This window comes from Tenacibaculum ascidiaceicola (assembly GCF_047470925.1).
GTDB classification, from domain to species: domain Bacteria; phylum Bacteroidota; class Bacteroidia; order Flavobacteriales; family Flavobacteriaceae; genus Polaribacter; species Polaribacter discolor.
This window is the reverse complement of sequence record NZ_JAZKJP010000012.1, coordinates 1-57,671: the sequence shown is the minus strand read 5'-3', so window position 1 is coordinate 57,671 and position 57,671 is coordinate 1. Positions and strand designations below refer to the sequence as shown.

General features: G+C 32.6%; 54 protein-coding genes (1 of these 54 running past the window's edge). 30 read left to right on the top strand and 24 right to left on the bottom strand.

Features of this window, described 5'->3' with window-relative positions; translation table 11 throughout:
• Together VBY68_RS12295 and VBY68_RS12290 are read right to left on the bottom strand one after the other, a co-directional pair.
• Nucleotides 1–78, bottom strand: the beginning of a protein-coding gene (locus VBY68_RS12295; protein ID WP_415269898.1) for a methylated-DNA--[protein]-cysteine S-methyltransferase. Its footprint begins 417 nt before the window's first position; only the first 78 of its 495 coding nucleotides appear in the window; the start codon lies at nt 76–78; its stop codon lies beyond the left edge, outside the window.
• Nucleotides 71–835: a TatD family hydrolase gene (locus VBY68_RS12290; protein WP_415269897.1), complete on the bottom strand. Its 765-nt coding sequence runs from the start codon at nt 833–835 to the stop codon at nt 71–73. The genes VBY68_RS12295 and VBY68_RS12290 overlap by 8 nt, the downstream gene beginning before the upstream one ends.
• Before the next feature lie 36 nt (nt 836–871).
• Here VBY68_RS12290 and VBY68_RS12285 point away from each other — a divergent pair, with 36 nt between their 5' ends.
• Entirely contained in the window at nt 872–1,351 is a 480-nt protein-coding gene (locus VBY68_RS12285; protein WP_415269896.1) for a retropepsin-like aspartic protease, read from the top strand.
• Nucleotides 1,352–1,412: 61 nt separating this feature from the next.
• Here the strand turns inward: VBY68_RS12285 and VBY68_RS12280 are convergent, their stop codons facing one another.
• Both VBY68_RS12280 and VBY68_RS12275 read right to left on the bottom strand, forming a co-directional pair.
• A complete protein-coding gene (locus VBY68_RS12280) occupies nt 1,413–2,600 on the bottom strand; it encodes a pyridoxal phosphate-dependent aminotransferase (protein ID WP_415269895.1) in 1,188 nt (395 codons plus the stop codon).
• A 24-nt stretch (nt 2,601–2,624) separates the two neighbouring features.
• Nucleotides 2,625–3,716: a fatty acid desaturase family protein gene (locus tag VBY68_RS12275; RefSeq protein ID WP_099215170.1), complete on the bottom strand. Its 1,092-nt coding sequence runs from the start codon at nt 3,714–3,716 to the stop codon at nt 2,625–2,627.
• A 145-nt stretch (nt 3,717–3,861) separates the two neighbouring features.
• Between VBY68_RS12275 and rsmG the strand changes: the two genes are divergently transcribed.
• Nucleotides 3,862–4,491, top strand: coding sequence for a 16S rRNA (guanine(527)-N(7))-methyltransferase RsmG (gene rsmG / locus VBY68_RS12270; RefSeq protein ID WP_415269894.1), 630 nt, complete (start codon nt 3,862–3,864; stop codon nt 4,489–4,491).
• Here rsmG and VBY68_RS12265 read toward each other — a convergent pair.
• The 5 genes from VBY68_RS12265 to chrA form a co-directional block, all read right to left on the bottom strand.
• On the bottom strand, nt 4,488–5,114 hold the full coding sequence (locus VBY68_RS12265; RefSeq protein WP_124588320.1) for a low molecular weight phosphatase family protein: 627 nt from the start codon (nt 5,112–5,114) through the stop codon (nt 4,488–4,490). The genes rsmG and VBY68_RS12265 overlap by 4 nt on opposite strands.
• 1 nt (nt 5,115) lies before the next feature.
• A complete protein-coding gene (locus VBY68_RS12260) occupies nt 5,116–5,583 on the bottom strand; it encodes a DUF6428 family protein (RefSeq protein WP_415269893.1) in 468 nt (155 codons plus the stop codon).
• Nucleotides 5,584–5,631: 48 nt separating this feature from the next.
• The gene (locus tag VBY68_RS12255; protein ID WP_028891389.1) at nt 5,632–5,961 is read right to left on the bottom strand and encodes an ArsR/SmtB family transcription factor; all 330 of its coding nucleotides are present in this window, start codon (nt 5,959–5,961) and stop codon (nt 5,632–5,634) included.
• Nucleotides 5,962–6,039: 78 nt separating this feature from the next.
• Entirely contained in the window at nt 6,040–7,272 is a 1,233-nt protein-coding gene (locus tag VBY68_RS12250) for a DEAD/DEAH box helicase (protein ID WP_099215174.1), read from the bottom strand.
• A gap of 48 nt (nt 7,273–7,320) precedes the next feature.
• Entirely contained in the window at nt 7,321–8,442 is a 1,122-nt protein-coding gene (chrA, locus tag VBY68_RS12245; protein ID WP_415269892.1) for a chromate efflux transporter, read from the bottom strand.
• Between the two features lie 155 nt (nt 8,443–8,597).
• On the opposite strand from chrA, the gene VBY68_RS12240 reads away from it, so the two are divergent.
• Nucleotides 8,598–9,233, top strand: coding sequence for a YceI family protein (locus VBY68_RS12240; protein ID WP_415269891.1), 636 nt, complete (start codon nt 8,598–8,600; stop codon nt 9,231–9,233).
• Between the two features lie 107 nt (nt 9,234–9,340).
• Here the strand turns inward: VBY68_RS12240 and VBY68_RS12235 are convergent, their stop codons facing one another.
• From VBY68_RS12235 to pruA, 4 genes are all read right to left on the bottom strand, one after another.
• Nucleotides 9,341–11,038 carry a hypothetical protein gene (locus VBY68_RS12235; protein ID WP_415269890.1) on the bottom strand — a complete coding sequence of 566 codons (1,698 nt, stop codon included), beginning with the start codon at nt 11,036–11,038 and terminating at the stop codon, nt 9,341–9,343.
• A 101-nt stretch (nt 11,039–11,139) separates the two neighbouring features.
• A complete protein-coding gene (locus VBY68_RS12230) occupies nt 11,140–12,051 on the bottom strand; it encodes a glutaminase (protein WP_415269889.1) in 912 nt (303 codons plus the stop codon).
• A 109-nt stretch (nt 12,052–12,160) separates the two neighbouring features.
• Complete coding sequence (locus tag VBY68_RS12225; RefSeq protein WP_124588232.1) at nt 12,161–12,679, bottom strand: hypothetical protein; 519 nt, start codon at nt 12,677–12,679, stop codon at nt 12,161–12,163.
• 125 nt (nt 12,680–12,804) lie between these two features.
• Nucleotides 12,805–14,430 (bottom strand): L-glutamate gamma-semialdehyde dehydrogenase, encoded by a 1,626-nt coding sequence (gene pruA / locus VBY68_RS12220; protein WP_415269888.1) that lies wholly within the window; start codon nt 14,428–14,430, stop codon nt 12,805–12,807.
• A 141-nt stretch (nt 14,431–14,571) separates the two neighbouring features.
• Between pruA and VBY68_RS12215 the strand changes: the two genes are divergently transcribed.
• The 4 genes from VBY68_RS12215 to VBY68_RS12200 are packed head-to-tail and all read left to right on the top strand — an operon-like array spanning nt 14,572 to nt 19,049.
• Entirely contained in the window at nt 14,572–15,291 is a 720-nt protein-coding gene (locus tag VBY68_RS12215; protein WP_415269887.1) for an NRDE family protein, read from the top strand.
• A 32-nt stretch (nt 15,292–15,323) separates the two neighbouring features.
• Complete coding sequence (locus VBY68_RS12210; RefSeq protein ID WP_415269886.1) at nt 15,324–15,995, top strand: hypothetical protein; 672 nt, start codon at nt 15,324–15,326, stop codon at nt 15,993–15,995.
• 7 nt (nt 15,996–16,002) lie between these two features.
• Entirely contained in the window at nt 16,003–17,712 is a 1,710-nt protein-coding gene (locus tag VBY68_RS12205) for a hypothetical protein (RefSeq protein WP_415269885.1), read from the top strand.
• Nucleotides 17,713–17,717: 5 nt separating this feature from the next.
• A complete protein-coding gene (locus tag VBY68_RS12200) occupies nt 17,718–19,049 on the top strand; it encodes a hypothetical protein (protein WP_415269884.1) in 1,332 nt (443 codons plus the stop codon).
• On the opposite strand, the gene VBY68_RS12195 is transcribed toward VBY68_RS12200, so the two are convergent.
• Genes VBY68_RS12195 through VBY68_RS12185 form a run of 3 tightly spaced genes read right to left on the bottom strand, consistent with a single transcriptional unit; the run spans nt 19,046 to nt 21,828 of the window.
• A complete protein-coding gene (locus VBY68_RS12195) occupies nt 19,046–20,158 on the bottom strand; it encodes a DUF3667 domain-containing protein (protein ID WP_124588245.1) in 1,113 nt (370 codons plus the stop codon). The two genes, VBY68_RS12200 and VBY68_RS12195, sit on opposite strands and share 4 nt — an antisense overlap.
• Entirely contained in the window at nt 20,158–20,544 is a 387-nt protein-coding gene (gene apaG / locus VBY68_RS12190; RefSeq protein WP_121146652.1) for a Co2+/Mg2+ efflux protein ApaG, read from the bottom strand. Before apaG ends, VBY68_RS12195 begins: the two co-directional genes overlap by 1 nt.
• 51 nt (nt 20,545–20,595) lie before the next feature.
• On the bottom strand, nt 20,596–21,828 hold the full coding sequence (locus tag VBY68_RS12185; RefSeq protein WP_415269883.1) for a type IX secretion system plug protein: 1,233 nt from the start codon (nt 21,826–21,828) through the stop codon (nt 20,596–20,598).
• A gap of 162 nt (nt 21,829–21,990) precedes the next feature.
• Between VBY68_RS12185 and VBY68_RS12180 the strand changes: the two genes are divergently transcribed.
• From VBY68_RS12180 to nqrF, 6 genes are read left to right on the top strand one after another with little or no spacing between them, the layout of a single operon-like run.
• On the top strand, nt 21,991–23,343 hold the full coding sequence (locus VBY68_RS12180; protein WP_124588250.1) for a Na(+)-translocating NADH-quinone reductase subunit A: 1,353 nt from the start codon (nt 21,991–21,993) through the stop codon (nt 23,341–23,343).
• A 3-nt stretch (nt 23,344–23,346) separates the two neighbouring features.
• On the top strand, nt 23,347–24,552 hold the full coding sequence (locus tag VBY68_RS12175) for an NADH:ubiquinone reductase (Na(+)-transporting) subunit B (protein WP_121146654.1): 1,206 nt from the start codon (nt 23,347–23,349) through the stop codon (nt 24,550–24,552).
• Nucleotides 24,553–24,554: 2 nt separating this feature from the next.
• A complete protein-coding gene (locus VBY68_RS12170; RefSeq protein ID WP_124588252.1) occupies nt 24,555–25,295 on the top strand; it encodes a Na(+)-translocating NADH-quinone reductase subunit C in 741 nt (246 codons plus the stop codon).
• Nucleotides 25,296–25,297: 2 nt separating this feature from the next.
• Entirely contained in the window at nt 25,298–25,942 is a 645-nt protein-coding gene (locus VBY68_RS12165) for an NADH:ubiquinone reductase (Na(+)-transporting) subunit D (protein WP_099215191.1), read from the top strand.
• Nucleotides 25,943–25,973: 31 nt separating this feature from the next.
• Nucleotides 25,974–26,732 (top strand): NADH:ubiquinone reductase (Na(+)-transporting) subunit E, encoded by a 759-nt coding sequence (gene nqrE, locus VBY68_RS12160; protein ID WP_099215192.1) that lies wholly within the window; start codon nt 25,974–25,976, stop codon nt 26,730–26,732.
• Nucleotides 26,732–28,048, top strand: coding sequence for an NADH:ubiquinone reductase (Na(+)-transporting) subunit F (gene nqrF, locus VBY68_RS12155; protein WP_121146655.1), 1,317 nt, complete (start codon nt 26,732–26,734; stop codon nt 28,046–28,048). The genes nqrE and nqrF overlap by 1 nt, the downstream gene beginning before the upstream one ends.
• A 117-nt stretch (nt 28,049–28,165) precedes the next feature.
• Here the strand turns inward: nqrF and VBY68_RS12150 are convergent, their stop codons facing one another.
• Nucleotides 28,166–28,627, bottom strand: coding sequence for a Na(+)-translocating NADH-quinone reductase subunit F (locus VBY68_RS12150; protein ID WP_415269882.1), 462 nt, complete (start codon nt 28,625–28,627; stop codon nt 28,166–28,168).
• Between the two features lie 68 nt (nt 28,628–28,695).
• Between VBY68_RS12150 and VBY68_RS12145 the strand changes: the two genes are divergently transcribed.
• From VBY68_RS12145 to VBY68_RS12115, 7 genes are all read left to right on the top strand, one after another.
• Complete coding sequence (locus tag VBY68_RS12145; RefSeq protein WP_415269881.1) at nt 28,696–30,054, top strand: DEAD/DEAH box helicase; 1,359 nt, start codon at nt 28,696–28,698, stop codon at nt 30,052–30,054.
• A complete protein-coding gene (locus VBY68_RS12140; RefSeq protein WP_099215196.1) occupies nt 30,054–30,416 on the top strand; it encodes a Na(+)-translocating NADH-quinone reductase subunit F in 363 nt (120 codons plus the stop codon). Before VBY68_RS12145 ends, VBY68_RS12140 begins: the two co-directional genes overlap by 1 nt.
• Nucleotides 30,417–30,762: 346 nt before the next feature.
• Nucleotides 30,763–31,326, top strand: coding sequence for a uracil-DNA glycosylase family protein (locus tag VBY68_RS12135; RefSeq protein ID WP_273694226.1), 564 nt, complete (start codon nt 30,763–30,765; stop codon nt 31,324–31,326).
• A gap of 61 nt (nt 31,327–31,387) precedes the next feature.
• On the top strand, nt 31,388–32,587 hold the full coding sequence (gene hflX / locus VBY68_RS12130) for a GTPase HflX (RefSeq protein ID WP_415269880.1): 1,200 nt from the start codon (nt 31,388–31,390) through the stop codon (nt 32,585–32,587).
• Between the two features lie 365 nt (nt 32,588–32,952).
• The gene (locus VBY68_RS12125) at nt 32,953–33,660 is read left to right on the top strand and encodes an energy transducer TonB (protein ID WP_415269879.1); all 708 of its coding nucleotides are present in this window, start codon (nt 32,953–32,955) and stop codon (nt 33,658–33,660) included.
• A 110-nt stretch (nt 33,661–33,770) separates the two neighbouring features.
• Nucleotides 33,771–34,505, top strand: coding sequence for an energy transducer TonB (locus tag VBY68_RS12120; protein WP_415269878.1), 735 nt, complete (start codon nt 33,771–33,773; stop codon nt 34,503–34,505).
• 44 nt (nt 34,506–34,549) lie between these two features.
• Nucleotides 34,550–37,258, top strand: a complete 2,709-nt coding sequence (locus VBY68_RS12115) for a TonB-dependent receptor (RefSeq protein WP_415269877.1) — start codon at nt 34,550–34,552, stop codon at nt 37,256–37,258.
• Nucleotides 37,259–37,337: 79 nt separating this feature from the next.
• On the opposite strand, the gene VBY68_RS12110 is transcribed toward VBY68_RS12115, so the two are convergent.
• From VBY68_RS12110 to VBY68_RS12085, 6 genes are all read right to left on the bottom strand, one after another.
• Nucleotides 37,338–38,411: a CNNM domain-containing protein gene (locus VBY68_RS12110; RefSeq protein WP_099215202.1), complete on the bottom strand. Its 1,074-nt coding sequence runs from the start codon at nt 38,409–38,411 to the stop codon at nt 37,338–37,340.
• Nucleotides 38,412–38,495: 84 nt separating this feature from the next.
• Nucleotides 38,496–39,335 (bottom strand): DUF3078 domain-containing protein, encoded by an 840-nt coding sequence (locus VBY68_RS12105; protein ID WP_099215203.1) that lies wholly within the window; start codon nt 39,333–39,335, stop codon nt 38,496–38,498.
• A gap of 79 nt (nt 39,336–39,414) precedes the next feature.
• Nucleotides 39,415–40,365 carry a DUF3078 domain-containing protein gene (locus tag VBY68_RS12100; protein ID WP_415269876.1) on the bottom strand — a complete coding sequence of 317 codons (951 nt, stop codon included), beginning with the start codon at nt 40,363–40,365 and terminating at the stop codon, nt 39,415–39,417.
• Nucleotides 40,366–40,398: 33 nt separating this feature from the next.
• Complete coding sequence (locus tag VBY68_RS12095; RefSeq protein ID WP_099215205.1) at nt 40,399–40,908, bottom strand: DUF2480 family protein; 510 nt, start codon at nt 40,906–40,908, stop codon at nt 40,399–40,401.
• Nucleotides 40,909–40,967: 59 nt separating this feature from the next.
• Nucleotides 40,968–41,288 carry a DUF59 domain-containing protein gene (locus VBY68_RS12090; protein ID WP_115899355.1) on the bottom strand — a complete coding sequence of 107 codons (321 nt, stop codon included), beginning with the start codon at nt 41,286–41,288 and terminating at the stop codon, nt 40,968–40,970.
• A gap of 16 nt (nt 41,289–41,304) precedes the next feature.
• Nucleotides 41,305–41,730, bottom strand: coding sequence for a SufE family protein (locus tag VBY68_RS12085; protein ID WP_099215206.1), 426 nt, complete (start codon nt 41,728–41,730; stop codon nt 41,305–41,307).
• Between the two features lie 192 nt (nt 41,731–41,922).
• On the opposite strand from VBY68_RS12085, the gene VBY68_RS12080 reads away from it, so the two are divergent.
• Together VBY68_RS12080 and VBY68_RS12075 are read left to right on the top strand one after the other, a co-directional pair.
• Nucleotides 41,923–42,849, top strand: coding sequence for a PfkB family carbohydrate kinase (locus tag VBY68_RS12080; RefSeq protein ID WP_047788295.1), 927 nt, complete (start codon nt 41,923–41,925; stop codon nt 42,847–42,849).
• A 79-nt stretch (nt 42,850–42,928) separates the two neighbouring features.
• Nucleotides 42,929–44,827 (top strand): amidophosphoribosyltransferase, encoded by a 1,899-nt coding sequence (locus VBY68_RS12075; protein WP_124588280.1) that lies wholly within the window; start codon nt 42,929–42,931, stop codon nt 44,825–44,827.
• 80 nt (nt 44,828–44,907) lie between these two features.
• Here VBY68_RS12075 and VBY68_RS12070 read toward each other — a convergent pair whose 3' ends face one another.
• Nucleotides 44,908–45,270, bottom strand: a complete 363-nt coding sequence (locus tag VBY68_RS12070) for an SPOR domain-containing protein (protein ID WP_415269875.1) — start codon at nt 45,268–45,270, stop codon at nt 44,908–44,910.
• Nucleotides 45,271–45,484: 214 nt separating this feature from the next.
• On the opposite strand from VBY68_RS12070, the gene VBY68_RS12065 reads away from it, so the two are divergent.
• From VBY68_RS12065 to VBY68_RS12030, 8 genes are read left to right on the top strand one after another with little or no spacing between them, the layout of a single operon-like run.
• Nucleotides 45,485–46,777 carry a c-type cytochrome gene (locus tag VBY68_RS12065; protein ID WP_415269874.1) on the top strand — a complete coding sequence of 431 codons (1,293 nt, stop codon included), beginning with the start codon at nt 45,485–45,487 and terminating at the stop codon, nt 46,775–46,777.
• Nucleotides 46,778–46,809: 32 nt separating this feature from the next.
• Nucleotides 46,810–49,956 (top strand): TAT-variant-translocated molybdopterin oxidoreductase, encoded by a 3,147-nt coding sequence (locus tag VBY68_RS12060; protein WP_415269873.1) that lies wholly within the window; start codon nt 46,810–46,812, stop codon nt 49,954–49,956.
• A gap of 27 nt (nt 49,957–49,983) precedes the next feature.
• Nucleotides 49,984–51,384 (top strand): NrfD/PsrC family molybdoenzyme membrane anchor subunit, encoded by a 1,401-nt coding sequence (gene nrfD, locus VBY68_RS12055; RefSeq protein WP_028891351.1) that lies wholly within the window; start codon nt 49,984–49,986, stop codon nt 51,382–51,384.
• Nucleotides 51,374–51,901, top strand: coding sequence for a DUF3341 domain-containing protein (locus VBY68_RS12050; protein WP_099215211.1), 528 nt, complete (start codon nt 51,374–51,376; stop codon nt 51,899–51,901). The genes nrfD and VBY68_RS12050 overlap by 11 nt, the downstream gene beginning before the upstream one ends.
• A gap of 9 nt (nt 51,902–51,910) precedes the next feature.
• Entirely contained in the window at nt 51,911–52,459 is a 549-nt protein-coding gene (locus VBY68_RS12045) for a c-type cytochrome (protein WP_176550564.1), read from the top strand.
• 22 nt (nt 52,460–52,481) lie between these two features.
• Nucleotides 52,482–54,074: a quinol:cytochrome C oxidoreductase gene (locus VBY68_RS12040; RefSeq protein ID WP_415269872.1), complete on the top strand. Its 1,593-nt coding sequence runs from the start codon at nt 52,482–52,484 to the stop codon at nt 54,072–54,074.
• Nucleotides 54,075–54,108: 34 nt separating this feature from the next.
• Entirely contained in the window at nt 54,109–55,116 is a 1,008-nt protein-coding gene (locus VBY68_RS12035) for a cytochrome c oxidase subunit II (protein WP_099215213.1), read from the top strand.
• Between the two features lie 33 nt (nt 55,117–55,149).
• Complete coding sequence (locus VBY68_RS12030) at nt 55,150–56,919, top strand: cytochrome c oxidase subunit I (protein WP_099215214.1); 1,770 nt, start codon at nt 55,150–55,152, stop codon at nt 56,917–56,919.
• Nucleotides 56,920–57,671: the final 752 nt, after the last annotated feature.

Below are 57,671 nucleotides of genomic sequence, written 5' to 3'. Positions count from 1 at the left end.
TTGAATTCCGTTTTCATCACCTTCTATTTTGGCAATTCCTATAGGAGTTTTATAATATGTAGTTTGTAGGTTAAACACCAAAAATGTCTTTAGAATTCTGTGTTGTAATTTCCGAAATTTCATCGAAAGTCAATCCATAAATATCTACCAACTTATCCACAACATTAGTTATGTAGCTACTTTCATTACGTTTACCTCGGTATGGAGTAGGAGCTAGGTAAGGAGAATCGGTTTCTAAGACAATGTGTTTGATATCAATTTGATTTAAAAACTTGTCAATTTTTCCATTTTTAAATGTCGCTACACCACCAATTCCTAATTTCATGTTGTAGGAAATTGCTTTTTCAGCTTGTTCTAAAGTTCCTGTAAAACAGTGGAAAATTCCGTATAAATCGTCTCCTTTTTCTATTTCTAAAACTTCAAAAATTTCATCAAAGGCATCGCGACAATGAATTACAATAGGTAGTTTTTTCTCTTTTGCCCACTGAATTTGCGTACGGAAGGCTTCTTGTTGTTGTGGTAAAAAAGTTTTGTCCCAATACAAATCGATACCAATTTCACCAATAGCATAAAAGTCACGCTTATCCAACCACTCTTTTACATGCGCTAATTCTTCTTGGTAGTTCTCTTTTACCGAAGTAGGGTGTAAGCCCATCATTAAAAAAACATCTTCTGGATAGTTTTTTTCTAAGTCGAACATACGTTCTGTATACGAACTATCAATTGCAGGAATAAAAAAACGAGAAACACCAGCTTTTTTAGCGCGTTGTATCATTTCGTTTCTGTCTTCGTCAAACTGACTTGAATATAAGTGGGTATGTGTATCTGTAATCATTTATTGCTGTATCTTTACGAGACAAAAGTACAAGAAATGGCAAGTTTGAAAAAAGTATTACGAAAAAAGAAATATATTAAAATAAAACTCAAAAAAATGATCACAAATCATTTAGAGTTAGATGCGGAGATAAATGGTGTTAAAGGAAGGTTTATTTTAGATACAGGCGCTTCCAATTCGTGTGTTGGGTTAGATTTAATAGAGCGTTTTAAACTTGTTTCTGAAGAAAGTGAAGTGAAAGCTGCTGGAGCAGGAGCGACGGATATGGAAACACATAGGTCAGGAAACAATTCTCTTAAAATAGGGAAGTGGAAAGCGAATGATTGTGATTTAGTATTGTTTGATTTAACGCATGTAAATACGGCTTTAAAACAACATGATGCTGATGAGGTAGACGGAATTATAGGAGCAGATATTTTAGAGTTGGGGAAAGCCTTTATTGATTATAATAAGAGAGCATTGTATTTAAAGAAGCTTAAAAAGAAAAAAGTTAGAAAATTAAAAGTTCCATTTTAGAACATAAAAAATCCGTAAGACGCGTCTTACGGATTTTTTTATACTTAATAGTTTAAGTTAATTAACTTAAAACTTCTTTAATTCTCTTGATTGCCTCACGTAATTGTAATTCAGAAGCAGCATATGATAAACGAACACAGTTTGGTGCACCAAAAGCTTCACCAGTAACCGTAGCAACATTTGCTTTTTCTAACAATAACATAGAAAAATCATTTGCATCTTTAATTTCTTTTCCTTGGATTGTTTTTCCGAAGAAATCAGAAATATCAGGGAAAACATAAAAAGCCCCTTCTGGTACGTTTAATTTAAACCCATCAATTTCTCCTAACAACTGTAAAACTAAATCTCTACGTTTTTTAAACTCATCTACCATATATTGTACTTTTTCAGGAGATGCTTTTACAGCCGTAATTGCAGCGCGTTGAGCAATACAGTTAGTTCCTGAAGTAATTTGACCCTGCATTTTAGTACAAGCCTTAGCAATCCATTCAGGAGCTCCAATATAACCAATTCTCCATCCTGTCATGGCAAAAGCTTTAGCCAATCCGTTAACAGTTATGGTACGGTCGTACATGCTTTCAATAGTAGCAAAACTAAATGGTTTTGTTCCGTAGTTAATGTGCTCATATATTTCGTCAGATAAAATATAAATATCAGGATGCTTTTCTAATACTTTAGCTAATGCTCTGTATTCTTCCTCGCTATAAATTGTTCCACTTGGGTTATTTGGCGAGTTAAAGAAAATCATTTTTGTTTTTGGCGAAATAGCAGCTTCTAATTGTTCTGGAGTGATTTTGAAATCATTTTCAATAGAAGAAGGAATTTCGGTAAATTTAGCTTCACACAAAGTTGCAATTGCAGAATAGCTTACCCAATAAGGAGCTGGTAATAATACTTCATCACCAGGGTTTAATAATACCTGAGCTACGTTAGCAATAGATTGTTTTGCTCCTGTAGAAACAACTACTTGGTTTGGAGCATATGTTAAGTTATTATCACGCTTAAATTTCTCACAAATAGCTTCTTTTAACTCTACATATCCATCAACCGGAGTATATGAGTTGTAATCTTGATTAATAGCTTCAATAGCGGCATCTTTAATAAAATCAGGAGTATTAAAATCTGGTTCTCCTAAACTCAAGCTAATGATGTCTTTACCTTCAGCTTTTAATTCTCTTGCTTTAGCAGCCATTGCTAAAGTTTGCGATACTGGTAAACTTTGAATTCTGTTTGATAATGCGTTTGACATTGTGTTGTTATGTTGTATGTTGATTTATGCTAATTGCGGTTTTTTCCCTAATTCAGCTAAGTGTCTAAAGTGCTCAATAACTGCTCTACGTGTAGTATTGTATTCGTTGTAAGGAAGGTTAAATTCCATAGCAGTTTCTTTTACAATTTGAGCTAACTTATTATAATGAATATGAGAAATATTAGGGAAAATATGGTGTTCTACCTGATGGTTTAAACCACCTGTGTAAAAGTTGATAAACCAATTTCTTGGAGCAAAATTTGCTGTGGTGTATAATTGGTGAATAGCCCATGTGTTTTTCATATTACCATCTTCATCTGGTAATGGAGTTTCTGTTTTAGGAACAATATGTGCTAATTGGAAAACCACACTTAAAATGATTCCTGCAGTATAATGCATCACAAAAAATCCGATTAATACTTTCCACCAGGCAACATTCATTACTGCGATTGGCAATACTATCCAAAGAGAATAATAAATAACTTTAGAAACTACTAATTTAGTCCACTCTTTAGCTGGATTTGGAAACTCACCGTATGATAACTTACGCTTTAAATAGCTATGCATTTGTTTAAAATCGGTAGTAATTGCCCAGTTAATAGTTAACAATCCGTATAAAAAGATTGAGTAATATTTTTGGAATTTATGAATCCATAACCATTGTGTGTGTTTTGAAAAGCGGATAATTCTACCTGCATCCATATCTTCATCATGGTCTTGAATGTTTGTGTACGTATGGTGTAATACATTGTGTTGTACCTTCCAGTTGTATACATTACCAGCTAAAATATAAATACTGCTTCCAAAAAGCTTATTTACCCATTTTTTGCTTGAAAATGATTCGTGGTTGGCATCGTGCATAACATTCATTCCTACTCCGGCCATTCCAACACCCATTAAAATTGCAAGTGCTAACTTTATCCATTGCGACATGTCAACAGTTAAAATTAATATAAATGGAACGATAAACATAGCTAACATAATAATAGCTTTTGAATATAGTTTCCAGTTACCTGTACGCTTAATGTTGTTTTCTTTAAAGTAAGTGTTAACTCTTTTATTTAGAGTTCTAAAAAACTTAGCTTTGTCTATTCTTGAGAAGTTTACTGTCTTCATTTTTTGTTTGTTTGTACCGCAAAAATAAACGTTTTTGGTTCACGGTTATTGCTAAAGACTAACTTTTTAACTAGATTAATATCTTTTGCATAAAAATTAACAATACCAATTAGTTTTTTATTTTTGCAGTGGAAAAAATCACTTCATGGAACTTATAAAAAAATACTTTGACAATTTATCAGAAAAGCAGTTAGAACAATTCTCTAAGTTGCAAGAATTATACCAAGACTGGAACTTAAAAATTAATGTTGTTTCTCGTAAAGATATTGATGAGTTGTATTTACGCCACGTATTACATTCGTTAGGAATAGCAAAGGTGATGGAGTTTAAAGCAGGAGCCAAAGTAATGGATGTAGGTACTGGTGGAGGTTTTCCAGGAATTCCGTTAGCTATTTTGTTCCCAGAAACACAATTTCATTTGGTAGATTCTATTGGAAAAAAGATAAAAGTAGTGAATGAAGTTGCTGAAGGGTTAGGTTTACAGAATGTGAAAACGACACATGGGCGTGTTGAAGAAGTAGACGACACCTACGATTTTATTGTAAGTAGAGCAGTAGCACAAATGGAAACGTTTCACCGTTGGGTAAAAAATAAAGTGCACAAAAAACAAAATCATGCACTAAAAAATGGAATTTTATATTTAAAAGGTGGTGACCTTACAGAAGAACTTGCGAACTTTCCTAAAGCCACCATTTATGATTTGCCCGACTTTTTTGAAGAAGAATTCTTCGAAACCAAAAAAGTAGTGCATTTACCTATGAAATTCAAAGGTTAATTTTTTACAGTAGAAAACACATAGTGCATTTCAGCAGCAATTTGTAAACTACGCTCCAAGTATTTCTCTTTTTCAGAAGATGTACCGTCGTATAATTTAGGATCTTCATAGGTGACAGGAATTCTTTTGTCAGCACCCACTATAAAAGGACATCCTTCGTCAGCTTGTGAGCAGGTCATGATAGCACAAAATGCAGAAGTAGGATTGAACGTATCATCATATTTTTTAGAAAAACCTATTATAGAAGGGATGTTTTCTGCGTACTTTATTGCATAAATAGGGTTTGTGCCTTCAGATAATTGCTGAATTCTAAACCCGTTATCTACTAAAGTATCTACAACTGTTGCATTCATAGCGGTTGCTTCTGTTCCTCCTGAATAAGAAAGTACATTCGGAATTTGATAATAAAAAGCCATCGTTTGTGCCCATACTTGCGATAAATGACTTCTTCTTGAATTATGAGTGCAAATAAAATTCAGATTTATAACTTCTTTATTGTTCAGTTTTTCCTGAATGTAACTTACAAGAGGTTGTAAAACTTGTTTTCGCTCTTCTGAAACAGTTGGTAAACTTGAAAGAGTTTGCTGTATTTCAGTAAATAATGATGAGGTTTGTGTATTCATATTAGCAGCACCCTGAATTTGGTTCACAAACAGTTTGTTTTTGTAAATCTGATAGTTTTACTCTTGGCTTTTCTGTTGGAATTCCGCAGTTATCTTTCGCCAAACAATCCGTTTGTTTCGTAGTAAGTAAGAAGTTGGTTCCGTCAAAATTCAATCCGTATTTTCCTATGGTGTTTCCTTGGTATTCTACCTCGATTTCTAAATCAGGAATGTTTAATACTTTTTCTGATAACTCAATAATGTGAATTAATTTTTCTGGGTGTAATCTGTGATCATAATCATTTGCGTTCCATAACTGAAAATTCACTACTTCTTCATTTCTAATGGTTCCACCACAGTCGATAAAGTTTTTAGTAACCTTTCCAACTTCCGTTACATGAAAATGATTAGGAACTAGACTACCGTCAGGTAATTGAAAAGCAATAGTTTTTAATACGCTTAAATGTTGTTTGATTTCTGATAGTTTCATGGTTATAGTATTTATTGTAATATTACGATTAATGATTCCAAATTTTTTTTAGCAACAATTTTTATTGTTTGTATCAAGGTCTAAAAAAGAAGAAAGTAAGGTTTTAATTTCTTTCCAGGTTGAAGGATTAATACAATAGCAAACGCTAGTTCCTTCAATAGTTCCTTTAATAATACCAACTTTTTTTAATTCTTTTAAATGTTGCGAAATAGTAGGTTGTGCTAAGCCAATTTCATTTACCAAATCACCACAAACACAAGAATTCAATTTGAATAAGTGTTGTATAATAGCAATACGAGCTGGGTGCCCTAACACTTTCGCAATCGTAGCTAATTGATTTTGCTCTTCAGTAAATATTTCTGATTTGGTTAACCCCATTGATTAATTATTATATTGCAATATTACGATTAATAAATAAAACACCAACTGTTTTTAGTGTTATTTTTTATAAAAAGCTTAATACCAGCGTTTTTTCTTCTTTTTAGAAGCTTCTGATTTTCTTCCTTTTTTGTGTTTACTAACAGTGTTGGGTTGTTTTTTCTTCTTCGGTTTTGCTAGAGGGAATGGATGGTCTTCTACAATTTTTATAGTTCTATCCATAAATTCTTGAATTGCCTTGATGTAAGAAGTTTCATCAGCACTACATAACGAAAAAGCAATTCCAGATTTACCAGCTCTACCTGTTCTACCAATTCGGTGTACATACGTTTCAGGAATGTTTGGTAAATCTACATTAATTACAGCATCTACTTTGCTTACATCAATTCCTCTGGCAGCAACATCAGTGGCAATTAAAATATTGGCTTTGTTATTTTTGAAGTCTTCTATGGCTTGATTACGCAAGTTTTGCGATTTATCACCATGTACACTGGTTGCTTTATAACCGTTTTTTTGTAGTGTTTTTTCTAACTTGTCAACTCCAAATTTGGTACGACGAAATATAATGATGCGTCCTTTTATGGTGTTTCGTAGTAAGTGTAAACACAAGTCGACTTTGTGTTTTTTTGGGGTGTAGTATAGTAACTGACCAATGTTTTTAGAAGTGGTTTCCGCAGGTGAAATATCTACTTTTTCAGGATTACGCAACATCGATTTGGCTAAATCATTTACCTTATCAGGCATTGTAGCAGAAAACAATAAGGTTTGTTTTTTACGCGGACATAACTCTTCTATTTTCTGTACATCGTCAATAAAGCCCATGTCTAGCATTAAATCGGCCTCGTCTAACACCAATGTTTTTAGTTGTCTAACATCAATACTTCCTTGTTTGTGTAAATCGATAAAACGACCAGGAGTAGCAATTAAAATATCAACTCCTTTTGCCAATACATCTTTTTGAGGTTGTGTAGCCACACCACCATACACAACAGTACTTCTTAAATTAGTATACTTACTATATGCTTTAAAGTTTTCTTCAATTTGAATTGCCAGTTCTCGAGTAGGACTTACAATTAGTGCTTTTATCTTCTTAGCTCTTTTTTCAACATCTTCCTCTTTAGAAAGCTCTTGAATAATAGGCAACGCAAAAGCAGCTGTTTTACCTGTACCTGTTTGTGCAGCTACAATGACATCTTTTTTGTTAAGTACTAACGGAATTACTTCTTGTTGTACCAGCGTTGGTTTGTGGTGTCTTTCTTCGGTAAGTGCTTTTAAGATAGACTTGCTAAGTTGTAGGTCTGAAAACTGCATCAAATATTTTTTTGCAAAGGTAGGCTAAAAGGAATGATATTATGGGGTTTACCAATAAGTTAAAATATATCCTAACATAGCACCTCCTAAAACAATAAAAGCGCTGTTTACTTTTTTAAAATAAAAAACAGCAAGTAGACTTATGATGGCAATAACAATAGTGCGCCAATCTGTAATAGTATCTTTAGCCATTGTTATACAAACAGCAATAATTAAGGCAACGGCTGCTACATTTACAGCATCTAAAATGCTACCAATAAGCTTCGAATTCCTCATTTTAGGAATCAACGGATTTAAAACTAAAACAAAAAAGAAGGATGGTAAAAATATTCCAACAGTTGCTACCAGTGCACCCGTTATTCCATTCATTTGCCAACCAATAAAAGTAGCGGTAGATAAAACAGGACCAGGGGTTATTTGTCCTACAGCAACAGCATCTATTAGTACCTGTCTAGAAAGCCATCCGTTAGCAACCAGTTCTGCATCTAAAAAAGCAAATAACACATAACCACTTCCATATAAAATTGCACCAACTTTTAAAAAGGTCAATAAAATTTTCAGGTTGTTGGCTTGAAGCGTTTCACTTGCCTGAAATAGAAAAAAAGGAAGTATGCTGGTTAAATTAGTACGGTTTTGGTTGAAAAAATAGAGTAAAGCACCTAGTAAGCCACAACCAAACAAAGCAGCTATTTCATTAACACCTAAAAGGCAGGCAACTAAAGTGATTACCCCTAAAATAGCTAAAGATGTGTTTTTTACAGCTTTTTTACCTAATCGATAAGCAGCCATAACAATAATGGCAATTACTGCGGGTTTTATTCCGTAAATAAAGGGTTCAACTTTAGGAAGCTGACCATATTCTTGGTATAACCACGCAACTATTGATGTAATTACTACGGCAGGAAAAATAAAACAAAAACCAGCTACAATTAACCCTTTCCAACCAGCTCTTTCATGCCCGCAGTGCATGGTCATTTCAGTAGAGTTGGGTCCAGGTATTAAATTGGTAGCTCCCATTAAATCCAGAAAATGTTGCTGAGTCATCCATTTTCTTTTCTTAACAACTTCATCTTCCATCATTGCAATATGTGCGGCAGGTCCGCCAAAAGCAATACAACCTAGTTTAAAAAATAGTTTGGCGACTTCTTTAAGTTGAGTTTTTTGTGACATTTTAAAATGTTAGAAAAATAGGTTTTAGTGGTTTTTGGAGGTAAATTTAAATAAAAGTACACTGGTTAAAGCTTTTTTACACTTTTTTGACAATTGATTTACACTTTTAACGGAAGGTTGCGATAGTTTTGATGAAAACTTTAAATACGAATAGTATGAAAACCATTAAAAATAGAATTTTGTTAGTTGGGGCATTGTTAGTTATAGTACTTGTAAGCGGATTTGCTAAAAGTACTTCAACAGTTACACCAAAAGAAATAAAAGAGGTAACCGAAGTTGTAAAAAACAAGACAATTAATATGTTTGTAACACATGGTCATTGTAGCACACCGTTTGGTGGTATTGTAAACGATTTAAAAGTGGATATTCCTGTACGAATGGATGCTGGAAATCCGTTGGAAAACATGCGTATTTCGTTTGAGGTTAATCCAAACTCATTTAGAGTATGCAGAGGTGATGAGGCTGAATTAACAGCAAGAATTAAAACCAAAGGAGTGTTTATTAATGATAAGAACGACAACATAACGTTTAGAACTACGAATGTTTTTGTGATGGGGGTAGATTGGTATCAAATTAACGGAATGATGTCTATTAAAGGAGTTGAAAAAGAAGTGAAGTTTTTTGCAACAGGAATTAGAGATTCATACAAAAGCATGTCTAGCGAACTGGTATTACAAGGGCAAGTAAACTTATTAGATTGGGGGATTGATTATGATAAATTAGTAAATGGGCAATCGTCAGACGTTCCAACAAAATGGTTGTATTTGAATATGAAAATTGAGTTGAGTTAATAGAAGTAAAAAAATCCCAAAACATTCTAAAATGTTTTGGGATTTTTCGCTAAAGATTAGTATGAAAATAGCAATTATTTTGCACTGTGTTACCAATAGTTTTTTCTTTATTCTAAGTACTTTGCAATGTATTTGTTTTTCTTTTTTATAAGTGAAATTTTATATGTATTACCGTTATGTCTCAAGTCTAAAAGAAACCCATTATTGACTATTTCTATATGAGTTATTTTGTTATAAATCTTTTCATTACTTCCAGATTGAAAAAAATCAGCTTCTTTAAATTGGCTAGTTATTTTAGAATATAAATCATCTTTTATCACATTTATAAGGCTGTAAGAGTTTTTTTCTATGCTTCTAATTATGATGGGAGAATACTTAATTTGATAACAAAACTCCATATCTTCATCAGGCTTAAGAACTTTTAAAAAGTCGTTAGGTTCAGCTTTAAAAAACTCTAAATTACTACCTTTAGCAGCTTGTTTGTCTAGTTTTTTTATTTTATAAACATTTTTACCTCTAATCAAATACTCCTTGCCTTCATGCTCTATTTTAACATATTTATAAGCATCACAGGTTTCATCGTACTTTTTGCCATTAAAGTATTTGTATGTCTTCCCAATAATTTTAACATTGATTCCTGCTTTAACACTTTTTATCGGTTTAAGATTATCATCTAATAGTTTTAAATTATCACCTAATAAGACTGCTATACCTTCTTCTTTCTCAAAATGTAATTCGAGTTTTTTATCTAATGAAGATTTTTTAGGTTCTTTAGGAATACGCTTTTCAGTATTTTCATCATATGTGATTTCAAATGTTCTGGAAAAATATTTTGGTGTGTATAAGTAAGTATTAATTAACTTTCCTGATGTAAGAAAAACCTTATATTCTTTTCCGAAGATATCTTCTCGAACTTTTTTATTCTCATCAACGTTTTTAATTAGCTCTACATATTTAGGGTGAAATGCTTTTTTGTAATCTTCAAATGATAAGTTTGGATTTTCTTTAAACTTTAGGTACATGTCCTCAAAAAGAGTTTGATAAGTAAACATACCTCCTGATGAAGTAATACGTTGGTTTTTTTTATTTACATTTATTAGAGTGAATTTTAAATCTTCAACATTGGTTTTAAAATCTAATATCACTGAATTATTTAAAATATCTATAACGGTAAACTCATGATTACCAATTTTCATTAATTTACCAATATCTGATTTTTTAATTTTCAAATAATCATAACCTTTTACGAATCCACTTTCAAATTCTATTGCTCCTTTTAATTCTTCTTTTTTTATTTTAGATTTAATGTTAAAGGAGGAATTAATAGTTCTCCAATTGTAGGTGTAATTATTTCCGTTTTCAAAGCTTGAAGAAGAATGAAATCCAAACCCATGGCTGCCATTCTCTTGAATTTTTAAGATTGTGTTACCATCTACAATTTTATTTTTCTTAATTGATAATTTAAAAATATCTATCAGGTTATCACTCATAAATTCAGGAAAGTATGAGTTAAATTCTAAAATGTGATTTGAAAAGCTACCCTTCTTTATTTTAATGGTAGCATTTTTTATTAAAGTATCTAAGGCAGTTTTATATTGAGTATCAGTGTACAATTGAGTTTTCCATGGAAATTTATAATTCTCATCTATTTTTGAATTGTATTCCTGTTTTTTAAATATTTGAGAAGCAAAAGCATAAGTTAATTTTTCTACAAATTCAACTTTTTTTATTTCAACAGAATCCTTTTTTTGACCAAAAGATAGTATTGATATTAATAATAGGAGTACAGTAATTTTACTTTTCATATTCAGTTTTGATTATCGGTAACTTTTTATAAATAAGAACCTGTTTTAATTGTTTATGTTCAACGCTAGCGAAACTAGTTTAATTTTGTTTAAGAATCAACCTAAAAAATTGACTGTTCAGAAAGCGTAGTAAACTCTTCTAAAAAGCGCATTCCTCTATACGAGTTTCCTTTTTTATTCAATTTAGGGCTCCATACTGCAATCGCATACTGGTTAGGGTGTATGGCAATAATACCACCACCAACACCACTTTTTCCCGCTAATCCAACTTTAAAAGCAAACTCCCCAGATTCGTCATAAAACCCACAGGTTTGCATTAGCGCATTAATTCTTTTCGATTGACTTTTAGTCAATATTTGTTCGCCCTGTCTGGTTTGTCCGTTATTGGCTAAGAAGAAAAATAATTCAGAAAGTTGTTCGCAAGTCAATTCCAACGAGCATAAATCGAAATAGAAATCTAGCACCACTTCAGGGTCGTTGTAGATGTTTCCGTAAGACTTGATAAAATTACACAAGGCAACATTTCTGTATCCTACCGATTTTTCTGAAGCTGCAATTTTTGAAGAGTAGTCAATGTCTTTATTGATAGAAAGACTTTTAATGAAATTCAATAAATCTTCCTTCGGGTTTACCAAACTGCTAATTAAAATATCGGCAATTACGATAGCACCTGCGTTGATAAACGGATTTCTAGGAATACCGTTATCCGTTTCCAGTTGTATCAATGAGTTAAAACTATTACCAGAAGGTTCTACACCTAATCTGTCCCATATAGATTCACCAAGATGTTTATACGCCAAACAAAGTGATAATACTTTGGCGATACTTTGAATGGAGAACTTTTCTTGAAAGTTTCCTAATCCAAAATTAGTATTAGCAACTGTTGAAATATGTACGCCAAATTTTTCAGCATCAATGGTAGCCAATTCAGGAATATAGGTAGCTAACTCTCCAATATTTTCAATAGGAGTTATTTTTTGATACACGTTTTCAAGTATTTCTTTATAATTCATTGCTTGTTAAAATAAAACGAATTGATGCTAAACGAAATTAGTTGAATTCTATTTGAAAACAAATAAAAATCTTATAGAAGAAAGTAATGGGTTTAAGATTAGGCTGATTTTATATGGCTTTAATTGATTTTACTAATTCTTTAAAGTGTTTTTGTGTTTTAAGAGACGTGTCAAAAGTGTATTTCATTTCAATTAAATAGTTATAATCATTTAAATTAATTAACCGATAATGATATAGGTATCTGTCTTTTTTTTCAGCAACAAACCCAAATAAATACCCATAATCATCTTTGTCGGTTCTCATGTAATTTAGTATTTTAAAGTGTTTATTTAAATACATGTGAAGTAACTCAGCTAGTTGTTCATGATCTGGCTTTTTATCTTTAAGAAATTTATTATAAATCTTAAATTCGGGTTGAAAACTAATATTTTGAACTCTAGAATAAGTTTTTGGCAATTTGAATACTATATAATCAGAGTTTAGAACTTTGTTATATCTAACTTTTGAATCAAATACAAACTTAGAGTTAGATAAATCGATTTTTGTATTCCATTCTTTATTGATATATACTCTTTTACTACAGCTTAAAAGGAATAAAGTAAGGATGATAAAAGAAAGTGATTTCATTTTAAAAGCAATTTTATTGGCGAAAGATATTTAAAAGGGGAATAAAATTCAAACAAAAAAGCAACCTCAAAATGAGATTGCTTTTTTAATTTATATCTAAGATTCCTTGTTAGGGAATACTTTTCTTATCCTAAGAATGGGTAACGATAATCTACAGGAGAAACAAAAGTTTCTTTGATTAAACGAGGAGATACCCAACGTAATAAGTTTTGAGCAGATCCTGCTTTATCGTTTGTTCCTGAAGCTCTAGCTCCACCAAATGGTTGTTGTCCTACAACAGCACCTGTTGGCTTATCGTTTACGTAGAAGTTACCAGCACAGTTTTCTAAAGCTTTAGTAGCTTCAGCAACTGCATAACGGTCTGTAGAGAATACAGCACCAGTTAAAGCGTATTCAGAAGTTCCGTCAACTAATTTTAACGTATCAGCCCAATCTGCATCTTCGTATACATAAATAGTTACTACAGGACCGAATAATTCAGTTTCCATAGTAGTGTATTTAGGGTTGGTAGTTAAGATAACAGTTGGCTCAATAAAGTATCCTTTTGATTTATCGTAGTTACCACCAGCAAAAATCTCTGCATCAGCATCAGCTTTAGCTTGATCAATATATTTTGCTAACTTATCAAAAGAACCTTCGTGAATTACTGCAGTAATAAAGTTGCTCATGTCTTCTGGAGAACCCATTTTAAAAGAAGCGATATCTTCTTTTACGTAGTTCAATGTTTCTTCAGCTAACGATTTTGGTAAGTATACTCTTGAAGCTGCAGAACATTTTTGACCTTGGAATTCAAAAGCACCACGAGAAATACCTGTAGCTACTTGTTTTGGATTAGCAGAAGGGTGTGCAATGATAAAGTCTTTACCACCAGTTTCTCCTACAATTCTTGGGTATGTTTTGTATGTATGAATGTTTTCTCCAATCTTTTTCCACAATTCCTTAAATACATAAGTAGAACCTGTAAAGTGGATACCAGCAAAATCAGGAGAAGATAAAACTACATCAGTAATTTCAACAGGATCACCATAAATTACGTTGATAACACCGTCTGGTACACCAGCTTCTTTAAATACATCTACAATTACTTTTGCAGAGAAAATTTGGCTATCAGATGGTTTCCAAACTACAACGTTCCCCATCATTGCAGCTGATGCAGGTAAGTTTGCAGCAATTGCAGTAAAGTTAAATGGAGTAATTGCGTATACAAACCCTTCTAACGGACGGTACTCAACGCGGTTCCAAATTCCGTCATCAGAGTTTGGTTGCTCGTTGTAAATTTCAGACATGTACTCTACGTTAAAACGTAAAAAGTCGATTAACTCACATGCAGCGTCAATTTCAGCTTGGTGAACTGTTTTTGATTGAGCAATCATAGTTGCAGCGTTAATCTTTGCACGGTAAGGACCAGCAATTAACTCAGCAGCACGTAAAAAGATAGCAGCTCTTTGTTCCCATGGCATTTGTGCCCATTCAGTACGAGCTTCTAAGGCATTAGCAATAGCTTTTTCAGCATGAGATCTATCTCCAATATGATATTGTCCTACCACGTGTTGGTGATCGTGAGGAGGAGTCATATTACGAGTATTTCCAGTTCTAACTTCTTCGTTACCGATGTACATTGGTACATCTATAGATCCGTTAAAATATTCTTTGTATTGTTTAGAAACGGCTTCGCGCTCTGGAGATCCAGGAGCATATCCTTTTACCGGTTCGTTAATGGCAGTTGGTACGTGAAAAAATCCTTTTCCCATTTGTATGTTGTTTGTTGAATTAAATTTCTTTCTTTGTTATTGAAAAAGTCCAATAATGAACTTTCTTAAATGACAAAGTTACGGTTATTTTAGGAATATTTAAATGGACATAAGGCTGGAATTATATAAAACTAAAACAACATGTGTACGGTAACTTATTTACCTTTAGGGAATAATGATTTTATATTAACTTCAAATAGAGATGAAGATCCGAAACGAAAAACAATAGCGCCTAAAACGTATATTGAAGAAGGAGTGAAGTTAACGTACCCTAAAGATGAATTAGCAGGAGGAACTTGGATAGGTTTAAGTGAAAAAAACAGATTGATTTGTCTGTTGAATGGTGGGTTTACAAAACATCAAAGAGCAGAGTCGTATAGAATGAGTAGAGGGGTTATTGTAAAACAACTATTAATAGTATATAATCCTGTTGAGGTAATCAATCATTTTGACTTCTCTGGTATAGAGCCTTTTACTATTGTGTTGATTGATTGGAGTAGCAATTTACAAGCGTATGAATTAGTTTGGGATGGTGCTAAAAAGCACTTTCAACAGTTAGATGATACACCTAAAATTTGGTCTTCATCAACATTATATAATGAAGAGATGAAGCAGTTAAGAAGAGACTGGTTTGCTGAATGGTTATTGGATAATAAAGATTTTCATCAATCAGAAATCATTAATTTTCATCAAGATGAAACCAAGGGAAATCCTGAAATTTCTTTAAAAATGAAACGAACTTATGTAGAAACAGTAAGTGTAACATCTGTTATGAAAAGCGAGCAAGAACTTACCATGAGTTACTACGATTTACATGCAAATATTAACAAAATAGAGGCAGAAATCATTCGTTTGTTATAAAAGCTATTTAATACCTTTGCAAAAAAGTTTTTATGAATAAAAGATTATTATTACTATTTTCTGTAATTTCTATTTTCTTATTTACAAGTTGTTTTGAGTTTGTTGAAGAGGTAACTTTTAATGAAGATGGTTCAGGAAATGCTGTACTTACCATTAACTTAAGTAAAAGTAAAACTAAGCTAGCCTCTATAATGCTACTTGATAGTATAAACGGTTATAAAGTACCTTCAAAAGTAACCATAAGAAAAAAAGTACAAGAAATAGTAGCTAAGATTAAAGGAACGAAGGGGGTTCATAATGTAAAAAACACGTTAAATTTTGATGAGTTTATTGTAACAGTTTCGTGTGATTTTGATAACGTGGAAGCTTTAAATGAAGTAATAGCTAATTTTAGCTCTAAAAAGCATATAGAAGCTATCAAAAGAAACAAACATTTTACGTTTGACGAAAAGAGTAAAACATTTACAAGAAGTCATCATTTCGATTTAGGAAAAGAGTTTAGGAAAACAAAAAACCAAGATCGTAAGGTGTTTGAAACAGCAACTTATACAAGTGTTTATAGGTTTGAGTCACCGATAAAATCTACAGAGAATAATCAAGCAAGAATATCAAAAAGCAAAAAAGCTATTATGTTGCATTTACAAGCACAAGACATTATAGCAAACAAGCAAACAATCAAAAATAAAATACAATTAGAGAACTAAATTTAGGATGAAAAAAATTATTGCTACACTACTGTTATTAAACACATATACAGCTATACAGGCTCAGCTATTAGAGTCTAAAATACCTAACAATGTAGATGTGTTAGTTTCTGCAAATGCAGAAAACTTATTTAAGTTGATAAAAGTATCAGATATTGACAAAAGTGCTATTGGAAAAGAGATTTTAAAAGATTTAAATAGAAGGAGAGAAGAAGATAAAGTGTCTTCAGTAGCTAACGCTGGTATAGACATTAAATCAAACGCTTATTATTTTTTCAGTAAAACTGATAGTATTTCATATCATAACTTTTACGTTGAGTTGAAAGATAAAGAGTTGTTTGAGTCAATGTTAAGTAAACGAAATAAGAAGAAGATAAGAAGAATGGAGGGCTACAATATTATTGAAGGACGTAGCGATATTAGAATTTGGAATGAGAATTATCTTTTGTTAGTACATGGAGATGTATCTAGAGGGTATTTTTCAACTCATAAAGAACGTTTAGATAAACTTAAAGAGGAAAAGGAGTACGGTTATTCATTTAGAAAAAGAATAGGTAAAGGTTGGACAAAAAAGTATGTGCTAGACTTATTTAATAAAAATGTTATCAGTTCTATTGCTTCTAATACTAAGTTTCAAAAGAGTAAAAAGAAAAATGCATCAGCAACACTTTGGGTTCGTAACTATGGTATGTTAATGACAGATTTATTTAAATCTTTTGGTAGTTCTTTGTACCCTTTATATGCAGATGTAGGAGATCAAAATATTTATGGGGTTGAAGAAGTGACTGCTAATTTGTTTTTTGATAAAAACGATGCAAGAATTTTATTAGATATGTCGGTTAGTCCTGATATGAAGAAATCTTTTAAAAAGATCTATAATAAAAGAATGAGTCGTAATCTAGTAAATAGCTTTGATCACGATAAAGCATTAGCATTTTGGAGTATTTCTATTGATACTGAAGAAACATTAAAGCAATATCCAGAATTATTGAACAAGATGTACGGAGGTATTTTGCCTAAATTTCAAGAAGAAATGGAAATTGTAGGAGATTTATTTTCTTTAGTTATAGATGAAGAAGCTATTGGAAGACTAATTACAGGTGATGCTCTTTTAGTGTTAAACGATTTTTCTAAAAAAGAAGTAGAGTATACTACTTACAAGTACGATGAAGACTATAAACGTAAAGAAGTAACAAAAACTAAAGAGGAGTTTGTTCCTGATTTTACGTTAATGATTGGTTCAAAAGAAGAAGATTTATTGAATAAGTTTTTCAAATTAGGAGAAAAGCATAAGGCGGTTGAAATTGAAAATAACGTTGTAAAGTTTAAAACTAAAAAATCTGACATACCATTCAACTTATATTCGGTAGTTAAAAACGATGTGTTGTATTTAACAACCTCACAAACTAATGCGTTAAGTATTGCAAGAGGAAATAATAACTTCAACTCTAAGAAACATAGTAAATTAGTAAGAGATAATTCAACAGTGTTTTTTGTTGATGTAAATGCGGTTTTAAATAAGATTCCTAATAAGTGGATGAGTAAATCTGAAAAAGAAGCAATGCGTTTTTCAACAAATAACTTAAACGACGGAGTGTTTAGAGTATCTAGAATGAGAGGTAATACAATTTCTTCAGAGTTAAAAATTTCTACTCAAGGAACAGAAGAAAACACGTTAAAGTTATTGTTAGAGTTTATCAATGCAGTAGCGAAGTAAGCTAAATGATAAAAAGAATAGCATATATACTCATAATAGTATGCTGTATTATAGTTACGGTTGGTTTTTTTAGATATAATCCAACCGTAACTTATACAAAAAAAGTTCCAGCATCAGCTGAAACAGTAGTCTATATTAATCTTCGAGAAATAGAATACAACATAATTCTTAGCTTTTTAAAGCATCCACTTTCTCAGTTAGACTTTAAGGAATCTTCAGCTTCAAAAGAAGAGGAAAAGAAAGCAACATTATTAGATGAACTAGAAGTGCCTAATAGTTTGTTTTTCTATACCAATAAACAAGAGTTTAAAGACTTTTTTATTAGTAGTCCAATAGTTGTTAAGGAAAAATTTATAGAAGCTTTAAAAGAAGAGGAGTTTACTGCGAAAAATGTTAGTAATACTACAGTTTATAGCAAAGGAATAATAAGTTGTGTGCTGCAAAATAACTCTTTGCAAGTGTTGTTGAAAAAACATAAAAAAGCACAAATATCACCTGAGTTATTATCTAAATTAAATCAAGAAAATTACTTTTCTGAAAACGATTTAATTTTTAAACAAATAAAGAATAGTAAACAGCCAGTGGCTATTAGTACTTTGCAAGGAGACTTTTTTGAGTTTGTTATAGATGGAAGTAGTTTAAGAGTCAAAGGTGAGTTGAGTGAAGAAAACAACTTTTTTGAGCCATTTAAAGCGACATCAGTAGCTGGTTCAATACTGAGTGTGTCAGGAAAGCTAAATACTGAACTAATAGCTGATAAATTAGATGAAAACCTAAAGAAAAAGTTTAAAAAACTCACAACATTGTCATTAGACTCAGTTACTAATAAATGGGACGGAGTAGTAGAGGGTAATCTTACTTCTTTTATAGAAAAATCAGATACCATCGTAACTTATGAATATGATGATGATTTTAATAAGGTAGAAAAAAAGGATATTCAAAAAACGATAACACCTAAGGTTACTTTTGAGTTGCAAGGAAACGACCTTTGTGATTACTTGAAAGAAAAAGAAGTGATTAAGAGAGTTGAGAATGAGGATCTATTAACATTAATGCCTTTGTTTACTACTTACAGTTTTTGTAAAGGAAACGGCTTAAAATTTACATCTAAAAAAAATCAAAAGTTAACTAAAGATATCGACGGAAACAATAAGTTTTACTTCTTGTTTAATGTCGCCAATTATCAAGAAAAAGACAGAGGTATTTACTCTTTAAAAAATAAATACCTAGATAAGGTAAAAACAATACAGTTGTTAGTAACTAATAATAATCAGTTAGATGCAACTATAGAGTTAAAAAACACTTCTAAAAACGTCTTTTTACAAATGCTAGATTAATAAAAAGCAAAAGCAGCAAACGATATAGCAATAGAGCCAAGCATAGCTAATATAAAAAACATTGTATTAGCAAGTATATATTTCATAAATGTCTTAAAGTACCCTTGATTATAAAACCTTTTCATGGCTATGAATAAATAAATCATGAAGAGTATTAAAAATACAGGTAAGAAGCTATTAGAGTGTTTGAAAAAATCTATAATGTAAAAAATAGAAAACAGCAGGAAGAGTACAGTTTGTACGTGAAATACAAAAACAAGATGCTCTACATATGTATACTTTCTTCTAATGTAAATAAACTTTAAGAACAAAGTAAATAAAGGTAATAGTATAAATAGTGCGATAGAAGCATAGGATAGTACTTGGCGGAAAAACTTTTTTGCTTCATCTTTATCTAAAAAAACTGAGTTAAAAACTTTTGCACGTGAGTACCAAAAACGGTTGCTAAAGTTTTTCTCTGCTTTTAAGCTGTCTAAAGCAGCTTCAATAGGAACTTTAGGGTGTGCTTTTTGAAATTTCATAAATTTTACGATTCTGAAAGAATCGTTAGAGTCAGCTTTGGCTAGTTCTTGTTCAGAATTATATGAAACTGATGTGGAATCAGGTTTAGGCTGTGTCTTTTTTGCTTCAAGGGAGTCTTGGTTTTCAAGTTGCTTGAAAACTACATCTTGAATCGAGTCAAGATCTACTTCAATAGCATCGCTATTATCATTGTTTAATTTAATTTGAGAATTACTACTTGAAGATTTACCGATTCTTAATTCCTCAAATTTTTTATAGCTATCGGTTATACTTATGATTAAAAAAAAGATAATTGAAGTAGCTAAATAAAACCTAAATGGATTGGTGTATCTAGTTCTTTTACCGTCAATATAATCTTTAGAAACTTTCCCTGGGTTTATTAATAATGGAATTAGCGTTCTCCAAAACTTAGTGTCTAAAGAGAAAAAACCAGCAAAAAGTTCGCGAAGAAAAATGCCTAAGGTAATTTTTTTGCCTCTGTTTTTTTGTCCACATTCAGGACAAAACTTTTCATTGTTGGTAAAAGGATGTCCGCAGTTTAAACAGTTAGCATCTCTTACAACTGGAACTTTGTTTTTTTTTATCATTAGTTTAAAATAGCAGTAGTGGTTAATTGAAAAGTTGGAATGGTTACTAAGAATTCCTCGAGTGTTTTTACATTAATCATTTTATAATTACCTCCCATAGCGCCAGTAGTAGAAAGTAAAAAACAATTAGATCTATAGTTATAAATATCGTTAGGTTTTAAGGTAGGGGTTTCTCCAACAACACCTTCACCTTCCACATATTCAGTGCTATTAAGAGCATCAAAAATAACCCAAAAACGTTCTAGTAGTTTTACAGTGTCTTTTGATCTATTTTCTATAGAAATATAGTAGCTAAAAGCATAGTACTGTCGATGCCCTCTGTAAACAGAGCCCCTAAATGATGTTTTTACAGAAATCTTAATGCCTTTTGTTACTTGTTGAAACATATGATAAAGATAGTTCTTTTTCAGTTTTTAGTCAATGTTTCTAAGGATACCTTACCTATTTTGGTTAAAAAATCCGTAACCTACACCAATTACTCTGTCGTAAATTTCACCAAAAGGTTTGTAGTAGACAATCACAGTGTATTCATTTTCTGTTTGATAAAATGAGCCGTCAACTTCATGTAAATCAACATTTTTGTTATTGTCTAAAGTAGCGTAGTTATAGTTGTAGAAGCCTTGTTTAAAGGGTAATGTAGCTTTGTAAATTTTCTGAGAAGAGTCGTAAGTCATTTTATTCTCTTCAGATAATTCGTAATTGTTAAAAGCACCATAAACAAAAACTTCTTTGTTCTCGTAAGGCTCAAAAGCTTCTAAAGAAAAATGAACTAAGGAGTAATCAGCTTCGGTATTGTCTCTATTGTCAACGACATCACGTTCTGTGGTTCTTACAACAAACTGTCCATTGATATCGGGGTTATATGTATATATTTTATCATTACGAGGTTCGTCTGTGTAAAGGTAGCTATGATATAGGTTTTTACGTTCTACTCTAGCAACATTTAAACTGGAGTTTCTTATGAATTTTGTATCAAAATTTAAAAATTCGTTTCCTCCCCAAAAATTAGTTTTTACAGTATGATTATAAAGCAGTTGCTGAGGTTTTATAAAAATAGGTTGAAGATTAGTAATAGCTGTATTCCAATTATGGTTTTGAAACAATGTTACATTGATTTCTTGAGATGGAGTGTTTATCTGTAAACTAGGGTGGTTAACTGAAAATTGAACGGTTTGTTGTTGATTGGTTGTTGCTGCGTTTCTACTTCTAAAAGCAGCAACCCCAACGGTAGTAATGTCTTCGTAAAACACACAGCGTCTTGTAAAAACAACTTCGTAATCCTCATCTATAACAGATATTAAATAATTACCACTTTTGGTAATAATTGTATTTTGATTAGGAATCTCTACAGAGTAGTGTGTGTAGGGTTGAAGTGTGTTAAAAGAATTGGTGAAATTAATAATTTCATTTTGTTCAAAACCCTCAATATATTGATTGCTGGTCATTGAACTAGGTTTCCAATCATGAGTCATGTGTTCAATTTTATATTGATACTGTTTGCTGTCAGCATCTAAATCGTCAAAAGACAATTTTAAAACATCGCCTAAACGAACAATTGGAGCGTAAAAATTAGGGTTATTTTTAGGTCGTAATTGTACAGTTTTTATGTTTTGAGCAAAGCTCGAAACAACTAATAAAAAGGCAATTAAGGATAGTTCTTTTTTTATCATGATGTAACAAAAGTATCAAAATATAAGCCAAAGACAAGTTTTTTATTTAGAATAAATATAAATAATAAGGTTTCGTAAAGATAAAAATGTTTTTGTTCTGCAAAGGGATTCAAAATTTTTAAATTTGCGTGTTTTTTAAGAAAATCAAATTAATCAGTTCCTATGTCAAAAGACATCCGTATTAAGAAAGGCTTGGACATCAAGCTAGTTGGCGAGGCAGAACAGTTAACTACCGAACTTCAATCAGGTAGTGTGTTTGCAGTAAAGCCAGATGATTTTCACGGCGTTATTCCTAAAATTTTAGCAAAAGAAGGTACAGAAGTAAAAGCAGGTGAAGCACTTTTTTATTCAAAAAGTGATGAGCGTATTTTATTCCCTAGCCCTGTTAGTGGTAAAGTTACAGAAATCGTTCGTGGAGCACGAAGAAAAGTTTTAGCAATTAAAATCACTGCTGATGCACAGCAGGAATACAAAGATTTTGGTAAAAAAGATGTAGACGCAATGTCTGGAGAAGAGGTTAAAAACCACTTGTTTGCTTCAGGTTGTTGGCCGTTTGTAAAACAACGTCCGTACGACGTGGTTGCAAACCCTAATCAAGCACCAAAAGCAATTTTTGTATCAGCCTACGCAAGTGCACCTTTAGCAGCCGATTATGATTATGCGTTAAAAGGCAAAGAAGCAGAATTACAAGCAGCTTTAACAGCGTTAACAAAATTAACAGCTGGTAAAGTACATGTTTCTGTAGCTAAAAACTCAACACTATCACCATTTAAAGATGTGAAAGGAGTTGAGTTGCATAAAGTTTCAGGTCCACATCCAGTAGGAAATGTAAGTACTCAAATAGCACAAATTGATCCTATTAACAAAGGAGAAGTTGTGTGGGTAGTTACACCTCAAGACTTAGTAGTAATAGGAGAGTTATTGTTAACTGGAAAGTTTAACATTACTCGTACAATTGCATTAGCAGGATCTAAATTTAACAAACCACAGTATGTAACTGCAAAAGCAGGAGCGCAAATTGCTGATGTTGTTAAAGGAAATTTAGATGCCAATAATGCTCGTATAATTAGTGGAAATGTTTTAAGTGGTTTAGAAGTTAAAGAAGATGGTTTCTTAGGATACTACGATAACTTAATTACAGCTATCCCAGAAGGAGATGACTATGAGTTATTTGGGTGGAATAAGCCAGTTTTTAATAAAATATCTACTTCTAGAGCATTAACTTTTTCTTGGTTAAATCCAAAGAAAAAATATGACTTAGATACGAATACTAACGGAGAGCATAGAGCATTTGTAGTAACAGGTTCTTATGAAGAAATTTTCCCGTTAGATATCTATCCGATGCAATTATTAAAAGCTTGTATGTATAAAGATCTTGACGAAATGGAAGGATTAGGAGCTTACGAAATTGCACCAGAAGATTTTGCGTTAACAGAATTTATTTGTGTGTCGAAACAACCTCACCAAAAAATAATTCGTGAAGGATTAGATTTAATGAGAGAAGAATTAGGATAAGATATGGGCTTAAAACAAAACTTACATAATTTAAAAAAGAAGTATGAAGGAACTAAAATAGCTCCGCTATTCAATGGTTTTCATACATTCTTATATATGCCGAATGAGACAACTCATGGAGGAACTCACATTAAGTCGGCAGATGATCTTAAACGTACAATGAATACAGTAATCATGGCATTAATTCCATGTTTAATATTTGGTATGTTTAATGCAGGGTATCAGCATAATCTTCAAATAGAAGCCGTTTCAAACGCAACTGGTTTCTTTTCTGGAGAATTTTGGAATATGGATAACTTACTAATCGGTTTAGTTAAAATATTACCGTTAGTAATCGTATCGTATGTTGTTGGTTTAGCAATAGAATTTATTTTCTGTATAATCAAAGGACATGAGATAGAAGAAGGATACTTAGTAACAGGAATGTTAGTTCCGTTAATTGTACCAGTAGATTTACCATTATGGATGCTAGCAGTAGCAGTAGCTTTTGGTGTTGTAATTGGTAAGGAAGTATTTGGAGGAACTGGGATGAATATCTTAAACCCAGCCTTAACAATTCGTGCATTCTTATTCTTTGCATATCCAACATGGATGTCTGGAGATAAAGTATGGGTTCAAGGAGCTGTAGAAGCTGCAGGAACAGCTGATGCTATTTCAGGAGAAACTATCTTAGGAAGTTTAGCACAGTCGCAACCATTAAACTATTCAGTTTCTGATATGTTCTTTGGATTTATTCCAGGTTCTGTAGGAGAAACTTCAACATTATTAATTTTATTAGGAGCTTTATTCCTAATCTTTACAAAGATTGGAAGCTGGAGAATTATGTTATCTGCAGTTATTGGAGCTTTAGTAATGGGATTCATCTTTAACCAAGTAGTTGATATGGGATGGATTGGTGAAACAAGCAAGTTTTACGGATTAATGAGTTTAGATTTCTGGAAGCATTTATTAATTGGAGGATTTGCATTTGGTGCGGTATACATGGCCACAGACCCTGTTACAGCATCGCAAACTAACAAAGGAAAGTGGATTTATGGATTCTTAATTGGATTTATGTCAATTATGATTCGTGTATTCAACCCAGCATACCCAGAAGGAGTAATGTTAGCAATCTTATTAATGAACGTATTTGCTCCAACAATTGACCATTACGTAGTTCAAGGTAATGTTAAGAGAAGATTAAAACGTTTAAAAGCTAAAACTGCCTAATTATGAGTAAGAAGACAGATAGTAATTTATATACGGTACTTTTCGCCATAGGAATGGTGTTAGTAGTAGGTGCGTTGTTAGCTTTTACAGCGTCATCACTTCGCCCAACAATCGATGCTAATAAACGTATCGAGAAGCAGCAAAATATTTTGTATGCAATGGGTGTTAACGAAAATGATGAAACAAGTGTAGAGTTTGTTTCAAAAGATAAAGTAGCAGAAAAGTTTGCTAAATACATTAAAAAACAATTAGTAATCGAAGGAGATAATGTTTCTGAAGATGCCGAAGCGTATTTAATTGATATAAAAAAGCAACAAACAGCAGCTAAAGAAGGTAAAACAAGAAAATTACCATTATTTGTAGGTGAAAAAGAAGGAAAAACATTCTATATCGCTCCAATTAGAGGTAAAGGTCTTTGGGATGCTATTTGGGGGTATGTTGCAATGGATAAAAATATGGTAGTTCAAGGAGTTTTCTTCGATCACAAAGGAGAAACACCTGGTTTAGGAGCTAACATTAAGCAACGTTACTTTATGGATGATTTTATTGGAGAAGATTTAATGAATAACGGTTCTTTTAAAGGAATTTCAGTTTCTAAATCTAACAATGATCCAAAGAATGAAGATAAAAATGATAATGAGGTAGATGCAATTGCAGGAGCGACTATTACTGGTAACGGAGTAGCTGCAATGATTAAATCTGAAATAGGTTTATACGTACCTTACTTTAAAACATTAAAATAAATATGGGACTTTTATCAAAAAAAGACGCAGCATTAATTACTGATCCATTAGCAGATAATAACCCAATTACAATTCAGGTATTAGGTATTTGTTCTGCATTAGCAATTACAGCAGAGTTAAAAGCCTCTATTGTAATGTCTATATCGGTATTATTTGTATTAGGAGTAGGGAATGTAGTAATCTCGTTAATGAGAAATATTATTCCATCAAAAATTAGAATTATTGTACAGTTAATCGTAGTAGCTACGTTAGTAATTATTGTAGACCAAGTGCTAAAAGCATTTGCGTACGATTTAAGTAAAACCTTATCGGTATTTATTGGGTTAATTATTACCAACTGTATTATTATGGGACGTTTTGAAGCATTTGCTTTAGGTAATGGACCATGGAGATCGTTTTTAGATGGAATAGGAAATGCTTTAGGATATGCAGTAATCTTAATTATTGTAGGATTCTTTAGAGAATTATTCGGTTCAGGTACTTTATTAGGATTTAAAGTACTAGGAGATCCTATCGAAAAAACAGGATTGTATGCTTTAGGATACGAAAACAACGGGTTTATGTTATTATCACCAATGGCATTAATTGTTGTAGGTATTATTATTTGGGTACAACGTACAAGAAATAAAGCATTAGTAGAAGACTAACCTAAGTTAGTGTTCATTAAAAATATAGAAAATGGAACATATAGAATTATTTTTCAAATCGATATTTATAGATAACATGGTATTTGCTACCTTTTTAGGAATGTGTTCTTACCTTGCCGTATCTAAAAAAGTATCAACAGCCGTAGGTTTAGGAGCTGCAGTAATCTTTGTATTAGCAGTTACAGTACCAGTAAACTGGTTGTTAGATCAGTACTTATTACAACCTGGAGCTTTAAAGTGGTTAGGAGAAGAGTATGTAGATTATGACTTAAGTTTCTTATCATTTATCATGTTTATTGCAACAATTGCAACCATGGTACAATTAGTAGAAATTATTGTTGAAAAATTCGCGCCAGCATTATATAACTCTTTAGGTATTTTCTTACCGTTAATTGCAGTAAACTGTGCAATTTTAGGAGGATCTTTATTTATGCAGTCTCGTGAAATTCCAACATTAGGTTTATCATTTACGTACGGTATTGGTTCAGGAATCGGGTGGTTTTTAGCAATTTTAGCAATTGCAGCTATTCGTGAAAAAATCAGATACTCATCTGTGCCACCAGCATTAAGAGGTTTAGGTATTACATTCATTATTACAGGTTTAATGGCTATCGGATTTATGAGTTTCGGAGGAATGTTAACTGGAGGTGATGATGCAGGTAAAAAAGAAGAAACTGCTGAAGTTAAGGTTGAAAAGAAAGAAGTTGAAGAAAAGGTAGTAGAGGAAACTGAAAAGACTGAAGAGAAAGCAGAAGAATTAGCTAATAACACTAAAGAAATTACAGAATAATGGTATTTTTAGAAGTAAGCACAGGAGGAACAGTTGCTATTACAGTATTAGCGTTTTTAGCGGTAATCTTAGTTTTAGTAGCTTTATTATTATTTGTTAAGCAAAAATTGGCACCATCTGGACCTGTAAAGATTACAATCAATGGTGAAAAAACAATAGAAGTAGCATCAGGTGGAACTTTATTATCTACCTTAGGTAATGAAAAAATCTTCTTACCATCAGCTTGTGGTGGTGGTGGTTCTTGTGTACAATGTGAGTGTCATGTAAATTCAGGTGGAGGAGAAGCTTTACCTACAGAAACACCACACTTTACACGTAAAGAATTACAAAACGGTATCCGTTTAGCATGTCAGGTAAAAGTAAAGCAAGATATGGATATCTCTATTCCAGAAGAAATTTTCGGAATTAAGAAATGGGAAGCAACTGTTGTAAGAAACTATAACGTAGCAACTTTTATTAAGGAGTTTGTAGTTGAGATTCCAGAAGAAATGGATTATAAAGCAGGTGGGTATATTCAAATTGAAATACCACCATGTGAAGTAAAATATGCTGATATGGATATTTCTGCACATCCACAAGATCATCCAGGTGAACCTGATAAATTTGAGGCTGATTGGGATAAATTTAACCTAAGGCCATTAGTAATGAAGAATGAAGAAACTGTAGAGAGAGCATACTCTATGGCTTCTTACCCTGCAGAAGGAAGAGAAATCATGTTAAATGTTCGTGTAGCAACACCTCCTTTCGACCGTGCTAAAGGCGGATGGATGGATGTAAATCCAGGGGTGGCATCTTCGTATATTTTTAATCAAAAGCCAGGAGATAAAGTAACTATTTCTGGACCTTATGGTGAATTCTTCATCAATGATTCTGAAGCTGAAATGTTATATGTAGGTGGTGGAGCTGGTATGGCACCAATGCGTTCACATATTTATCATTTATTTAGAACTTTAAAGACTGGTAGAAAAGTAACATACTGGTACGGAGGTCGTTCTAAAGCAGAGTTATTCTACATTCACTACTTTAGAGCGTTAGAAAAAGACTTTCCAAACTTTAAATTCTACTTGGCATTATCTGAGCCATTAGAAGAAGATAACTGGAAGGTTAAAAAAGATATTAATGATGAAAGTGGAGATGGTTTTGTTGGGTTTATTCACCAAGTTGTAATAGACCAATATTTATCTAAACATGAAAGTCCTGAGGATTTAGAATTATATTTCTGTGGACCACCATTAATGAACAAAGCAGTACAAAAAATGGGTGAAGATTTTGGTTTAGATGACGAAAACATTCGTTTTGATGACTTTGGAGGATAGACACTCAGTGTTTTTTATATATAAAAACCGATACAAATTTGTATCGGTTTTTTTTATATTTAAAAAGATAAGGTTTAGATGTAATAAAAGCAAGACAACGTTTTTAGCAAAAAAAAGTTACTCATAAATTACATCAAATTTATATACAGGACTATCTTGTTCATATTCAAAAACCCTAGCATAGTCCATAACATTGGGTATGTCTTCGAGTTTGCATAAATATGCAACTACAGCGTATAAACCGTTAAATAACCTTTCTTTATCAGTAGGGTTTTGAGGTTTAGAATTGTAGTGACATAATGGAAGAACAAAACCACATGCTTCTAAAAATACTTTTTCAATGTGTAATAGTTCAAGTGGGGTGTAACCATTAAATTTTCTACCCAAATTTTGATGAACCCTACCTACATAGCTTAGTTGTAATGAACCATGACCATTTGTTAGGTGTTTCCAGCTATCTCGATTATCTAATATATTCCCAACCGCACATGCTGAACAACATTCAGGCTTCAATTCATCGTTGTGAAAAGCATTATAAAGCTTAATAAGCGCTTGTTCTAATCGTTTAGGTATTTCCATAATCAAAAAGAATTAACTCCCTTAAATATACAAAATATTGGTTGTACCTTTGCAGCAAATTATTGTTAATGACAACTTTTCAAGATTTAGACTTATCAAATCCATTAAGAAACTCAATTGAAGAATTAGGTTTTGTAAACCCTACACCTATCCAAGAACAAGCATTTCCTGTAATTCGTTCAGGAAAAGATGTAGTGGGGATAGCACAAACAGGTACAGGTAAAACTTTTGGGTACTTATTGCCTATATTACGTGATTTAAAGTTTTCGAAACAACAACACCCAAGAGTGATGATATTGGTGCCTACACGAGAATTAGTAGTGCAGGTGGTAGATGAGATTGAAAAGTTAGCAAAATACATGACCTTACGTACTATTGGGGTGTATGGAGGAGTCAACTTAAATCGTCATAAAGAAGCAGTAATGCAAGGTGCAGATATTATTGTTGCTACTCCAGGACGGTTGTACGATTTAGCGTTAAGTAACGTATTGAAATTAAAGTCTATTCAGAAATTAGTAATTGATGAAGTAGATGTAATGCTCGATTTAGGCTTTCGCTTTCAGTTGTTAAACATTTTTGATTTATTACCTCAAAGACGTCAAAACATCATGTTTTCAGCAACCATGACGGAGGATGTGGAAGCTTTAATTGACGATTTCTTTATCGCTCCAGATAAAATAGCGATTGCAGTTAGTGGAACACCACTAGACAATATTCAGCAAACGAGTTATGATGTTCCTAATTTTTACACAAAAGTCAATTTATTAAACTACTTATTATTTGATAAATCAGAGTTTAGTAAGGTATTAGTTTTTGCACCCAATAAGCGAAATGCAGATAGGTTGTTTGATTGTGTAGCAGAAGAATATCCATCACAAGCCTGTGTTATTCACTCAAATAAAACACAGAACTACCGTTTACGTTCCATAGAACAATTTAATAAAGGAGAAAAGCGAATTTTAATCGCTACCGATGTAATTGCTCGTGGATTAGATTTAGAAGAAGTAACACATGTAGTAAATTTTAATGTACCACACTTTCCTGAAAACTATATGCACAGAATAGGTCGTACTGGTCGTGCAGAACGAGAAGGAAAAGCAATTTTATTTGCTACAGAAAAAGAGCAAGAAGATAAACAACGAATTGAGGAGTTGATGGATTATGAAATTCCTAAGTTAGAAATTCCAGAACAGGTTGAGATTTCTAAGGAATTAACAGAAGAAGAGCGTCCAAAGGAAGAAAGAGAAATTAATAAGAATAGAACGTCACAAGAATATATTCCAGGACCTGCCTTTCATGAGAAAAAGGAAAAGAATAAAAAAACAAACCAAGGAGGTTCATACCGAAGAGAAATTGCTAAGAAGTATAAAAAACCTAAAACAAGAGGAGACAAAAACTATAACAAACGCAATAAGAAACGAAAATAATGCAAGCACTTACAGAACAAGAACTTCATAATTTGGGAATGAACATTGTAGGTAAAAAGCTACAAGAAATGGGCTATGAGTTTATTGCAATAAATAGTGAGTTAAAAAGACATCCGCAGTTCGTATTGTATAAAAAAGAAGAACCTACCATATTTGTTTTAGTAAAGACTACTAATAATATTCAGTCACCACAAGAGTATGATGTATTGTGGATGGAAACATTTAAAAAGCATGCAGAAAAACAAAATGCTAAGGTTTGGTATGCAGGTATAGGGATTGCAAATGCTGAAAGTGTAGATTTACCAGTTTTTAAAAACAAACCCTATTATGTTGCTTTCGATGATTTTATAAAGATTTTATAGATACGATATTACCAATATCTATAATTTTCTGGTGTTAATTCCCCTTTTTCACTGATAGAAAAAGAGTGGTTTAGTAGATTGAAAAGGGCAAAAACCCTATTAGTTTTCAGATAGTTGTGTGTTAATTTTACATCAGGGAAATTAATAAAATATCTAAAAAAATGAAAAGACAACTACTAACCAAAAAAGGAAAAAAATTAATGAAAACTATTATGGCATTTTTATCAGATTTAGGTAATGGTGCTAGTTATGCAATTAACAATTAAGACTTAAATAGTTAAAGTTAAAAACACTCGATTACATTGTAATCGAGTGTTTTTTTATGAATAAATATTAACTTTACAGTGTGGAGAATCTTCTAAGGAAAATAAAAGAATGTAAAATATGTGAGGAACATATAGAGCCTAACCCTGTGATTTTAGCTAATAGAAAGTCAAAAATTATTATTGTAGGTCAAGCACCAGGAACCAAAGTACACAAATCTGGAATTCCTTGGGATGATGCTAGTGGAAAACAATTAAGAAAATGGTTAGATGTTACTGATGAGCAGTTTTACAACACAAACAATTTTGGAATAATTCCAATGGGCTTTTGTTATCCAGGAAAAGGAAAATCTGGAGATTTGCCACCTAGAAAAGAATGTGCCCCGAAATGGCATCAACCATTACTAGAAGAAATGTCTAAAGTAAAGCTGGTTATTTTAATTGGAATGTATGCTCAAAACTACTACTTAAAAGAACAAGCAAAACGAACACTCACTGAGACAGTGAACAATTTTGAAGAGTATCTACCTAGTTATTTTGTATTACCTCACCCATCTCCAAGAAATAGATTCTGGTTAACTAAAAATCCGTGGTTTGAAAAAGATGTTTTACCCATATTAAAAATAACTGTAAAAAAGCTGTTGTAGTGATTTTAATACCAAAAGAAAGTTAAAAACATGCGTTGATAAATTTGTACTTTTGCAATGTATGATAGAAACAAGAGAAGCCATATCAGAAAAAGCGGTTTTAATAGGTATTATAACCCAAAATCAAGATGAAAAGAAATCAGAAGAATATCTTGATGAACTAGAGTTTTTAACACTTACAGCTGGAGGAGTAGCTGTTAAACGTTTTGTTCAAAAACTAGACAAACCACACCCAAAAACTTTTATAGGAACAGGAAAGTTAGAAGATGTAAAAGCATATATAGAGTCAAATGATATTGGAACAGCCATTTTTGATGATGAGCTATCACCAGCTCAACTTAGAAATGTTGAGCGTTTTTTAGATTGTAAAATTTTAGATAGAACAAACTTAATACTAGATATTTTTGCTAGTAGAGCACAAACGAGTTCAGCAAAAGCACAGGTAGAATTAGCACAATATCAATATTTATTACCTCGATTAACAAGAATGTGGACACACCTTGATAAACAAAAAGGGGGTATTGGTATGCGTGGACCTGGGGAAACAGAAATAGAAACAGACCGTCGTATTATTCGTGATAAAATCTCGTTACTAAAAAAGAAGTTAGTAACTATTGATAAACAAATGTCTGTGCAACGTAAAAACCGTGGAAAAATGGTTCGTGTTGCTTTGGTAGGGTATACCAATGTTGGTAAATCTACTCTAATGAATGTAGTGAGTAAAAGTGAGGTGTTTGCAGAAAATAAGTTGTTCGCAACGCTTGATACTACAGTAAGAAAAGTAGTAATAAAGAATATTCCTTTTTTAATGACAGATACTGTTGGGTTTATAAGAAAGTTACCAACTCAATTGGTAGAGTCGTTCAAATCTACCTTAGATGAAGTTCGTGAAGCTGATTTACTATTACATGTTGTAGATATTTCACATCCAAACTTTGAAGACCATATTGCTTCTGTTAATAAAATCTTAGATGAGATTGATAGTAAGGATAAACCTACAGTTATGGTGTTTAATAAAATAGATGCTTATACTCATGAAACTATTGATGGAGATGACTTAGTTACAGAAAAAACAAAAGAGCATTACACATTAGAAGATTGGAAAAGAACATGGATGAATGATTTAGAAACAGAGAGTATTTTTATTTCAGCATTAAATAAAGATAACCTAGAGAATTTTAAAGATAAGGTGTATGAAGAAGTGAAAAAAATACACATTCAGCGCTTTCCTTATAATGATTTTTTATATCAAGAATATTAGTTTTTACAGTAAAAAAATATAACCATAACCTAAAAAGAACTTAAAGAATTGCAACTTTAAGTTCTTTTTTATTATATTTATAATCGCTAACATAGTTTTTTCTGTGTTTTATAAAGCATTGTAAATTAATATTTTTAACCATTTTATCCCCCCTGAAAATGAAAAATAATAAAACTTCACAAACAAAATCTAGACGATTTTCATTAGATCAATTAGTTAATAAGAAATCCTAAAACTTACGTCAGTAAATTAATCTTATTTAACCAGCTAACTTACCAAGTATTCATAAAGTTTTAAATAGAGAATTTAAGACCAGGTGAAATGTCCGCTCTTTTTGAGTTACCATGTGTTAATCTGAATAGATCATGATGAAAAATATAATTACCCTCTTGTTACTATGTTGTGGTTTGCAAATTGCTTTAGCACAAGAGAAATGTACATCTGAAACTTCACATTTAGTAGATGTAAACGTAGTTGACAAATGTTTAGTAGAGAAAAAAGTAGAAAAGAATACAGAAACAACTCCTGCGGTTGTAACTACAATTTCTAGCAGAAGACATTTTAGAAAACGTGTTTACTTTGAAAAAGTCATTAGTTTAGCTAATGATATAGAAGCTAACAAAATTAAGTTGATTAAGACCACTAGTGATTTAGCTGCATGTCGCTTGTATAATATATTTCCAATCACTAGAAAAATAACTAAAAAAGCTACTTCTTTTGATGTAGTAGATGAAATCCCTGTATTTTTATCTTGTACAGACCCTCTAATGGATAAAGTTGATTGTTTTAATTATGAAATGCAAAACCATATAATTAATACACTGAAATACCCAGAAGAAGCCTTAGATAAAGGAATTGAAGGGGAGGTGCTAGTAAGTTTTGTAATTGATGAAACTGGTAAAGTAACAGATATTAAAACGGAAGGAGCAAATGCACACGAAATCTTAAAAAAAGAGGCAAAAAGAATTGTATTATTATTACCTGATTTTAAGCCGGGGAAACAACAAGGAAAAAATACAAGAGTAGCGTACAGTTTTCCTATGAATTTTAGCTTAAATAGCTCTGAAAATTAGAATGTTAAAATAATTTATTTTCTGTAAAAAAAAGAATACCTTTGCACGCCATATTTTTCACAAATAATTAACTGTAATTAGTTGATTAAAAAAATATTAAACCCTTAGGTATGAGAAAAATTATTTTAGTTATCACATTAGTTTGTTTTTATGCTACTAATGTTGTGTCACAACGTGAAGTATGTGAAACCCCAGAAGAATCTTTAGTAGATTTAAATAGTATTACAAAATGTACCATAGCTCCAAAAAGTAAAAAAAACAAGGGTACACGACAAATCTCTGTAAAAGTATCTGCTAATAGAAGGTATCTAAAAAAGAGAGAGATTTCAAAAAAGAAAGCTGTTTCAAGTGCTACAGAGCTATCGGGAGCAGGAACTGCAGCAATAGAAAGTGCAACTCCTCAAGCAGAATTAAACCAATCTTTAACTTTTAAAAGTAACCTTGAAAATATAACAAGTAAACTATCAGCAGAGGAAGTAAGAAAAGCTGAAAAATTTACTACAGTTGATAGGATACCTTTGTTTACTGCATGTAAAAATGCAAAGAAAAACGAAAGATTAGATTGTTTTAACGCTGAAATGGTAAAACATATTCAAAAACACTTCAGATACCCCAGTCAAGCGGTAAAAGAATCTATTCAAGGAGAAGTTTGGGTACGTTTTATTATTGATAAAAACGGTCAGGTTAAGAATATTAAAACCTTAGGGCCTAAAAATGGAGAGTTATTAAACAATGAGGCTGTTAGAGTAGTATCTCAACTGCCACAGTTTGTACCTGCTAAAAAGTCAGGAGATGAAACCTCTGTAAAATACGGATTCCCTATTATGTTTGCTCTTGATGAGTAAATAAACCAATAATAACTTAATACAAATCAATTAAAATAAGCATTATGTTTAAAAAACTACTATCCTTAGTTTTGGTAGTGTGTAGTATGGCTATTTATGCACAAACTACAGTAAATGGAAAGATTTACGACGAATACTTGGAGCCTTTTCCTAATGCAGTAATTCTTTCAGGAGAAGCAAGAGCAACTTCTGATTTTGAAGGGAAATTTACGTTACAAGTTAAGTCAAACTACCCTATAACTATACAAGTTTCTGCTTTTGGTTATAAAACAGAAATAATAGAGATTACTTCACAAGAACAAGAAGTAAATGTGATATTAAAAGAGAGTGTAGCATTAGATGAAGTTGTAATTTCAGCATCTAGATCTCCTGAACGAGTTATTGAATCACCAGTAACTATTGAAAGAATGGGGATTGTTGATGTTAAAAGAAATACTTCTGTTTCATTTTATGACGGATTAATAAACTTAAAAGGAATTGAGTCACGTGAAGCAAATTATGGATTTAAATCCGTTAACTCTCGTGGTTTTTCTACTTTCGACAACACTCGATTTGTACAGTTAGTTGATGGAGTAGAAACATCAATACCAGCATTGAACTTCTCGGCAGGAAACATTATGGGACTGTCTGATTTAGATGTAAAAAATGTTGAAATTCTTCCAGGAGCTTCTTCTGCCTTATATGGAGCAAATGCCTTCAACGGTATTTTGTTAATGAGAAGTAGAAACCCTTTTGATGACGCTGGTATTAGTACTTATATCAAAACAGGTAGTATGTCGCAAGAAGCGGCTGGTAATAATCCTTTCTACGATGCAGGAATTCGTATGGCATATAAGTTTAATGATTATGTTGCAGCTAAAGCAAACTTAACTTATTTCTCTGCTGAAGAATGGCATGCTGTCGATACTAGAAACACCACAGGAATTGGTGGAACAGCTATTGATGGAGATAGAGATGCAAACACTGATTATGATGGTGTAAATGTATATGGTGATGATTTTTCAATTCCAGTGCCTGGTATAGGTAATGTAACTAGAACAGGGTACAATGAATCAGACTTAACTAATTACAATGGTTATAACTTAAAGTTTGATGGATCTATACATATCAGACCATGGGCAAATGATGCATTAGAAATTATATTAAACTCTCGTTTTTCTCGTGGAGATAATACATATCAAGGAACAAATAGATTCTCTCAAAAAGGATACTTTATTGAGCAGTATAAATTAGAACTTATAGGGAAAAACTTCTTTGTAAGAGGATATTATACAGGAAATGATTCTGGAAAAAGTCACGATTTACGATTTGCAGCTATTGCTCTAAATGAAAAGTATAATCCAACCCAAAATTGGTATCAAGAATATGCTGGAATATATAGTGGAGCAATAACAGTCCCTGGATTTAGCCCTCTTAACGATGCTGATGCAAGAAGGTTTGCTAATAGAAACAGATACGTACCAGGATCACCTGAATTTAAAACAGCTTTAGAAGAGGTAATCAATACTCCAATAAACAAAGGAGGAGCAGGTATAAAAGACGAAACTTCTTTTTATCATTTTGATGCTAATTATAACTTCAAAGATATAATTCGTTGGGGAGAGATTCAAGTAGGAGGTTCTTACCGTAAATTCGATATTAACTCAAACGGAACTTTATTTACAGATGAGAATAGTAGTATTGAGTTTGATATGTTTGGGGTTTACTCCCAAATTCAAAAGAAATTTTTAGAGGATAGATTAAAGTTTACAGGATCTGTTCGTTATGATAAATCTAAAAACTTTGAAGGTAACTTTTCTCCAAGGGTAGCGCTAAACTATTCTTTAGGTGAATCAAAAAATCATATTTTAAGAGCTTCTTACCAAACAGGATTTAGAAACCCAAGTACTTTAGAGCAATACTTTGGTTTACGTTCAGGGCCTAGTAAATATATTTTAGGTACATCGCAAGAGAACTTAGATCGTTTCTCTACTATAGTAACTAATCAAGATGGTTCTACTAGTGAAATTACAGGTAGACAAGCTTTTGGAAATGCATTAGTTGGAACAGATAATAGAGTTAAACTTGATGTTAATCCAATTAAACCAGAAAAAGTTACTTCATATGAAGTTGGATATAGAAGTATTATTGATTTAAATAGTAGAAATATATTAGAGTTAGACATTAATGGTTATTATAACCAGTATAACGACTTTGTAGCATTCAAAGATGTTATTGTAGCTAACTATGGAGGTTTAGAAGCAGATGGAACACCAGACGCACAAGCTGATGCAGCAATAGATAATGGAGATTATACTTCGTTTGTACTTAATACAAATACTTCAGCTAATGTTGACTCGTATGGTGTAGGTGTTGGGTTAAATACGAAAGTATTTAAGACGTTTAATTTAGGAGCTAATTATACATATTCAAAATTAGTTTTTGATCAAAGTGATGATCCAACTTTTAAAGCAGGATTTAATACGCCAGAGCATCAAGTAAAGGTAATGTTTGGAAATCCAAACTTATTTAAAAACTTTGGGTTTAATGTGAATTTAAGATGGCAAGATGAGTTCTATTGGCAGTCAAGCTTCTTAGATGATACAGTAGATGCAAGAACTGTATTGGATGCACAAATAAACTATAGAGTACCAGCTATTAAATCAAGATTTAAAATAGGAGGAACTAACTTAACAGGTAACGAATATATGGTTGCACCAGGATCAGGATTAATTGGTTCTATGTACTATGTTTCTTGGACAATTAATGACTAGAAATAGTTATAAAACTGTAAAACAAAAAGAGGCGTGAATTAATTCACGCCTCTTTTTGTTTTATAAACTTGTAAGTTTACTATCCGTTTTCAGAATCGTTAATTATCCCTAATCGCTTAGCACGTTGTTCCCAGCTTTTTCTAGCTAAGCTTTGTAGATTAGCTACGTTATCGCTCTCATCCATTATTTCATACCCTAAAAGCGTTTCTATAACATCTTCTTGAGTAACTAAACCACTAACAGCTCCATATTCATCTACAACTAAAGCTAAATGTTCTCTTTGTTGAATTAATTTTTCAAATAAATTAGGAATAGACAATTCTCTACTGGCTATTATAATTTCTCTCTTAATTGTCTTTAAAGGTTCATTTCCTTTATTATCAACCAAAGAAAGTAACAACTGATCCTTTAAAACATATCCAGTTATGTTGTCTGGGTTTTCAGCATATACAGGTATTCTAGAAAATCGTAAAGGTCTATTTTCATTGAAAAAGGATTCAATGCTTTGGTTTTCGTCAGCAGTAGTAAGTACCGTACGAGGTGTCATAATATGTTTAGCCTGAACCTCTTTAAAGTTTAGCATATTTCTAATTACTTTACCCTCACTTTCATGAAAAACACCTTCTTGCTCAGCAATATCAGTCATAGCAGAAAAGTCTTCTCTGCTTAAAACACTTTCACCATGTGCTCCTTTACCAAATAGTTTAGTAAATAATTGAAGTACCCATATAATACCAGTGTATTTACAGAAGAAAATTAGCACATTTAAAGCTTTGGTTGTAAAGCCAGCTAGAGACTTCCAATAAGTTGCTCCGATAGTTTTAGGAATAATTTCTGAAGCAACTAAAATTAAAATAGTCATTATAGCAGAAACGATAAAAACACCGTTTCCTTCATCATTAAATATTTTCTTTGCTTGAGCACCAACTAAGATAGCTCCTACAGTGTGTGCAATAGTATTTACTGTTAAGATAGCAATAAGAGGTTTGTCTACATCTTTTTTTAATGTCTCAAGATCTTTTGCATAAGCTTTCTCTTCTTTCTTTTTAACATTCACAAAAGTAGGAGTAACACTTAGTAGAACAGCTTCTAATATAGAGCATAAAAAAGAGAAGAATATAGATAAGGTGGCGTAAACAATTAATAGTGTCATTCGTTAAAATTTTTAGGCTAAAATACGTAAAAAAGAAAACCTCAAGAATATGTTCTTGAGGTTTTGCAATTATGTTTTGTTTTTCTAGAAACCGTAATTTATTCCTAGACCAAACACTTCTCTAGTTTGAAATCCTCTAAAGGCGTTGTCGTCATAAATAGTTTGCATAGAAAGATTTGCAGATAAGTATTTGTTAACTTTCATTACTACGTTAACAGTATAGTCAATATCTACATTTTGAAAATCTTCTAAATAGTTACTATATAAATTCAAGATATTTTCTACAGATACATTTTTCATTACATCTAATTTGTAATAGGCATTAACTGCAGCACCTAATTCATAACGGGTGGTTTCGTTTTGTTTTACTCCAAAAGCAGGGCCTAAATCAGTCAAATGTTTGTGTACATATATTAACTTAGAAGTTGCTGGAGCAATATTTACTTTTAAATTATCATGTTTTTTCCAAAGCATACCAGGTCCAAACTGGAAGTATGCAGGAGAAAAGAAATGAGATGTTTGCTCGCCAGAAACATAGGTAGAAGACATTTGAGTTTTAAAGTTGAAAAAAGCAGAGTAATACCAATATCCGCTAGCTTTTTTTCCTAATAAAGAGTTTAATTCTAAACGATCATCTGTTTTTTGTAGTTCTTCTCCTTTAAGTTTTGTTACTCCATAAGAAGCAATCAATTTATTGTCCCATGCCCAATCACCTTTAGTATAATTAAAATCATAGTTTAAACCAATAGTACCAGAAATATTATTTGTACCACCAGCTAACCAATTATTAAAAGCAGATTGATTAAATAGAAAAGAGATATTACCACTTCTTTTCCACCCATCTTTAGGTTCTTCCTTTTTTTCTTCTTGAGCATTAGCTGTTAAAGTTCCTAACAAAACAGCAATAGCTAATAATTTTTTCATTTTAATAGTTTTAAATTAATTTTTGAGGGCGCGAATGTACGCTTAATCTAAGGTTTAGACAACAGCATTATACTAAAAGTCACGTCTTATGAAAGATATAATTTAAACCAAGACCAAACACTTCTTTAAATTGTACTTTGCTTGAAGCATCGTCATCAATAATGGCATGTAAACCAAGATTTGTAGATAGGTTTTTATTAATTTTAACAAAGATATTTAATTGATAATCGATATCAATGTTTTGTGGTTTGTTCAAATAATCAGAATATACTGCTACAATACTTTCCATAGTTACATCTTTCATTATTTCACTTTTAAAGTAAGCAGAAAGATTGAAACCTAAACTGAAATTTATGTTCTTACCTTCATTTACACCATATTTTCCTGAAAACTCATCAGAAACAAATGTATAACGAGCTGAAGCTGGAGCAACGTTTATTCTTGCGTTATCATTTTTTTTCCATAACATACCAGGACCAAAACTCCAATATGCAGGAGAAAAGAAATCTGAAACAGCTACTTTAGGTTCTTGTTTATAATCATAACCCCTAGTATATTGCGTTTTAAAATTACTAAAAAATGAGAAAAACCATAGTTTTGAAGTTCTTAACCCAAGTAAAGAGTTGTATTCAAATTGATCTTCTGTTTTTCTTACTCCTTGACCATCTACATAACTCAAACCATAAGCAGAAATAACTTTATTATCCCAGTTCCATTTTTTTCTCTTGTAATTAAAATCGTAACCAAGTGTCATATTTCCAGCAACGGTGTTATTTCCACCTGCAGCCCAATTGGAAAAAGATGATTGATTGAAAAGGAAAGTGTACTTTCCTACAATAGTCCATTTTTTTGGAGGGTTTTTTTTAACCAAAGGTTCTGCAAATACTCTTTTGTTAAATATGTAAGAAGCAAAACTAGTGTCTAAAGGTGAGTTTTGTAAACCTACAGAAGAAATACTATCTTTTTTAGTTTCTTGAGAAACCATAGAAAAAGAGTAACAAGAAAACAGGATTAAGAACAGCTTTTTCATTTGTGATTAAGTTGAGGAATTCTATGAGTCTAATTATTTTTTTCTCTTATAAAGCGGTACTGTTGAACAAGCTTCACCAAACATGATGGTTTTAGCTACAGGTTTAATTTTTTCAATTAATAAGGTGTATGCTGATGGTGGTATAGGTTTATTTGTGCAGCCTTTAATTATTACAGGCTTGTCTTTAAACTCAGAAGTGTCTAACTTTTGAATTATCTCTTGATATATTACAGTTTCTAATAATGTTAAGTCGCCAACAACAACCTTTTTAGCAAAAGGAGCAAGCTCTGTGGTTAATAAAAGATAAGCCCAAGAAGGAATAATGGCATCTGTAGAACAGGCTAATGAAACATAACTATCTTGATATTGAGCCCAATCATGGTTTTTTACAGATTCTCTAAAATCTTTCTCTCGAAGAATCAATTCTTCAAACAGCCAATTTTTAATATCAAACACTATACGTTTACCTTTAGGGTAAAAGTCTTCTAAATCTATTGTAGTAAGCTTACTATTAGCAACTCTATTAATAATTTCTTCTGCCATATTTTAGTTGAAAAGTTTAAAGCTGTACGCTTGTGTTTTTAATAGTTATATTAAAAGTCTTATAGCATTCCTAATTCTAATTTAGCTTCTTCACTCATCATGTCTTGTGTCCAAGTAGGATCAAAAGTAATCTCAACCTCACAGTTATTGATTTCTTTTAAAGTTTTTACTTTTTCTTCTACTTCAACAGGTAATGTTTCAGCAACAGGACAATTTGGAGAAGTTAATGTCATTAATATTTTGGCATCATTCTCTTCTGATATAAAAACATCGTAAATTAACCCTAGTTCATATATGTCAACAGGTATTTCAGGGTCGAAAATTGTTTTTAATACACGAACTATTTTATCTCCTAATTCTTCTAATTTATCTTCAGTCATAATTCTAAACTTCTTTTTAATTCGCTAACTTACTTTGTTGCGCAATTGCATACATTTTTATTTGCTTTACCATAGATACTAATCCGTTAGCACGAGTAGGGCTTAAATGCTCTTTTAAACCAATCTCGTCAATAAAATCAGTATTGGCTTCTAAAATAGCCTTAGGTGTTTGGTCAGAAAACACCCTCAATAATAAAGCTACAATTCCTTTTGTTAAAATAGCATCACTATCAGCTGTAAATTCAATAGTGTCACCTTTTAATTCAGAATGCAACCATACTTTTGATTGACACCCTTTAATTAGGTTTTCATCTAATTTGTATGCTTCATTTATTAAAGGGAGCGATTTTCCTAGTTCAATAATGTACTCGTAACGCTCCATCCAGTCTTCAAACATAGAAAACTCGTCAATAATTTCTTCTTGTATTTCTTTGATAGTCATTTTTTAAAACTATTTTTGCAAAGTCAAAAAGACCGTTTTTAATTAAAGACGCAAAATTACGACAAAAAAGGCAGTTGACATGAGAGTTTAAGCCTTAATGAGTAGAATTAGTAAAATTTTAAGTCTTAGCTATTTATAAAGACTTGATGAAATAAATAGATTTCCTTAAGTAAAGGAATATTAAGTAGAGTTATGAGTAAATTATTAGCAGTAGGAACCGTAGCATTTGACGCTATAGAAACACCATTTGGAAAAACTGATAAAATCTTAGGAGGATCAGGAACTTTTGTTGGATTAGCAGCTTCACAGTTTGGAGTACAAACAGGAGTGGTTTCTGTAGTTGGGGGAGATTTTCCACAGTCATATTTAGATATGATGAATGATAAAGGAATTAATACTGATGGAGTGGAAATTGTAAAAGAAGGAAAAACTTTCTTTTGGAGTGGAAAGTATCATAACGATATGAACTCTCGCGATACTTTAGTAACTGAACTGAACGTGTTAGAGCATTTTCAACCTGTAGTTCCAGAATCTTTTAAAGATGCGCCGATTGTAATGTTAGGTAATTTACACCCATTAACACAAGCATCGGTATTAGATCAAATGAATGAAAGACCTAAGTTAGTAGTATTAGACACTATGAACTTTTGGATGGATATAGCATTAAACGATTTACATGAAGTTTTAAAACGTGTAGATGTTATTACAATTAACGATGAAGAAGCACGCCAGTTAAGCGGGGAGTACTCTTTGGTAAATGCAGCAAAGAAGATTCATGAGATGGGACCAAAATATGTTGTAATTAAAAAAGGAGAGCACGGAGCTTTATTGTTTAATGAAGGAAACATGTTCTTTGCACCAGCGTTACCACTAGCAGAAGTGTTTGACCCAACAGGAGCTGGAGATACATTTGCAGGAGGTTTTTGCGGATATTTAGCTAAAACAGAAGATATTTCATTCGAAAATATGAAGAGTGCAATTATCTACGGATCTAACTTAGCATCGTTCTGTGTTGAAAAATTCGGAACACAGCGCATGGAGGCGTTAACTAGCGAGGAGGTACAAGCACGCTTAAAAGCGTTTAAAGAATTAACACAATTTGATATAGCACTATCATAAACTATAAATCCGCGCTTTTTGCTGCGGATTTTTTTATACAACACACAAAACTACAACACAACTAAATACTTGAAATTAAATGAGTGACGCTATTAAACACGAATGCGGAATTGCAATGGTTCGTTTGAAAAAACCATTACAGTACTATAAAGACAAATATGGTACCGCGTTTTATGGTGTAAATAAAATGTACCTGTTAATGGAAAAACAGCACAATAGAGGACAAGACGGTGCTGGATTAGCAAGTATAAAATTTAATGTAGAGCCAGGAACAAGATACATAAGTAGAATACGTTCCAACCAATCACAACCAATCCAAGATATTTTCGGAAAAATCAACCATAGAATCAATGGAGTTTTTGAAGAGAACCCAGATAAGGTTGATGATGTAAAATGGCAAGAAGAAAACGTACCTTATATAGGAAACCTATTTTTAGGACATGTTCGTTACGGTACATTCGGTAAAAACTCTATAGAGAGTGTTCATCCTTTTTTACGCCAAAGTAATTGGAGGCATCAAAGTTTAATTGTTGCAGGAAACTTTAATATGACGAACTCTAAACAATTATTAAATGATTTAATTGATTTAGGGCAGCACCCAAAAGAGTTTACTGACACAGTAACTGTGATGGAGAAAATAGGTCATTTTTTAGAGTCAGAAGTTTCTGACTTGTACTTAAAGGCTAAAGAAGAAGGTTTTAGTAAAAAAGATGCTTCACCATATATAGAAGAAAACTTAGATATCCAACGAATTTTACAACGCTCAGCCAAAAACTGGGACGGAGGTTATGCAATGGCAGGATTGTTAGGTCATGGTGATGCATTTGTATTGAGAGATCCTTCTGCAATACGTCCAGCGTTCTTTTATGAAGATGACGAAGTAGTAGTGGTTGCTTCAGAGCGCCCGGTGATTCAAACAGTATTTAATGTTCCGATTGATACTATTAAAGAAATTGATAGAGGCCATGCATTAATCATCAAGAAGAATGGTCAAACAACAATGGCTCCGGTTTTAGAAGAAAGACCTAAAAAAGCATGTTCTTTTGAGCGTATTTACTTTTCAAGAGGAAGTGATGCTTCAATTTATGAAGAACGTAAAAACTTAGGAAAATATGTGTTCCCTGAAGTTTTAAAGTCTATTGATAGTGATATAGAAAATTCAGTTTTTTCTTACATACCAAATACCGCAGAAACATCGTTTTTCGGAATGATGGAAGCAGCAGAAGACGTATTAAATCAACAAAAAACAGATGCGATTTTAGCAGGTGAAGGAAAGCTTTCAAAAGAAAGAGTAATTGAAATTCTTTCTAAAAGACCACGTTTTGAAAAAATAGCGATCAAAGATGCGAAATTACGCACCTTTATTACTGATGATAGTAGTCGTGATGATTTAGTTGCTCACGTTTATGATGTTACTTATGGTGTTGTGAAGTCAACAGATAACTTAGTTATCATAGATGATAGTATTGTAAGAGGTACTACTTTGAAGAAGAGTATTATTAAGATTTTAGATAGGCTAAACCCTAAGAAAATAGTAGTAGTTTCTTCTGCGCCTCAAATCCGTTATCCTGATTGTTATGGTATTGATATGGCTAAGATTAACGACTTTATTGCATTTAAAGCTGCTTTAGAATTGTTGAAAGAAACAAATCAATATCATATTGTTGATGAAGTGTATCAAAAGTGTAAGCAGCAAGAAGGTAGTGAAGATAAAGATGTAGTAAACTATGTAAAAGAAATTTACGCGCCGTTTACTGATGAAGAAGTTTCAGCAAAGATTGCGCAGATGCTTAAAACAGCTGAAATTAAGGCAGAAGTAGAGGTTATATTCCAGCCAGTAAGTGGATTACATAAAGCGTGTCCAGATAATTTAGGAGATTGGTATTTTACTGGAGATTATCCTACGGATGGAGGTCATAGAGTAGTAAACCAAGCATTCATCAATTTTTATGAAGGAAGTGATAAAAGAGCTTATTAATTACTAATAGGTTTAAATAAATAAAAAAAGAGTAATCGTTTGTTCGATTACTCTTTTTTTATGCTGTAAAATATGTTTAATTACATAGGAACGACAATTGCACCAGAAAACTTTTCACGAATCTCATTTAAAGCTCTATCCGCATGTAAACGTGTTTTGTAATTTCCTACTTGTATTTTCCATTCTGGAGCTTTGTAAGTTAGTTTAGTGTAAACATCAGGATATTCAATTTTAAATCTATTACGTAAGCTTCTTGCACGTCTTTCAAGTCCGTTATATAATTGTATTCTATATCCACTCCCGTTATGTTTGTTGTAAGTCCGTTTTTTTTCTATTAACGAAATAATGTCTTTGTTTTTAGTAAGTTTATCTTGAGCTTTTGCATTAAAAACGCTACCTGCAATAATGAATAAAAAGGTGATTAATATGCTGTATTTTTTCATTTTATTGAATCTTTTTACAAAAGTAATGACTTGTCAGTTAATACATTGTTAACGTTGTTTATTTAGAATTATTATAAATTATAGATTAGGATTCTCTTAACATTTCACAATTTAGACAGAAGTAGTACTTTTGTGCAACTTTCTGTGTACTATTTTTTAATAGTCTAACAGAAAAAATTGTACCAAAATAGATACAAAACTTATATTTTATAGTATGAAAAGTGTGAATCATCACAGTAGATTAACCAAAACTCTAGTAAGGAGTTTAGCTTTCTTTTTAGTTTTCTTAGTAAGTTCTTCCGCGTTTTCACAAGATATTGACGAGGCGCGTCAAAAAGAAGGAAAGAAATTATTTAAATCTCTTTGTGCTTCTTGTCACAAGTTAGATAAAAAACTTGTAGGTCCTGCGTTAGCTGGAGTAGAAGAAAAAAGAACTAACGAATGGTTAAAGGCATGGATTAAGAACAATGCTGAGCTTAGAGCATCTGGAGACAAAGATGCGATTGCTATTTTTGAAGAGTATAACGGTTCTAATATGACTGCTTTTCCGCAGTTAACAGATCAAAACATCGATGATATTCTTTATTATACAACTGTAGGTGAGGTTAAAAAGGCTGCTGTTGCAGGAGCTGAAGTTGCTGGTCAGCCTCAGGGAGATCAGGCACCTAAGTGGTTGATTTATATATTGGCTGCGGCAATTGTTGTAGCGTTTTTAATTATTGGTAGTTTATTAAAAACTATTAGTGAATTAAAAGGAGCTCCAAAAACTCCAGGTTTAATGGGGCAAACTGCTGAGTTATGGCAAGGGATTAAGCAGAATACATTCTTAAAGGTGTTAACTGTGATTTTCGGAGCTTTAGTAGCGGCTTATTTCTTGTTTGGTACATTGTTTAAAGTAGGTGTTGATGAAGGTTATCAGCCAATTCAACCAATTGCTTTTTCACATAAGATTCACGCAGGAGATAATAAGATTGATTGTCAATACTGTCACTCGTCTGCTAAGCATAGTAAAACATCTGGAATTCCTTCAGTAAATGTTTGTATGAACTGTCATAAGAATATTTCAGAAGTTGCAGATGATACTAAAGTAGTAATGGATGACCATACATTAGTAAAAGCTGATTTAGATAAGGAAATCGCTAAGATTTATGAAGCAGCAGGTTGGGATGCAGATAAATTAGAGTATACAGGAAATACTAAACCAGTTAAGTGGGTTAGAGTTCATAACTTACCAGATTTTGCATATTTTAACCACTCACAACACGTAACAGTTGGAGGTATAGCTTGTCAAAAATGTCACGGACCTGTAGAAGAAATGGAAGAAGTATATCAATACTCGCCATTAACAATGGGTTGGTGTATAGATTGTCATAAGGCGACTAAGGTTGACTTAAAAGGTAATGAGTACTATGCTAAAATTCATGAAGATTTAGCTAAAAAGTACGGTGTTGAGCAAGTAACTATTGCGCAATTAGGAGGAAAAGAGTGTGGTAAGTGCCACTATTAATCAATTTAGAAAGTAGAAAAACACATATATAAATGGCTTCAAACAAAAAATACTGGCAAAGTGTTGAAGAACTAAAAGGTAGTTCTATTGTTGAAACGCTACGTAATAATGAGTTTGTACAAGATATTCCTACAGATGAATTTTTAGGCGACAAAGAAACCTTAGAAACATCATCAACTTCACGTAGAGATTTCTTGAAATATGTTGGATTTACCACTGCAGCAGCTTCTTTAGCAGCTTGTGAGGGTCCAGTAAGAAAATCAATTCCTTATGTAGTGCAACCAAATGATATCGTAGTAGGTGTTGCTGATTGGTACGCAACTACAATTGCAGATGGTTTTGATTTCGCAAACGTATTAGTAAAAACACGTGAAGGACGTCCAATTCAAATCATGCCAAATAAAGAGGCAGGAGGTGTAACTAGCGCACGTACTCAAGCATCAGTTTTATCATTATACGATGAGAAATTACGTATAAAAGAACCTAGAAAAGGAGAAACTCAAATTTCTTGGGCAGATGCAGACAAAGAGATAGTTGCTAAATTAAACGAATTAAAAGACGCTAACGAACCAGTAGTGTTTTTAACAGGTACTTTAGCGAGTCCTTCTACTGAAAAAGTAATTACTGATTTTATTGCTGCTTATCCAAATGTTAAGCATGTGGTGTATGATGCAATTTCTGAAAGTGCAGCTGCAGATGCTTTTGAAGCTATGTATGGTAAAAGAGCATTACCAGATTACAACTTTAGTAAAGCAGAGGTTATCGCATCTATAGGAGCAGATTTCTTAGGAGATTGGCAAGGTGGGTACGAAAAGTCTTATGCTGAAGGACGTAGAGTTGAAACTGGTAAAATGTCTTACCATGTTCAAATAGAAAGTAACATGTCTTTAGCAGGAGCAAATGCTGATAAAAGAATAGTTGCTAAGCCATCTGAACAGGTTTTTGCTTTAATAAACTTATACAACCAAGTAACAGGAAGTAATCTTCCTTCAAAAGCAACAACTTTTGATGCAGAGGTAAAGCAATTAGCTAAAGACCTTAAAAAAGCAGGTTCAAAAGGAGTTGTTGTTACAGGTTTAAATGATAAAAACGCTCAATTAATTGCTTTAGCAATTAATAAAGCATTAAATAGTGAAGTAATCGATACCAAGGCAGTGAATCTAAAACGCCAAGGTAACGATACTCAAGTGGCTCAATTAGTAGCAGACATTAAAGGAGGTAAAGTAAAAGGTTTAATTACTTATAATGTAAACCCTTTATACTCATTGTCAAATGCAGCTGATTTAGCAGAAGGAGTTAAGAACTTAAAATTATCTGTTGCCTTATCTACTCAAGATGATGCTACAGCTAATGCTACACAATATACATTGCCAGCACCTCACAACTTAGAAAGTTGGGGAGATGTTATGGCAAAGCAAGGTGTTTATAGTTTAATGCAACCTACTATCCAACCATTGTTTAATACACGTCAAGTACAAGATGTATTGTTAAAATGGTCAGGAAGCAAAGTAAACTACTATGATACCTTAAAAGAGTTTTGGAGTACAAATGTGTTAGGAGGAGCTTCATGGAATCAAGCATTACATGATGGATTCTTTAAAGCTGAAAACATTACTGAAGAAGAAGAAATAGCTTTTGAAGCTACAGTAGATGTAAATGCAGCAGCAGTACAATTAGTAAGAAAAGCTAACAACGCTTCAGGATTCGAATTAAACTTATATTCATCAACAGCTTTAGGAGACGGTAAACAAGCAAATAACCCATGGTTACAAGAATTACCAGACCCAATCACACGTGCTTCTTGGGATAACTACTTAACCGTATCTATGGCAGATGCTAAAGAATTAGGTTTTGAAAACCCAGTAAAAGATAACGGCGCTATTGATGGTAACTATGCTAACGTAACAGTTAATGGAGTTACAATAAACAAAATTCCAGTTATTATCCAACCAGGTCAAGCAAAAGGATCAGTTGGTTTAGCGTTAGGTTATGGTAGAACTCAGGGATTAAAGTCAGAAATGCAAGTAGGTATTAATGCATATCCTTTCTACCAAAACGGAAACAATGTACAATACAATGTTTCTATAGAAAAAGCTTCAGGATGGCACAAGTTTGCTTGTATGCAAGTACAAAGTACTTTAGCTGGTCGTCACGATATTTTAAGAGAAGCTTCATTAAAAGAAGTAAACGATAAAAAATTAGATCCTAAGCATACTTGGAATAAACCATTTATGGTTTCTTATGATCATCAAGAAGTTGAAGGAAGTAAAATCGACTTATGGGATGAGCATGATAGAAGTTTAGGACACCACTTTAACTTATCTATCGATTTAACATCTTGTACAGGTTGTGGAGCATGTGTTATTGCATGTCACGCAGAAAACAACGTTCCAGTTGTTGGTAAAGATGAAATGAGAGTTGGTAGAGATATGGCTTGGTTACGTATTGATCGTTACTACTCTTCTACTGTAGAAGATAAGCAACACGATGCTAAAATGACGTTGGAAGAGTTTAAAGCTCAAAATCCAAACATAGCTAACCAAGAAGTTGAAAGACGTTATACTGAAAAAGTATTAGAGTTAAGCAAAGGAGATTTATTTGATGCTTTAGAAAATCCAGCAGAAAACCCTCAGGTTGCTTTCCAACCTATGATGTGTCAGCACTGTAATCACGCACCATGTGAAACAGTATGTCCAGTAGCAGCAACGTCACACGGACGTCAAGGTCAAAACCAAATGGCATATAACCGTTGTGTAGGTACTCGTTACTGTGCAAACAACTGTCCATATAGAGTTCGTCGTTTCAACTGGTTTAACTATGCTGAAAACAACGAGTTTGACTTCAATATGAACAATGAATACGGAAAAATGGTGTTAAACCCAGACGTAGTTGTTCGTTCTCGTGGAGTTATGGAAAAATGTTCTATGTGTATCCAAATGACGCAAGCTACTATCTTAAAGGCTAAGAAAGAAGGTAGAGCCGTTAACAAAGACGAGTTTGAAACTGCATGTTCATCTGCTTGTTCTACTGGAGCTATGGTATTTGGAGATATAAACAACTCAGAAGATACAGTTACAGCGTTAAAAGAAGATAAAAGAGCTTTCCACGTGTTAGATTATATTGGTACAAAACCAAACGTAGTGTATCAAGTGAAAGTAAGAAATACAAACGAAGCTTAATAGTAAAATTAATAAGTATATAGATTTATGTCGTCTCATTACGAATCATCTTATAGAGAACCTTTAATACTTGGTGACAAGAGTTACCATGATATTACTGAAGATATTGCTAGACCTATTGAAGGGAAAGCAAACAAAAATTGGTATATAGCATTCTATATCTCTTTAGCAGCAATGTTATGGGGATTTGGATGTATCTTCTACACCGTAGGAACAGGTATTGGTGTTTGGGGATTAAGTAAAAACATCGGTTGGGCATGGGATATTACCAACTTCGTATGGTGGGTAGGTATCGGTCACGCCGGAACACTTATTTCTGCTGTACTATTATTATTCCGCCAAAAATGGAGAATGGCAATTAACCGTTCTGCAGAAGCGATGACAATCTTTGCGGTATTCCAAGCAGGGTTGTTCCCAATTATCCACATGGGACGTCCATGGAACGGATACTGGGTATTACCAATTCCTAACCAATTCGGATCATTATGGGTTAACTTTAACTCACCATTATTATGGGATGTATTCGCAATTTCTACGTATTTATCGGTATCATTAGTATTCTGGTGGACTGGTTTACTACCTGATTTTGCAACGATTCGTGATAGAGCTGTAAAACCTTTCCAAAAGAAAATTTATGCATTATTATCTTTCGGATGGTCAGGTAGAGCAAAAGACTGGCAACGTTTTGAAGAAGTGTCATTAGTATTAGCAGGATTAGCAACACCATTAGTACTTTCTGTACACACAATTGTATCGATGGACTTCGCAACTTCTATCAACCCAGGATGGCACTCAACAATTTTCCCTCCTTATTTCGTAGCAGGAGCAATTTTCTCAGGATTCGCAATGGTACAAACCTTATTAGGTATTATGCGTAAGGTTACAAATATGGAAGCATATATTACACGTTTACACGTTGAGTATATGAACATCGTAATCATTTTAACAGGAGGTATCGTAGCAGTAGCTTATGCAACAGAATTCTTCATTGCATGGTATACAGGATCTCCTTATGAAAACTACACATACTTATCGTTTGGTGCAGAAGCAGGAGCTTATGGATGGGCATTCTGGTCGTTATTAATTTGTAACATTTTCACACCACAGTTATTATGGATTAAAAAAATCAGAAGAAGTTTTATCTGGTCTTTCATTATCTCGATTGTAATTAATATCGGTATGTGGTTTGAGCGTTTTGATATTATCGCAATTGTATTAAGTAAAGGACAATTACCATCTACTTGGTGGCGTTTTGAGCCAACGTTTGTAGACGTAGGTATCTTCATAGGAACTATTGGATTCTTCTTTGTATTATTCTTATTATATGCAAGAACTTTCCCAGTAATCCCTACAGCAGAGATTAAGACTATTTTGAAATCATCAGGTGAGAATTTTAAAAAATCAAGAGAAGAGAACAATGAGCACTAATAAAGTAATTCACGCATTATATAATGATGATGATATCTTAATGGATGCCGTTAAGAAGGTAAAAGCAGAGAATCATCACATTGAAGAAGTATTTTGTCCATTTCCAGTTCATGGATTAGACAAAGCAATGGGCTTAGCACCAACACGTTTAGCAATTACTGCTTTTTTATATGGTATTACAGGTTTATCAGTAGCAGTTTGGTTAACATGGTATACTATGATAGCTGATTGGCCTCAAGATATTGGAGGAAAGCCAAACTTTTCTTGGGCAACAAATATGCCAGCTTTCGTTCCAATTTTATTCGAATTAACAGTGTTTTTTGCAGCACACTTAATGGTAATTACTTTTTACATGAGAAGTAAGATTTGGCCATTTAAGGAAGCTGAAAATCCTGACCCAAGAACTACAGATGATCACTTTTTAATGGAGATTCCTGTTAAAGGAAGTGAAGAAGAATTAGTGTCATTGTTAGAAACAACAGGAGCTGTAGAAATCAACGTAGTAGAAACGCACTAATAAAGAGATATGAAGAGTTTAAAAATAATTATCGCTTTAGCTGTAGTAGCAACAAGCTTAAGTTCTTGTAACGATAAACGTAAACCACAAGTACAATACATGCCAGACATGTATGTGTCTGTACCTTATGATGCAAATGGAGCTGAAGGTTTAAATAACGAAATGGTAAACAAGTTACCAGTAGCAGGTACTGTAAGTAGAAATGGAGTTGTAGCTTATGATATTCCTGATACTAATGAAGGATATGAAAAAGCAAAAGCTGAATTAAAAAACCCATTACCAACAACTGAGGAAAACTTAGAAAAAGGTAAAGAGTTATACGGTATATACTGTGCGTCTTGTCATGGTACAAAAGGAGATGGGAATGGAGTATTATCTCAAAGAGATAAGTTCAATGGTATTCCAAATTATGCAGATAGAGAATTAAATCCTGGGAATATTTATCATGTAATAATGTATGGTAAAAACTTAATGGGATCTCATGCATCACAGTTAAGATACAACGAGCGTTGGCAAGTTGTACAATACGTAGAAAAATTAAGAAGCGAATTAAAATAAGTCTATAATAGATAGTTAAGATATGTACCAGTTTTCAGGAAAATTAAAAATGCTTGCTATTGCTCTTATGATTTTAGGAGCTTTAGGTACTGCCTATAATTTTATGTCAGCACCTAAAACATTAGAAGAAGCAAAAGAAATTTTAGCAAAACAAGATGCACACCATGGTGGTGGTCATGAAGCAGCAGCTACTCATGCTGAAGAAGCTAAAGTTGAGAAGCATGTTGAAGTTGAAAATCACGAAGAAGAGGCAACTACAGAAGAACATGCTGCTGATAGTACAGCAAATCATACAGAAGAAGCAGTTCATAGCAGTGAGCAAGAACATTCAGAAGAAGCTACAGACAACACACAAGCACAAGATAGTTTAGCTGTACACGTAGCAGAAGACACTCATGAAGAAGCTGCAACTGAAGCACATGCTGAAGTAGCAGAAGTACACGGTGAGGATCATGGAGATGCTCATGCAGAACATGCTTTACACCAAATGCAAAATAGACCTTGGTCTGCATTATATGTTGCTTTATTATTCTCTTTAGGAATCACATTATTAGTATTAGCATTTTATGCTTCTCAAAGAGTGGCACAGTCTGGATGGTCTGTTGTGTTATTTAGAGTTATGGAAGCTATAACAACAAACTTACATTATGTAAGTCTTGCTATGTTAGTATTCTTAATTCTTACAGTAATGCATATGAATCATTTATTTCCTTGGATGGGAGAAGGAGTTGTAGACCCTACAAGTCCAAACTACGATTCAATCATAGATGGTAAGAAATGGTATTTAAATACTCCAGGTTGGTTAATGAGAAGTATTTTCTACCTAGTAGTATGGAATGCTTATACTTTTATTATTAGAAGAAACTCTATTAAACAAGACAATGGAGATTTAAAATTACATAAGAAGAACTATAATATTTCTGTAATTTTCTTATTCTTCTTTATGATTACTGAAAGTATGATGTCTTGGGATTGGATTATGACAATAGATCCACACTGGTTCTCAACTTTATTTGGATGGTATGTATTAGCTACTTTTTTAGTATCTGCATTAACAGTTATAGCAATGGTAACAATTTACTTACGTTCAAAAGGGGTATTGTCATTAGTAAACGATAGTCATATTCACGACTTAGCGAAGTTTATGTTTGGTTTCTCAGTATTCTGGACATACTTATGGTTTGCTCAGTTCATGTTAATTTGGTATGCAGATATGCCAGAAGAAACAACGTATTTCTTATTACGTTTTAACGAATATAAAGTACCATTCTTAGCAATGGTTGTAATGAACTTTATTTTCCCAGTATTATTATTAATCAACAGTGATTTTAAGAGCAGACCTTGGTTTGTAATCTTAGGTGGTGTTGTAATCTTAGCAGGTCATTATATCGATTTATTTGTTATGATTATGCCAGGAACCGTTGGTGGTCAATGGGGATTCGGAATTGGTGAAATAAGCGGATTATTATTCTTTGCAGGGTTATTCATCTTTGCTACGTTTAGTGCATTTGCTAAAGCGAATCCAGTACCAAAAGGAAATCCATATTTACACGAAAGTGAAACCTATCATTACTATAACATCGAACACACAGGAGAAGATAGTAATCATCATTAATAAAAAGAATTAATAAACAAATAGTTTAGATAATATGCTCGCTTTATTTTATATTTTCATAGCAGTTGCAATTGGAGTAAGTTTTTGGCAAATTACTCGTATAATGAATTTCCGTTCTGTAATTGCTACAGATAAAGACAACGAAAAACAAGGTAAATACGCTTTAGGTTTCTTAGCATTCCTTTACGCAATGATGATTTACTGTTTAATTGCCATGAACGTAATTATGTTACCAGAAGCTGCTTCTATTGAAGGAGAGCATGACGATAACTTATTCAATATTACATTTTGGTTAATTGGTATCGTTCAATTTGGTATGCAGTTTTTAATTTTCTTCTTTACTTATAAGTATAGAGGAAATAAGAACAACAAAGCATTATTTTATGCTGATAGCCACAAATTAGAATTAATTTGGACAACAATTCCTGCAGTAACAATTGTATTGTTAATTGGATACGGTTTATGGGCTTGGAACAACATTATGTATGTTGGAGATGATGAAAACCCTATCGTAATTGAAGTATACTCTCAACAATTCCGTTGGGATGCACGTTATGCAGGTGAAGACAACCAATTAGGTTTAGGTAACGTAAACTTTATCAAGGGAATTAACACTATGGGTGTTGATATGTCTGATCCAAGTGCACAAGATGATAAGCAAGTAACTGAATTATATTTACCAAAAGGTAAAAAAGTATTATTCAAGTTCCGTTCACAAGATGTATTGCACTCTGCTTATATGCCTCACTTTAGAGCACAAATGAACTGTGTTCCAGGTATGGTTACTCAATTCGCATTTACGCCAAAGTATACTACAGCAGAAATGCGTCAGAACTCTGAGGTAATTGCAAAAACAGAAGGAATTAACAAAATTAGAAGAGCTAAAGGAGAAGATCCATATGAGTTTGATTACTTACTTTTATGTAATAAAATTTGTGGAGCATCTCACTACAATATGCAAATGAAAATTACTGTTGTTGAAGAAGAAGAATACAACAAGTGGTTGTCAGAACAAAAAACATTAGCTCAAGCAATTAAATAAGATATTTTTAAAAAGTATATAAAGATATAGATTATGTCAGATCATCATCACAAAGAAACATTTGTAACTAAATACATTTTTAGTCAAGATCATAAAATGATCTCGAAGCAGTTCCTTGTTACAGGTATATTTATGGGTATCATAGGAGGTTTCATGTCTATGTTATTTCGTTTACAAATTGCATGGCCAGATACATCGTTTTCAATTGTTGAAGCATTCTTAGGAAACCATCAAACAGATGGAATTATGAATCCAGATATGTACTTAGCGTTAGTAACAATACACGGTACAATTATGGTATTCTTTGTATTAACGGCAGGTTTAAGTGGTACATTCTCTAACCTATTAATTCCATTACAAATTGGAGCTCGTGATATGGCTTCTGGATTCTTAAACATGGTATCTTACTGGTTATTCTTCTTATCTTCAGTAATAATGATTATTTCATTATTCGTAGAGGCAGGACCAGCGTCAGCAGGATGGACAATTTATCCTCCATTATCTGCATTACCACAAGCAATTCCAGGTTCAGGTACAGGTATGACATTATGGTTAGTGTCTATGGCAATTTTTATTGCTTCTTCATTAATCGGGTCGTTAAACTATATCGTAACAGTTTTAAACTTACGTACAAAAGGATTGAAGATGACAAGATTGCCATTAACAATGTGGGCATTCTTCATCACAGCAATTATTGGTGTAATTTCATTCCCAGTATTATTATCGGCAGCATTATTATTAATCTTCGATAGAAGTTTTGGTACCTCTTTCTACTTATCAGATATCTTTATTTCTGGTGAAGTATTACATTACCAAGGAGGATCACCAGTATTATTCGAACACTTATTCTGGTTCTTAGGTCACCCAGAGGTATATATCATCTTATTACCAGCATTAGGTATTAGTTCAGAAGTAATTTCAACAAACGCACGTAAACCAATTTTTGGTTACCGCGCAATGGTTGGATCTATTATGGCAATTGCATTCTTATCTACGATCGTATGGGGTCACCACATGTTTGTATCAGGAATGAACCCATTCTTAGGTTCTGTATTTACTTTTACAACAGTTTTAATTGCAATTCCATCAGCTGTAAAAGCATTTAACTACGTAACCACCTTATGGAAAGGTAACTTACAGTTAAATCCAGCAATGATGTTTTCTATCGGATTAGTTTCTACTTTCGTAACAGGAGGTTTAACAGGTTTAGTATTAGGAGATTCAGCATTAGATATTAACGTTCATGACACATATTTCGTAGTGGCTCACTTCCACTTAGTAATGGGAGTATCTGCCTTACTAGGAATGTTTGCAGGTGTTTATCACTGGTTCCCTAAGATGTATGGTAGAATGATGAATAAGACATTAGGATACTGGCACTTCTGGTTAACAATAATCAGTGCTTACGGAGTATTTTTCCCAATGCACTTTATAGGGTTAGCTGGTTTACCACGTCGTTATTATACAAACACTAACTTCCCAATGTTTGATGACTTAGCAGATATTAATGTATTCATGACTATCATGGCTATTATTGGTGGAGCAGCTCAGTTAATCTTTATTGCAAACTTCTTTATCTCTATGTACAGAGGTCAAAAAGCTACGCAAAACCCATGGAATGCAAATACACTAGAGTGGACTACTCCAGTTGAACACATTCACGGAAACTGGCCAGGAGCAATTCCTGAGGTTCACAGATGGGCTTACGATTATAGTAAAACAGATGAGAATGGTGAGTATGTTCACGGAAAAGATTTCGTACCACAAAACGTACCACTATTAGATGGAGAAGAACCATCTTAAGAAAAAAATAAATAAAAAAGCCTCCCAATACGGGAGGCTTTTTTTATTTATTAAAATGCCCCGATTTTAAATAAGTTGAATTATTTAAAACCCATGAAAGAAAAAAGAAATGGGCTTATAATTTAGAATCTAATAGCAGTCTTATTTCAAGTATTAAACAATTTGAAAGAGAATTAGAGGACTAAAACTTAAGAAGACAATTTTAAAGAAGATTGTTGCCACTACATTATTTATAATTAGTAGAAGAATCCAGTATGTAAATTATAAGTAATAAAATAAATAGTAATAATGTAATAAATACTTTTAGTGTGTAGGTAAATAATTAATAGGATTTCACAAGAGGAATTCTTCATATAAAATGATAAGGGATTTTACCTTTTAATTAATTAATAGATAACAAAAGACTTTACTTGAGTCTTAATACAAGTCAGCTATTTTGTAGAAATAACAAAAGAGAAGTAAATAGTTTATTTGAGTTAATCCCTAACGCGAACAATTACATTATATATAGTAGTATAAAAGGGTAAACCTTCTCCATGCTAGAAGTAGTACAATGGTTATAAATATAAGGAATAAAGGAAGGAGAGGGGGATGGTATAAAAAACTTTAGTGCGTAACTAATTAGGATATAGTGTATTAAAAAATAGTTTAAAAAAAAGGTTGGAAAAGTACTTGTTGAATGGAAAAAGGTATCTATATTTGCACCCGCAAACGGATAAGCGGTAAGCTAGGAAGTTAGTGTGAGTTCATTA

What these genes read in the sequence shown, in the direction of transcription:
- VBY68_RS12290 (WP_415269897.1), bottom strand. Translation starts at nt 835, where the DNA reads ATGATTACAGATACACATACCCACTTATATTCAAGTCAGTTTGACGAA.
- VBY68_RS12285 (WP_415269896.1), top strand. Translation starts at nt 872, where the DNA reads ATGGCAAGTTTGAAAAAAGTATTACGAAAAAAGAAATATATTAAAATA.
- VBY68_RS12280 (WP_415269895.1), bottom strand. Translation starts at nt 2,600, where the DNA reads ATGTCAAACGCATTATCAAACAGAATTCAAAGTTTACCAGTATCGCAA.
- VBY68_RS12275 (WP_099215170.1), bottom strand. Translation starts at nt 3,716, where the DNA reads ATGAAGACAGTAAACTTCTCAAGAATAGACAAAGCTAAGTTTTTTAGA.
- rsmG (WP_415269894.1), top strand. Translation starts at nt 3,862, where the DNA reads ATGGAACTTATAAAAAAATACTTTGACAATTTATCAGAAAAGCAGTTA.
- VBY68_RS12265 (WP_124588320.1), bottom strand. Translation starts at nt 5,114, where the DNA reads ATGAATACACAAACCTCATCATTATTTACTGAAATACAGCAAACTCTT.
- VBY68_RS12260 (WP_415269893.1), bottom strand. Translation starts at nt 5,583, where the DNA reads ATGAAACTATCAGAAATCAAACAACATTTAAGCGTATTAAAAACTATT.
- VBY68_RS12255 (WP_028891389.1), bottom strand. Translation starts at nt 5,961, where the DNA reads ATGGGGTTAACCAAATCAGAAATATTTACTGAAGAGCAAAATCAATTA.
- VBY68_RS12250 (WP_099215174.1), bottom strand. Translation starts at nt 7,272, where the DNA reads ATGCAGTTTTCAGACCTACAACTTAGCAAGTCTATCTTAAAAGCACTT.
- chrA (WP_415269892.1), bottom strand. Translation starts at nt 8,442, where the DNA reads ATGTCACAAAAAACTCAACTTAAAGAAGTCGCCAAACTATTTTTTAAA.
- VBY68_RS12240 (WP_415269891.1), top strand. Translation starts at nt 8,598, where the DNA reads ATGAAAACCATTAAAAATAGAATTTTGTTAGTTGGGGCATTGTTAGTT.
- VBY68_RS12235 (WP_415269890.1), bottom strand. Translation starts at nt 11,038, where the DNA reads ATGAAAAGTAAAATTACTGTACTCCTATTATTAATATCAATACTATCT.
- VBY68_RS12230 (WP_415269889.1), bottom strand. Translation starts at nt 12,051, where the DNA reads ATGAATTATAAAGAAATACTTGAAAACGTGTATCAAAAAATAACTCCT.
- VBY68_RS12225 (WP_124588232.1), bottom strand. Translation starts at nt 12,679, where the DNA reads ATGAAATCACTTTCTTTTATCATCCTTACTTTATTCCTTTTAAGCTGT.
- pruA (WP_415269888.1), bottom strand. Translation starts at nt 14,430, where the DNA reads ATGGGAAAAGGATTTTTTCACGTACCAACTGCCATTAACGAACCGGTA.
- VBY68_RS12215 (WP_415269887.1), top strand. Translation starts at nt 14,572, where the DNA reads ATGTGTACGGTAACTTATTTACCTTTAGGGAATAATGATTTTATATTA.
- VBY68_RS12210 (WP_415269886.1), top strand. Translation starts at nt 15,324, where the DNA reads ATGAATAAAAGATTATTATTACTATTTTCTGTAATTTCTATTTTCTTA.
- VBY68_RS12205 (WP_415269885.1), top strand. Translation starts at nt 16,003, where the DNA reads ATGAAAAAAATTATTGCTACACTACTGTTATTAAACACATATACAGCT.
- VBY68_RS12200 (WP_415269884.1), top strand. Translation starts at nt 17,718, where the DNA reads ATGATAAAAAGAATAGCATATATACTCATAATAGTATGCTGTATTATA.
- VBY68_RS12195 (WP_124588245.1), bottom strand. Translation starts at nt 20,158, where the DNA reads ATGATAAAAAAAAACAAAGTTCCAGTTGTAAGAGATGCTAACTGTTTA.
- apaG (WP_121146652.1), bottom strand. Translation starts at nt 20,544, where the DNA reads ATGTTTCAACAAGTAACAAAAGGCATTAAGATTTCTGTAAAAACATCA.
- VBY68_RS12185 (WP_415269883.1), bottom strand. Translation starts at nt 21,828, where the DNA reads ATGATAAAAAAAGAACTATCCTTAATTGCCTTTTTATTAGTTGTTTCG.
- VBY68_RS12180 (WP_124588250.1), top strand. Translation starts at nt 21,991, where the DNA reads ATGTCAAAAGACATCCGTATTAAGAAAGGCTTGGACATCAAGCTAGTT.
- VBY68_RS12175 (WP_121146654.1), top strand. Translation starts at nt 23,347, where the DNA reads ATGGGCTTAAAACAAAACTTACATAATTTAAAAAAGAAGTATGAAGGA.
- VBY68_RS12170 (WP_124588252.1), top strand. Translation starts at nt 24,555, where the DNA reads ATGAGTAAGAAGACAGATAGTAATTTATATACGGTACTTTTCGCCATA.
- VBY68_RS12165 (WP_099215191.1), top strand. Translation starts at nt 25,298, where the DNA reads ATGGGACTTTTATCAAAAAAAGACGCAGCATTAATTACTGATCCATTA.
- nqrE (WP_099215192.1), top strand. Translation starts at nt 25,974, where the DNA reads ATGGAACATATAGAATTATTTTTCAAATCGATATTTATAGATAACATG.
- nqrF (WP_121146655.1), top strand. Translation starts at nt 26,732, where the DNA reads ATGGTATTTTTAGAAGTAAGCACAGGAGGAACAGTTGCTATTACAGTA.
- VBY68_RS12150 (WP_415269882.1), bottom strand. Translation starts at nt 28,627, where the DNA reads ATGGAAATACCTAAACGATTAGAACAAGCGCTTATTAAGCTTTATAAT.
- VBY68_RS12145 (WP_415269881.1), top strand. Translation starts at nt 28,696, where the DNA reads ATGACAACTTTTCAAGATTTAGACTTATCAAATCCATTAAGAAACTCA.
- VBY68_RS12140 (WP_099215196.1), top strand. Translation starts at nt 30,054, where the DNA reads ATGCAAGCACTTACAGAACAAGAACTTCATAATTTGGGAATGAACATT.
- hflX (WP_415269880.1), top strand. Translation starts at nt 31,388, where the DNA reads ATGATAGAAACAAGAGAAGCCATATCAGAAAAAGCGGTTTTAATAGGT.
- VBY68_RS12125 (WP_415269879.1), top strand. Translation starts at nt 32,953, where the DNA reads ATGATGAAAAATATAATTACCCTCTTGTTACTATGTTGTGGTTTGCAA.
- VBY68_RS12120 (WP_415269878.1), top strand. Translation starts at nt 33,771, where the DNA reads ATGAGAAAAATTATTTTAGTTATCACATTAGTTTGTTTTTATGCTACT.
- VBY68_RS12115 (WP_415269877.1), top strand. Translation starts at nt 34,550, where the DNA reads ATGTTTAAAAAACTACTATCCTTAGTTTTGGTAGTGTGTAGTATGGCT.
- VBY68_RS12110 (WP_099215202.1), bottom strand. Translation starts at nt 38,411, where the DNA reads ATGACACTATTAATTGTTTACGCCACCTTATCTATATTCTTCTCTTTT.
- VBY68_RS12105 (WP_099215203.1), bottom strand. Translation starts at nt 39,335, where the DNA reads ATGAAAAAATTATTAGCTATTGCTGTTTTGTTAGGAACTTTAACAGCT.
- VBY68_RS12100 (WP_415269876.1), bottom strand. Translation starts at nt 40,365, where the DNA reads ATGAAAAAGCTGTTCTTAATCCTGTTTTCTTGTTACTCTTTTTCTATG.
- VBY68_RS12095 (WP_099215205.1), bottom strand. Translation starts at nt 40,908, where the DNA reads ATGGCAGAAGAAATTATTAATAGAGTTGCTAATAGTAAGCTTACTACA.
- VBY68_RS12090 (WP_115899355.1), bottom strand. Translation starts at nt 41,288, where the DNA reads ATGACTGAAGATAAATTAGAAGAATTAGGAGATAAAATAGTTCGTGTA.
- VBY68_RS12085 (WP_099215206.1), bottom strand. Translation starts at nt 41,730, where the DNA reads ATGACTATCAAAGAAATACAAGAAGAAATTATTGACGAGTTTTCTATG.
- VBY68_RS12080 (WP_047788295.1), top strand. Translation starts at nt 41,923, where the DNA reads ATGAGTAAATTATTAGCAGTAGGAACCGTAGCATTTGACGCTATAGAA.
- VBY68_RS12075 (WP_124588280.1), top strand. Translation starts at nt 42,929, where the DNA reads ATGAGTGACGCTATTAAACACGAATGCGGAATTGCAATGGTTCGTTTG.
- VBY68_RS12070 (WP_415269875.1), bottom strand. Translation starts at nt 45,270, where the DNA reads ATGAAAAAATACAGCATATTAATCACCTTTTTATTCATTATTGCAGGT.
- VBY68_RS12065 (WP_415269874.1), top strand. Translation starts at nt 45,485, where the DNA reads ATGAAAAGTGTGAATCATCACAGTAGATTAACCAAAACTCTAGTAAGG.
- VBY68_RS12060 (WP_415269873.1), top strand. Translation starts at nt 46,810, where the DNA reads ATGGCTTCAAACAAAAAATACTGGCAAAGTGTTGAAGAACTAAAAGGT.
- nrfD (WP_028891351.1), top strand. Translation starts at nt 49,984, where the DNA reads ATGTCGTCTCATTACGAATCATCTTATAGAGAACCTTTAATACTTGGT.
- VBY68_RS12050 (WP_099215211.1), top strand. Translation starts at nt 51,374, where the DNA reads ATGAGCACTAATAAAGTAATTCACGCATTATATAATGATGATGATATC.
- VBY68_RS12045 (WP_176550564.1), top strand. Translation starts at nt 51,911, where the DNA reads ATGAAGAGTTTAAAAATAATTATCGCTTTAGCTGTAGTAGCAACAAGC.
- VBY68_RS12040 (WP_415269872.1), top strand. Translation starts at nt 52,482, where the DNA reads ATGTACCAGTTTTCAGGAAAATTAAAAATGCTTGCTATTGCTCTTATG.
- VBY68_RS12035 (WP_099215213.1), top strand. Translation starts at nt 54,109, where the DNA reads ATGCTCGCTTTATTTTATATTTTCATAGCAGTTGCAATTGGAGTAAGT.
- VBY68_RS12030 (WP_099215214.1), top strand. Translation starts at nt 55,150, where the DNA reads ATGTCAGATCATCATCACAAAGAAACATTTGTAACTAAATACATTTTT.